At 63.6% G+C, this 55,507-nt stretch carries 57 protein-coding genes, 6 tRNA genes and 1 riboswitch (1 of these 64 cut by a window edge); of the genes, 17 read left to right on the plus strand and 46 right to left on the minus strand.

What is annotated here, in order from left to right:
• The 4 genes from BUB39_RS24430 to BUB39_RS24445 form a co-directional block, all read right to left on the minus strand.
• The coding region (locus BUB39_RS24430) for a GDP-mannose 4,6-dehydratase (protein WP_139251614.1) at window positions 1-255 on the minus strand (255 nt) is incomplete at its 3' end.
• A 498-nt stretch (window positions 256-753) separates the two neighbouring features.
• The gene (locus BUB39_RS25345) at window positions 754-1,098 is read right to left on the minus strand and encodes a J domain-containing protein (RefSeq protein WP_139251615.1); all 345 of its coding nucleotides are present in this window, start codon (window positions 1,096-1,098) and stop codon (window positions 754-756) included.
• Window positions 1,099-1,471: 373 nt separating this feature from the next.
• Window positions 1,472-3,742: a GumC family protein gene (locus BUB39_RS24440; protein ID WP_073058682.1), complete on the minus strand. Its 2,271-nt coding sequence runs from the start codon at window positions 3,740-3,742 to the stop codon at window positions 1,472-1,474.
• A gap of 33 nt (window positions 3,743-3,775) precedes the next feature.
• Complete coding sequence (locus BUB39_RS24445; RefSeq protein WP_175561952.1) at window positions 3,776-4,384, minus strand: polysaccharide biosynthesis/export family protein; 609 nt, start codon at window positions 4,382-4,384, stop codon at window positions 3,776-3,778.
• Here BUB39_RS24445 and BUB39_RS25610 point away from each other — a divergent pair.
• On the plus strand, window positions 4,374-4,550 hold the full coding sequence (locus BUB39_RS25610) for a hypothetical protein (RefSeq protein WP_175561953.1): 177 nt from the start codon (window positions 4,374-4,376) through the stop codon (window positions 4,548-4,550). The genes BUB39_RS24445 and BUB39_RS25610 overlap by 11 nt on opposite strands.
• 92 nt (window positions 4,551-4,642) lie before the next feature.
• Here the strand turns inward: BUB39_RS25610 and BUB39_RS24450 are convergent, their stop codons facing one another.
• Together BUB39_RS24450 and BUB39_RS24455 are read right to left on the minus strand one after the other, a co-directional pair.
• Window positions 4,643-5,461: a tyrosine-protein phosphatase gene (locus BUB39_RS24450; RefSeq protein ID WP_073058684.1), complete on the minus strand. Its 819-nt coding sequence runs from the start codon at window positions 5,459-5,461 to the stop codon at window positions 4,643-4,645.
• 194 nt (window positions 5,462-5,655) lie between these two features.
• Window positions 5,656-6,489 (minus strand): DUF2927 domain-containing protein, encoded by an 834-nt coding sequence (locus BUB39_RS24455; RefSeq protein WP_073058685.1) that lies wholly within the window; start codon window positions 6,487-6,489, stop codon window positions 5,656-5,658.
• Between the two features lie 144 nt (window positions 6,490-6,633).
• On the opposite strand from BUB39_RS24455, the gene BUB39_RS24460 reads away from it, so the two are divergent.
• Window positions 6,634-6,709: transfer RNA gene (locus tag BUB39_RS24460), tRNA-Lys, on the plus strand.
• Window positions 6,710-6,854: 145 nt separating this feature from the next.
• Window positions 6,855-7,799, plus strand: a complete 945-nt coding sequence (fcl, locus tag BUB39_RS24465) for a GDP-L-fucose synthase (protein ID WP_073058740.1) — start codon at window positions 6,855-6,857, stop codon at window positions 7,797-7,799.
• Window positions 7,800-7,999: 200 nt separating this feature from the next.
• On the opposite strand, the gene BUB39_RS24470 is transcribed toward fcl, so the two are convergent.
• Window positions 8,000-8,938, minus strand: a complete 939-nt coding sequence (locus BUB39_RS24470; RefSeq protein ID WP_139251617.1) for a hypothetical protein — start codon at window positions 8,936-8,938, stop codon at window positions 8,000-8,002.
• Window positions 8,939-9,988: 1,050 nt separating this feature from the next.
• Between BUB39_RS24470 and cbiB the strand changes: the two genes are divergently transcribed.
• Entirely contained in the window at window positions 9,989-10,990 is a 1,002-nt protein-coding gene (gene cbiB, locus BUB39_RS24475; protein WP_139251618.1) for an adenosylcobinamide-phosphate synthase CbiB, read from the plus strand.
• Here the strand turns inward: cbiB and BUB39_RS24480 are convergent.
• The 8 genes from BUB39_RS24480 to BUB39_RS24520 all read right to left on the minus strand — a co-directional run bounded on the left by BUB39_RS24480 (window position 10,965) and on the right by BUB39_RS24520 (window position 20,098).
• Window positions 10,965-12,422 carry a cobyric acid synthase gene (locus BUB39_RS24480; protein ID WP_073058688.1) on the minus strand — a complete coding sequence of 486 codons (1,458 nt, stop codon included), beginning with the start codon at window positions 12,420-12,422 and terminating at the stop codon, window positions 10,965-10,967. The two genes, cbiB and BUB39_RS24480, sit on opposite strands and share 26 nt — an antisense overlap.
• A 22-nt stretch (window positions 12,423-12,444) precedes the next feature.
• A complete protein-coding gene (cobO, locus tag BUB39_RS24485; protein WP_073058689.1) occupies window positions 12,445-13,068 on the minus strand; it encodes a cob(I)yrinic acid a,c-diamide adenosyltransferase in 624 nt (207 codons plus the stop codon).
• Entirely contained in the window at window positions 13,065-16,793 is a 3,729-nt protein-coding gene (gene cobN, locus BUB39_RS24490; RefSeq protein ID WP_342169732.1) for a cobaltochelatase subunit CobN, read from the minus strand. The genes cobO and cobN overlap by 4 nt, the downstream gene beginning before the upstream one ends.
• A complete protein-coding gene (gene cobW, locus BUB39_RS24495) occupies window positions 16,753-17,766 on the minus strand; it encodes a cobalamin biosynthesis protein CobW (RefSeq protein ID WP_073058690.1) in 1,014 nt (337 codons plus the stop codon). Before cobW ends, cobN begins: the two co-directional genes overlap by 41 nt.
• Window positions 17,763-18,311, minus strand: coding sequence for a bifunctional adenosylcobinamide kinase/adenosylcobinamide-phosphate guanylyltransferase (gene cobU / locus BUB39_RS24500; RefSeq protein WP_073058691.1), 549 nt, complete (start codon window positions 18,309-18,311; stop codon window positions 17,763-17,765). Before cobU ends, cobW begins: the two co-directional genes overlap by 4 nt.
• Window positions 18,308-19,057 carry a CbtA family protein gene (locus tag BUB39_RS24505; protein WP_073058692.1) on the minus strand — a complete coding sequence of 250 codons (750 nt, stop codon included), beginning with the start codon at window positions 19,055-19,057 and terminating at the stop codon, window positions 18,308-18,310. Before BUB39_RS24505 ends, cobU begins: the two co-directional genes overlap by 4 nt.
• 10 nt (window positions 19,058-19,067) lie before the next feature.
• Window positions 19,068-19,256, minus strand: a complete 189-nt coding sequence (locus tag BUB39_RS24510; RefSeq protein WP_073058693.1) for a CbtB domain-containing protein — start codon at window positions 19,254-19,256, stop codon at window positions 19,068-19,070.
• A 32-nt stretch (window positions 19,257-19,288) separates the two neighbouring features.
• Window positions 19,289-19,506: riboswitch (cobalamin riboswitch) on the minus strand.
• A gap of 516 nt (window positions 19,507-20,022) precedes the next feature.
• Window positions 20,023-20,098, minus strand: a tRNA-Asn gene (locus tag BUB39_RS24520).
• A gap of 439 nt (window positions 20,099-20,537) precedes the next feature.
• Here BUB39_RS24520 and BUB39_RS24525 point away from each other — a divergent pair.
• A tRNA-Gln gene (locus BUB39_RS24525) sits at window positions 20,538-20,611 on the plus strand.
• Window positions 20,612-21,886: 1,275 nt separating this feature from the next.
• Window positions 21,887-22,588, plus strand: coding sequence for a hypothetical protein (locus tag BUB39_RS24530; protein ID WP_073058695.1), 702 nt, complete (start codon window positions 21,887-21,889; stop codon window positions 22,586-22,588).
• Window positions 22,589-23,260: 672 nt separating this feature from the next.
• Here the strand turns inward: BUB39_RS24530 and BUB39_RS24540 are convergent.
• Window positions 23,261-23,488 carry a hypothetical protein gene (locus BUB39_RS24540; protein WP_073058697.1) on the minus strand — a complete coding sequence of 76 codons (228 nt, stop codon included), beginning with the start codon at window positions 23,486-23,488 and terminating at the stop codon, window positions 23,261-23,263.
• A 629-nt stretch (window positions 23,489-24,117) separates the two neighbouring features.
• Here BUB39_RS24540 and BUB39_RS24550 point away from each other — a divergent pair.
• Window positions 24,118-24,534 (plus strand): hypothetical protein, encoded by a 417-nt coding sequence (locus tag BUB39_RS24550; RefSeq protein WP_139251619.1) that lies wholly within the window; start codon window positions 24,118-24,120, stop codon window positions 24,532-24,534.
• An 80-nt stretch (window positions 24,535-24,614) separates the two neighbouring features.
• Window positions 24,615-25,187, plus strand: coding sequence for a hypothetical protein (locus tag BUB39_RS24555; protein ID WP_139251620.1), 573 nt, complete (start codon window positions 24,615-24,617; stop codon window positions 25,185-25,187).
• Here BUB39_RS24555 and BUB39_RS24560 read toward each other — a convergent pair.
• From BUB39_RS24560 to BUB39_RS24665, 22 genes are all read right to left on the minus strand, one after another.
• Window positions 25,171-27,186, minus strand: coding sequence for a hypothetical protein (locus BUB39_RS24560; RefSeq protein WP_073058701.1), 2,016 nt, complete (start codon window positions 27,184-27,186; stop codon window positions 25,171-25,173). The genes BUB39_RS24555 and BUB39_RS24560 overlap by 17 nt on opposite strands.
• Before the next feature lie 3 nt (window positions 27,187-27,189).
• Window positions 27,190-28,806, minus strand: a complete 1,617-nt coding sequence (locus tag BUB39_RS24565; protein ID WP_073058702.1) for a terminase large subunit — start codon at window positions 28,804-28,806, stop codon at window positions 27,190-27,192.
• Window positions 28,806-29,189 (minus strand): phage terminase small subunit P27 family, encoded by a 384-nt coding sequence (locus tag BUB39_RS24570; protein ID WP_210187133.1) that lies wholly within the window; start codon window positions 29,187-29,189, stop codon window positions 28,806-28,808. The genes BUB39_RS24565 and BUB39_RS24570 overlap by 1 nt, the downstream gene beginning before the upstream one ends.
• Window positions 29,186-29,509 carry a phage head closure protein gene (locus tag BUB39_RS24575; protein WP_084527968.1) on the minus strand — a complete coding sequence of 108 codons (324 nt, stop codon included), beginning with the start codon at window positions 29,507-29,509 and terminating at the stop codon, window positions 29,186-29,188. Before BUB39_RS24575 ends, BUB39_RS24570 begins: the two co-directional genes overlap by 4 nt.
• On the minus strand, window positions 29,506-29,928 hold the full coding sequence (locus tag BUB39_RS24580) for a DUF3168 domain-containing protein (RefSeq protein WP_073058704.1): 423 nt from the start codon (window positions 29,926-29,928) through the stop codon (window positions 29,506-29,508). Before BUB39_RS24580 ends, BUB39_RS24575 begins: the two co-directional genes overlap by 4 nt.
• On the minus strand, window positions 29,925-30,293 hold the full coding sequence (locus tag BUB39_RS24585; protein ID WP_073058705.1) for an HK97-gp10 family putative phage morphogenesis protein: 369 nt from the start codon (window positions 30,291-30,293) through the stop codon (window positions 29,925-29,927). The genes BUB39_RS24580 and BUB39_RS24585 overlap by 4 nt, the downstream gene beginning before the upstream one ends.
• Complete coding sequence (locus BUB39_RS24590; RefSeq protein ID WP_073058706.1) at window positions 30,293-30,586, minus strand: head-tail connector protein; 294 nt, start codon at window positions 30,584-30,586, stop codon at window positions 30,293-30,295. The genes BUB39_RS24585 and BUB39_RS24590 overlap by 1 nt, the downstream gene beginning before the upstream one ends.
• An 86-nt stretch (window positions 30,587-30,672) precedes the next feature.
• On the minus strand, window positions 30,673-31,098 hold the full coding sequence (locus tag BUB39_RS24595) for a hypothetical protein (RefSeq protein ID WP_073058707.1): 426 nt from the start codon (window positions 31,096-31,098) through the stop codon (window positions 30,673-30,675).
• Window positions 31,095-31,439 (minus strand): HNH endonuclease, encoded by a 345-nt coding sequence (locus BUB39_RS24600; protein ID WP_073058708.1) that lies wholly within the window; start codon window positions 31,437-31,439, stop codon window positions 31,095-31,097. The genes BUB39_RS24595 and BUB39_RS24600 overlap by 4 nt, the downstream gene beginning before the upstream one ends.
• A 4-nt stretch (window positions 31,440-31,443) precedes the next feature.
• On the minus strand, window positions 31,444-32,085 hold the full coding sequence (locus tag BUB39_RS24605; RefSeq protein ID WP_073058709.1) for a hypothetical protein: 642 nt from the start codon (window positions 32,083-32,085) through the stop codon (window positions 31,444-31,446).
• A 2-nt stretch (window positions 32,086-32,087) separates the two neighbouring features.
• Window positions 32,088-33,212, minus strand: coding sequence for a phage major capsid protein (locus BUB39_RS24610; protein WP_073058710.1), 1,125 nt, complete (start codon window positions 33,210-33,212; stop codon window positions 32,088-32,090).
• Window positions 33,213-33,223: 11 nt separating this feature from the next.
• A complete protein-coding gene (locus BUB39_RS24615; protein WP_073058711.1) occupies window positions 33,224-33,724 on the minus strand; it encodes an HK97 family phage prohead protease in 501 nt (166 codons plus the stop codon).
• Window positions 33,721-33,906 carry a hypothetical protein gene (locus BUB39_RS24620; RefSeq protein ID WP_073058712.1) on the minus strand — a complete coding sequence of 62 codons (186 nt, stop codon included), beginning with the start codon at window positions 33,904-33,906 and terminating at the stop codon, window positions 33,721-33,723. Before BUB39_RS24620 ends, BUB39_RS24615 begins: the two co-directional genes overlap by 4 nt.
• A complete protein-coding gene (locus BUB39_RS24625; protein WP_073058713.1) occupies window positions 33,903-34,244 on the minus strand; it encodes a gene transfer agent family protein in 342 nt (113 codons plus the stop codon). Before BUB39_RS24625 ends, BUB39_RS24620 begins: the two co-directional genes overlap by 4 nt.
• A complete protein-coding gene (locus tag BUB39_RS24630) occupies window positions 34,241-35,503 on the minus strand; it encodes a phage portal protein (RefSeq protein ID WP_084527974.1) in 1,263 nt (420 codons plus the stop codon). The genes BUB39_RS24625 and BUB39_RS24630 overlap by 4 nt, the downstream gene beginning before the upstream one ends.
• 63 nt (window positions 35,504-35,566) lie before the next feature.
• Window positions 35,567-37,501, minus strand: a complete 1,935-nt coding sequence (locus BUB39_RS24635) for a site-specific integrase (protein WP_139251622.1) — start codon at window positions 37,499-37,501, stop codon at window positions 35,567-35,569.
• Between the two features lie 226 nt (window positions 37,502-37,727).
• A complete protein-coding gene (locus tag BUB39_RS24640; RefSeq protein ID WP_073058715.1) occupies window positions 37,728-38,012 on the minus strand; it encodes a hypothetical protein in 285 nt (94 codons plus the stop codon).
• 257 nt (window positions 38,013-38,269) lie between these two features.
• Window positions 38,270-39,121, minus strand: coding sequence for a carbohydrate ABC transporter permease (locus BUB39_RS24645; protein WP_073058716.1), 852 nt, complete (start codon window positions 39,119-39,121; stop codon window positions 38,270-38,272).
• The gene (locus BUB39_RS24650) at window positions 39,118-40,050 is read right to left on the minus strand and encodes a carbohydrate ABC transporter permease (protein ID WP_244540371.1); all 933 of its coding nucleotides are present in this window, start codon (window positions 40,048-40,050) and stop codon (window positions 39,118-39,120) included. The genes BUB39_RS24645 and BUB39_RS24650 overlap by 4 nt, the downstream gene beginning before the upstream one ends.
• 4 nt (window positions 40,051-40,054) lie before the next feature.
• On the minus strand, window positions 40,055-41,356 hold the full coding sequence (locus BUB39_RS24655; protein ID WP_073058717.1) for an ABC transporter substrate-binding protein: 1,302 nt from the start codon (window positions 41,354-41,356) through the stop codon (window positions 40,055-40,057).
• Between the two features lie 75 nt (window positions 41,357-41,431).
• Window positions 41,432-42,502 (minus strand): Gfo/Idh/MocA family protein, encoded by a 1,071-nt coding sequence (locus BUB39_RS24660; protein ID WP_175561955.1) that lies wholly within the window; start codon window positions 42,500-42,502, stop codon window positions 41,432-41,434.
• Between the two features lie 64 nt (window positions 42,503-42,566).
• Window positions 42,567-43,331, minus strand: a complete 765-nt coding sequence (locus BUB39_RS24665) for a sugar phosphate isomerase/epimerase family protein (protein WP_073058719.1) — start codon at window positions 43,329-43,331, stop codon at window positions 42,567-42,569.
• Window positions 43,332-43,723: 392 nt separating this feature from the next.
• Between BUB39_RS24665 and BUB39_RS24670 the strand changes: the two genes are divergently transcribed.
• The 5 genes from BUB39_RS24670 (at window position 43,724) to BUB39_RS24690 (ending at window position 49,109) form a co-directional block, all read left to right on the plus strand.
• The gene (locus tag BUB39_RS24670) at window positions 43,724-44,803 is read left to right on the plus strand and encodes a LacI family DNA-binding transcriptional regulator (protein ID WP_073058720.1); all 1,080 of its coding nucleotides are present in this window, start codon (window positions 43,724-43,726) and stop codon (window positions 44,801-44,803) included.
• Window positions 44,804-45,160: 357 nt separating this feature from the next.
• The gene (locus BUB39_RS24675) at window positions 45,161-46,246 is read left to right on the plus strand and encodes an ABC transporter substrate-binding protein (RefSeq protein ID WP_139251623.1); all 1,086 of its coding nucleotides are present in this window, start codon (window positions 45,161-45,163) and stop codon (window positions 46,244-46,246) included.
• Between the two features lie 101 nt (window positions 46,247-46,347).
• A complete protein-coding gene (locus BUB39_RS24680) occupies window positions 46,348-47,232 on the plus strand; it encodes an ABC transporter permease (RefSeq protein WP_084527976.1) in 885 nt (294 codons plus the stop codon).
• Window positions 47,229-48,011, plus strand: a complete 783-nt coding sequence (locus BUB39_RS24685; RefSeq protein ID WP_073058723.1) for an ABC transporter permease — start codon at window positions 47,229-47,231, stop codon at window positions 48,009-48,011. The genes BUB39_RS24680 and BUB39_RS24685 overlap by 4 nt, the downstream gene beginning before the upstream one ends.
• Before the next feature lie 27 nt (window positions 48,012-48,038).
• Window positions 48,039-49,109 (plus strand): ABC transporter ATP-binding protein, encoded by a 1,071-nt coding sequence (locus BUB39_RS24690; RefSeq protein WP_073058724.1) that lies wholly within the window; start codon window positions 48,039-48,041, stop codon window positions 49,107-49,109.
• A gap of 27 nt (window positions 49,110-49,136) precedes the next feature.
• Here BUB39_RS24690 and BUB39_RS24695 read toward each other — a convergent pair whose 3' ends face one another.
• Window positions 49,137-50,123 (minus strand): aldo/keto reductase, encoded by a 987-nt coding sequence (locus BUB39_RS24695; RefSeq protein WP_084527978.1) that lies wholly within the window; start codon window positions 50,121-50,123, stop codon window positions 49,137-49,139.
• A gap of 132 nt (window positions 50,124-50,255) precedes the next feature.
• Between BUB39_RS24695 and BUB39_RS24700 the strand changes: the two genes are divergently transcribed.
• Window positions 50,256-51,137 carry a LysR family transcriptional regulator gene (locus BUB39_RS24700; protein WP_084527980.1) on the plus strand — a complete coding sequence of 294 codons (882 nt, stop codon included), beginning with the start codon at window positions 50,256-50,258 and terminating at the stop codon, window positions 51,135-51,137.
• A 17-nt stretch (window positions 51,138-51,154) separates the two neighbouring features.
• On the opposite strand, the gene kdsA is transcribed toward BUB39_RS24700, so the two are convergent.
• The 6 genes from kdsA to BUB39_RS24730 form a co-directional block, all read right to left on the minus strand.
• On the minus strand, window positions 51,155-51,991 hold the full coding sequence (kdsA, locus tag BUB39_RS24705) for a 3-deoxy-8-phosphooctulonate synthase (RefSeq protein ID WP_073058726.1): 837 nt from the start codon (window positions 51,989-51,991) through the stop codon (window positions 51,155-51,157).
• Window positions 51,992-52,071: 80 nt separating this feature from the next.
• Window positions 52,072-52,148, minus strand: a tRNA-Arg gene (locus BUB39_RS24710).
• Window positions 52,149-52,164: 16 nt separating this feature from the next.
• Window positions 52,165-52,470 carry an ETC complex I subunit gene (locus BUB39_RS24715; protein ID WP_073058727.1) on the minus strand — a complete coding sequence of 102 codons (306 nt, stop codon included), beginning with the start codon at window positions 52,468-52,470 and terminating at the stop codon, window positions 52,165-52,167.
• Window positions 52,471-52,508: 38 nt separating this feature from the next.
• A tRNA-Pro gene (locus BUB39_RS24720) sits at window positions 52,509-52,585 on the minus strand.
• Window positions 52,586-52,667: 82 nt separating this feature from the next.
• Entirely contained in the window at window positions 52,668-53,099 is a 432-nt protein-coding gene (locus BUB39_RS24725) for a DUF192 domain-containing protein (protein WP_073058728.1), read from the minus strand.
• A 47-nt stretch (window positions 53,100-53,146) separates the two neighbouring features.
• Complete coding sequence (locus BUB39_RS24730; protein ID WP_073058729.1) at window positions 53,147-53,731, minus strand: cold-shock protein; 585 nt, start codon at window positions 53,729-53,731, stop codon at window positions 53,147-53,149.
• A gap of 295 nt (window positions 53,732-54,026) precedes the next feature.
• On the opposite strand from BUB39_RS24730, the gene BUB39_RS24735 reads away from it, so the two are divergent.
• Together BUB39_RS24735 and BUB39_RS24740 are read left to right on the plus strand one after the other, a co-directional pair.
• A complete protein-coding gene (locus BUB39_RS24735) occupies window positions 54,027-54,443 on the plus strand; it encodes a VOC family protein (RefSeq protein ID WP_073058730.1) in 417 nt (138 codons plus the stop codon).
• Window positions 54,444-54,553: 110 nt separating this feature from the next.
• Window positions 54,554-54,628 (plus strand) — tRNA-Glu (locus BUB39_RS24740).
• A 42-nt stretch (window positions 54,629-54,670) separates the two neighbouring features.
• Here BUB39_RS24740 and BUB39_RS24745 read toward each other — a convergent pair.
• A complete protein-coding gene (locus BUB39_RS24745; protein WP_073058731.1) occupies window positions 54,671-55,246 on the minus strand; it encodes a methylated-DNA--[protein]-cysteine S-methyltransferase in 576 nt (191 codons plus the stop codon).
• A 158-nt stretch (window positions 55,247-55,404) separates the two neighbouring features.
• Between BUB39_RS24745 and BUB39_RS24750 the strand changes: the two genes are divergently transcribed.
• Window positions 55,405-55,507, plus strand: the 5' portion of a protein-coding gene (locus BUB39_RS24750; RefSeq protein ID WP_073058732.1) for a hypothetical protein. Its footprint extends 488 nt past the window's final position; only the first 103 of its 591 coding nucleotides appear in the window; it begins with the start codon at window positions 55,405-55,407; its stop codon lies off the right edge, out of view.

Consider the following 55,507-nt stretch of genomic DNA (forward strand, 5'->3'; position numbering starts at 1 on the left):
GTCCGGCTGCGTCTGCTGGACGATGCGGATCAGGTTGGTCGAATCCGTCATGTCGCCATAGTGCAGGATGAAGCGCGGATGGCTCTCATGCGGATCCTGGTAGAGATGCTCGACCCGGCCCGTGTTGAACGACGACGACCGCCGCTTGACGCCGTGCACGACATAGCCCTTCTCGAGCAGAAGCTCCGAGAGATACGCCCCGTCCTGACCCGTCGCGCCGGTGATCAGCGCCGTCTTGCCCGTATGTGAAACCATGAACTCTGTCGCCGCCCCGTAAAAGTTGAGCCGTCACTCGATGTGCCGATGAGCCCGCACGCCCATACGCTTTCACATGAAGTTATGAAGGTTTTATGTGGCAGTGCAACATAAATGTGCAGCCGCATCATAACCCGCGATGTCCCGCATGAACCCGCTCAGCCGCTTTCATACGCCGCCGCGACCGGCACCGCCAGCGCGCCACCGCCGCGATGAGCTATCCCCGCAATCATTGAAGACCTGACCAGCAGGAGCATTGGCGAAACTGAAGAATGGCACGCGTTGAAGATCTCGACCGACGACAGCGTCGTCTCAAGCAGGCGGCGTGCCTACCCACCCAGCCATGCTTGCCTGCCGGTCTGCGGGCGTGACGGCTGCTCGGGTGTCGCGGTCAGGAAAACCATGCCCCGATGCGGATATGAGCGTCCGCCTCGAAGGGTCGGCGCCGGCGCCAGGATCGGCGGGCTTGATCCGAAAAGATCGGCAACGGCCGGAAGCTTAGCCTTCCACCCGCTGCGGCACCCAGACATGGCGAAACTTGTGCTTCCGCCGCTGCTCCGGATGATCAGCGGTGACGGGCGCTGCCACCGTCTCGGCTTGAATGGAAGGCACGGGGAGCGTCTGCCCGGCTCCAGAGAGGGCCGCAGACGCTGCGAGCACCCGAACCGACAGCGCTGCCAGATTCGAGTTGGCATTCCGGTCGGGATGCAGCCATTTCAAGAGCCACTTTCTGTGGTCCTGGATCAGATCGGCCGGGGCTCCCGGGGGGACACCAAGCGTCCGACTCGGATCGGTCTCCTGTTCGAACAGGACGACGAGCAAATATAGCGTCGCGATTCGCATCAGTGCTGCTTGGTCGAGCCCCGTCCTCGCAACCGCATCGGCGCAGGATGTCGGGCAGCCTGCCGCAATCCTGATCACGCGGATGATCTCAGGCGGTAAAGGCGAGCGTCGAACGCTCTTTACGAGACCAGGCGACCGATAGAGCCGAACGGCAACCGTCAGCGCATCGTCCGGCTTGATCGCCGGAGCGGCAGCTTGCGTTGCGCCAGAAGCCAACGACCGCGTCGTCGGCGTTCGACTGCGCCGAACGTGAGGTCCCAGATAATGGCGCATTCTCGATTCCCACCCTCGCACCCGGTTGACTCCAGGTTGCGAGCGGAAACTAGCCGATGCGTGCCTGGACCGCCAGACCTCAGTCCCGCCCGCTTGCGACCTAAGCCGCTGGCAGCGAGGGCAGGTTGTCCTTGCCGTACCCGTAATAGTCGTAGCCGTAATAGGCGTAACCGTAGCCGGCCTTCTGGGCGTTGAACTTCGTCAGGATGCCACCGAGCATCTGGCTATTGGTCATGGCAAGCCGCTTCGTCGCGGCCTTGACGGTCTCCACCGGCGTGTCGCCGGCCGAGCAGACGATCAGCGTGCCATCGGCGACGCTCGAAAGCAGCAGCGCGTCCGCAAGCCCCATGACCGGCGCGCTGTCGACGATGATGAGGTCGAACGTGTCCCGGAACTCGGTCAGCAAGGTCAGCATCTTGGGGCTGGACAGGAGCTCGGCCGGGTTGGGCGGAATCGGTCCCGAAGTCATCAGCGACACGTTCTCGACGCCGCTTTCGCGAATGATCGCCTCGGGCTCCGCGCCGCCCGACAGATAGTTGCTGAGACCGAAGCTGTTTTCGATGCCGGCGACCTTGTGCAGCGACGGATTGCGCAAGTCGGCGTCGATGACGAGGATCTTCACGCCGATCTGGCCAAACATTCGAGCCAGCGTCATAACGGTCGTCGTCTTGCCTTCCGAGGGCCGCGCGCTGGTCACCACGAAATTCCTGGGCACACCGCGATCGGTCGAGAACTGAAGCGCGGTTCGCGCACTTCGGTAGGCTTCAGAGAGCGCTGAATGCGGATCGGCCAGCACGGACTGGACCGACTGATCGGCGGGCAGCATGGGAATGACACCAAGGACCGGAATGCCCAAGAGAGCTTCCATCTGGTCAGGCGTCTTGATGGTGTTGTCGAAGTACTCCATGCCCAATGCCGCGCCAAGACCGAGACCAATTCCAGCGATCAGGGCGAGCATCAAGTTGAGAGCAAAGCGCGGCGAATATGGGCTGCCCGGAAGACTGGCCGTATCGACAATGGACAGTCCGTTCGCGGAACTGCCGCCGATGACGCTGATTTCCTTGTAGCGCTGCAGCAAGCCATCATAGAGCGTGCGGTTGGTGTCCGCCTCGCGCTGGAGCATCGTATATTCGACGCTGCGGTTACGGGTGTCGATCAGCTCGGCGCGCGTGGCATCGAGGTCGGAGGCCAGCGCCTGTTCGCGCTGAACCGCGAGCTCATAGGTCGAGCGAATCGTGTTCTTGATCTTGTCGACTTCCTCCGCGATCTGCTGATCGGTGTCGTCAATGCGGGCCTTCAGCGCGACCATGACCGGGAAGCCCGGCTTGAAGGTCAGTTGCTTCGATTCGTAATCGGCAACCAGCTGCGAACGCGATGCCCGAAGCTGATCGATGATCGAGGGCGCCTGGGATCCACTCGACGTATTGGGGATGTCGGAATAGTCCTTCACATCCTTGACCTGCAGCCACAGCTGCTCTGCATTGGCGCGGTCAACAGACGCTTTTCCTAGGGCCGTGTTGAGATCGGCGAGCTTCTGAGAAAGAATTGTTTTCTGGTCGTCGAGCGTCACCAGCTTTTCGCGGTCCGCATAAGCAACGACCTTGCGCTCAGAATCCTCGAGCTTCAGCTTCACCTGCTGCAGCTGATCCTCCAGGAACAGGCGCGCATAGGTCGTCGCGTCGAAGCGGCGGTCGAGATTGGCCTTGATAAAGCCGGATGCGAGAGCATCGGCGATGCGCTGCGCCCGGCGCGGGTCGGAATCGCTATAGGTGATGGTCAGGAGCCGAGATAACTTGACGACCTTCGCCGAGGTGTTCCTGATGACCGTGGCAATTGCAGTCTTCTTTCGGGACTCGAGCGACCGCGGCTGCTCGGCGGGGGAACCGAAAATGAGTGCCTTGGCTCGCGCGACAAGCGAGCGATTGACCGGAGCCACGAAGCTCGGATCGTCAGCCAGTTTCAGATCATCGACGACGCGCTCAGCCAGCGATCGGCTGCTGATCAACTCGACATAAGTCGCGATCTCGGCTTGGTCGTTGGTTGGCTGCTGAGCATCGAGCGACTTGTCGCTCATCACGTTGACGGTGTCGGACGACGTCTCGATCGTCACATCCGACATATAGAGCGGGGTCGCCGTCAGGGTCGCGATGATGCCGATCACCAGGCAGGCGCAAACAATGCCGCCGATGATCAGCCGGTGCTTCATCACCATCCGGAACAGCCGGACGATGTCCAGTTGGAACTTGTCGGCATGCGTGTCGACCGGCGCAGGCCCGTAGACATTGCGCGACAAAGCCGTCGAAGCGTTAGCCGGCGCCGAGGAAGCGCTCCACGTCGTCACCGCCTTGTCCGACCTTGGGTCCGCGCTCATCAAATTCTCCCGAGAATCAGTCCCAAGTAGTAGCTAAAGCGCTGCCGCGAACGAAGCCGCGGGAATCGCCGACAGGAAATCCGTCCACGCCGAGCGTACGCCCGAAACCGGAACAACGATCGTGTCGCCGCCATAGACAACAGGGTCCGCCGCCTGGCCCTTGCGGATTTGAGCGACATTGAATCGTGCCGCCATCCGCTTGCCGTCGATCTGGCGGAAGATCACAACATTGTTTGGATCGGCCTGCCGAGGCATCCCGCCGGCCAAAGCGATATATTCAAGCAAGGTGGCGCTGCCCGAGGCGACCGGGAAACTGCCAGGCTTCGCGACCGAGCCGTCCACCGTGACCTTCTGGCTGTTGAACCCCGTCACTTGGACGGTGACCTGCGGCTGCTGGAGGTAGGAAGCGGCCAGCTTGGCCGTGATTTCCTTCTGCACATCCTGCACCGTCCGACCGGCGGCCCGCACGGAGCCGATCAGCGGCAGGGCCAGCGACCCGTCGGAGCCGACCTGGAACGCGCCGGAGAGGTCGGGCACCTGGAACACCACGATGTTGAGCGTGTCGAGAGGACCGAGCCGGTACTGCGCCGCCGTCGGCGCCGCATTGTAGTTTGGCGCCGGCAGCTGACCATTGCTGACCATCGGAGACCCGGCCGCCATCGCACCCGAAGAGCCGCCGGAATACTTGTTCGCGAGCGCCTCGTTCGACGGCGAAGAAACCGATGAACAGCCACCCAACAGAGCAACGAACAAAACAACCGCTATGGAAATCCGGACGGTCACTGAAACTCCTGTCGCGCAAAGCTGAAGGTTGGCCGCGCTGCTGAGATTCACTATATCAGTCGCGCCTCATGACGCAATGCGGGATGATCCCGCACTGCACCATACGGCCAGACAATTCTACGACGTCCGACTATGCCAACCAAGACCTAGACGAGCCAGAAAACTCTTCGGGGCGCCGCTTCTGGCGGCATGCTGGACGGCGTGTAGCGCCGGCATTCTCTCGGGCGGCAGATTGTCGATGATCACCTGAGGGCGCGTCAGTGTCATGTGGACACTTTCGGCCTCGCCGAGGCGCTCCGCGATCTCATCGCGCGCTTCAGAAAGGTTGGGCGGCCGGCCGGTCAGGTTGTGAGCGTCCGTTGAAACAACATGGACCAGCCCCTCATCGAGCATCTTGTCGGCCCAGCGCTGCACGCGCCGTCCGAACCGGCCCGTGACTGACCCTGCCGTGATCTGCACGATCACGCCCATGCGCACGAGCCGCTCCATCATCGCATAATGCGTCTCGATCCAGGATAGACGCTCCGGATGCGTGAGGATGGGCACATAGCCAGCCGACATGATTGAAAAGATGTTGTCCTCGAGCCTCGGCGGCGGAACGTGATGCGGCGGCTCGAACAGGAAATAACGTGAGTCATTGAGAGAAGGGATGCGTCCCGATTTGAGGCCCGACACCAGCTCGACGTCCATGTGGACGTCGGCGCCGATCGCCAGCTTCAGATCGATACCCTCGTCGGCGAGTCGCGCCGCGAGGATGGCCATACGCTCTTCGATGATCGTCCGGTTGTTATTGTAGACGCCTGGCATGATGTGCGGCGTGCAGGCTGTCATCGTGATGCCATCGGCAACGGCCGCCCTCGCCATGGCGATCGAAACTTCGAGGTCAGTAGCGCCGTCATCGATCCCAGGCAGCAAATGACAATGTAGGTCGATCAAACAGCCAACTCCTGCAATCACGCGCGCGCAACCATTCTCGAAGCTCCTCGTGAGGCCACCCTGAAGGCGGGTATCGGCGCGGGCGCGACGCAACCGAACTCTGCCGAGAAGGCACCGACGAATATAAGCTTCTAATCAAGTGGAATTATGGCTGAATTGCGCCGCACAATATATATCGCGATGCAGCATCGGCATCAAGGCCCCTGTGCTGCTGCAAGGAGCGGCGCTACGGCCGCAGCCTTCGGACGCAGCCGATCGATGACCTTGGGCAGCCGGGTCATCGCTTCCTCTCGGGTCATGCCCGCCAGAATGTCGCGATCATAGACAGCCGAAAGGAGGTACCAATCGAACAATCCGAACGTCCCGACGTCATTGTCGTCGTTATAAAGCGAATATGGCAGCTGATCACTGTCATTGGCCGGCCCGAGTGCCTGAGTCAGTTCCTCGGCGAGGCAGCTTGCGAATGCCTTGTCGCCCCGATCTGCCAACACGAAGACATAGGCGCGGTCGAGCACGCCGGTGGTGCGGTTCCACATGATCGTCGAGCAGCGGCTGCCTTTGAGGAACGAGGCCTGCTCGCCCTTCGGCAGCGCGTCGGTGATTACGCGGCGATAGTTCGACCGATCGACGAGGAACAGAAAGATTCTCGCCTTGTTCGGATCATCCGTCATCGCGATCTTCAAATTGGGAATCGTCCGCGACAGCAGCCCGACAAACGAACGGACCTCGCCTTCACGCGAGGGAGCGGAGCTGCTGTCGAGCACCAGCACGCCGACGGGATCGACGAATTTGTTGACATACTGGCCCGCCTCCGCGCTCGATTTCGGTCCCTCACGCCCGAACACCGTCAGCGTGAAACCGCGCGTCAGTTCGGCGGTGCTGTAGTCGGCTGGGGGCCGGATGGCGGCTGGACCGGCAAGGGCCGTGGCTGGCAGGAGCGCGAGCGCGAGCAATACGAAAGACCGACCGAACTGCCGGAGGCGCGCCAGGAGAAATACGGGAATCGAGGTGAGGTGATGTGCCAACATGCGATCTGAATTCCGCGACAGATCCCTGTTATCGGCGGCACCTCTCGTCGGCGCAAGCAGCGGCGCCGAGCGCCCATGCTTGGCGCTATTGACCCACCGCCGCGCGGCGACTAGGTTCCGCGCACTTTCGCGCAGGTCCCTGACGAGCCCGTAGCTCAGCCGGTAGAGCACGTGACTTTTAATCATGGGGTCATGGGTTCGAATCCCATCGGGCTCACCAGGACCTCCGCGACGTCCGCCGGAATCGGTCGCCACTCATGGCGACCGTGCCGCGATCCTGCCGGCTAGACAGAAAGGCCCTTTCGGGCAATGCTGCGTCGCACAAGTCCACGCCAAAGCATTCATTCAAGGAAGGGTTGCTGTCGATGACCGAGTTTTCGCTCTCGAATCGGCGGGTGTATGTCGCCGGGCATCGCGGGATGGTCGGGTCGGCCGTCGTCCGCCGGCTTGAGCGCGACGGCGTCGAGGTCGTGACGGCGACCCGTGAGGAAGCCGATCTGCGCGACCCCGCGGCGGTCACCGCCTTCCTGAAGCGCACCAAGCCGGATGTCGTGGTCGTCGCTGCAGCCAAGGTGGGCGGAATCCTCGCCAACGACACTTATCCGGCCGACTTTCTCTACGAAAATCTCATGATCGAGGCGAACCTCATTCACGGCGCCTTCACGGTCGGGACGGACAAGCTGCTATTTCTCGGCTCGTCCTGCATCTATCCGAAAGTCTCGCCGCAGCCGATCCCCGAAGACGCGCTGCTGACCGGCCCGCTCGAATCGACCAACGAGTGGTACGCGATCGCCAAGATCGCCGGCATCAAGCTTTGCCAAGCTTACCGCAAACAGCACGGCGTCGACTACATCTCGGCGATGCCGTCGAACCTCTACGGGCCGAACGACTATTTCGACCCGCAGAAGAGCCACGTCATCCCTGCCCTGCTCCGCCGCTTTCATGAGGCCGAGCAGCGCGGCGACGCCTCGGTCACCTGTTGGGGCACCGGCACGCCGCGGCGTGAATTCCTCTATGTCGACGATCTCGCCGACGCCTGCGTCTTCCTGCTGCAGAATTACTCCGGCTACGAGCATCTCAATGTCGGCACTGGCTCCGACATCACCATCGCCGAACTCGCCGACACGGTCCGCCGCGTCACCGCCTTCAAGGGCGAGATCGAGTGGGACAGGACCAAGCCGGACGGCACGATGCTGAAGCGCATGGATGTCGAGCGCATCAACGAGCTCGGCTGGCATGCGACGACCTCGTTCGAGGACGGCCTCTCCAAGGCCTATCACTGGTTCCTCGAAAACCCGATCCGCACCTGAGGGCGCACCGTTCAGGCGGACGTCCGGTCGTCGCCTGAGCGTATCGCCGTCAGTGGCGCGCTGGTCTGGCAAATCCGAAGCCCGGCCTTGGTGTAACGGTCGAGCTTCTCAGTCAGAGGACGAGGCGGCGATCGCTTGATCCGCCGCCGCTGCTCGTCCCCGGTCACGCGGCAAAGACTGCCCGGACGACGGTCTCCGCCTCAGGAGGCGTCACCACCGTCGCTGCCCTTGCGCCGCCGATCGATATCCTCGAGCACGCGCACGACAACGTCGCCCATGGCCTTCATCCAGATCTCGAGATCGACGCGATTGGGTTCGCGGTTGGGAAGGTCGAGGCCGAAGCCCGGCTGATAGAGCACGTGCCCGTCCGACTCGGCGATCCGGACCGTACCGAGCGGCTTCGGCAATCCCTTGACCACAAGATCCAGACCGAGATCGACCTTGCGCAATTCGATCCGGTTGCCCGTGCGCTGCGCGGCTTCTTCAAGCAGCCGCCCCGATGAAAGCTGGTCGGCTGCGGCATGAAGGCGGCGGATCTTGGGATCGGCAGCGGTGACTGGCGCAGTCTCTGGCGGCAGCACAGGCGCTTCTTCGACCGTTTCGCCCTCATCGTCCGAAAATGCCTTAACAGGCTCATTCGCATCGTCGGATGGCTCGACCTCATTGGCCGCAGCAGCCTGCCGGCGTCCAAGCCCTGGCAGGCGGAACCGCCACAGGAATCGTCCGGCCAAACCCTGTTTCGGCTCCGCGACGTCCCGGTCCTCCCGCAGATCGGCGCCGTCCTCGAAATCCTCCTCGATCCATTCCGGCTCGTCATCGCCTGGTTCGGCAGTGTGCTCGTCGGCCGCGACCCGCTCTATGTCAGGAGCGGCTTCCACGGGCCGCTCGTCCTCGGATTTCGGCGCTTCGGACGATTTTGAGAACTCTGCCGGAGAAACCGATGGAGCCTCGATCGCCGGGACGGGTTCGGGTTGCGAAGGCTGCGGCGCGGCTAGACTGGCCTTCGCCGCAGACGCGATCATGTCCTCGAAGGACGGTATCGGCGCCTTGATCGTCTCCGCAGCCTCAGCCACGGGTGGCACAGCCAGGATCGGCTCACTCGAAACGACGAGGGATTCCTCTTTCTGTCCTGCAGCCATCGGCGGCGCCGATGGCTCGACCGAAACTGGAACTGGCGCCGGGGCGGGGGCCGAAGCGGGCGGCTGACGCCATGGCGGCGACGGTCGATCGGCCCTCGGCGCCTTTTCTGCGACGTCCGTGTCGAAACTGCTCTTCGTCGCCGGCGGGACTTTCTTCTCAGCGGCAGGCGCCGGCATCTCAGGAACGCCGCGGGGACCTGCCTCCTGATCGCGCTCTACGTCAGCTGCATTGATCAGGGATGTAAGCCGGTCATCCAACAGAATCAGAAGCCGGGCCGCCTCGTTCGCGTTCAGATCCTTGATCAGCGCATCCATCGCAGAATGGAGCATCGAGTGGATCTTCCGCAGCTCCAGAAGATGTGCTTCGGAGGCTCTCAATTTCGACACTTCAGGTGCGTCTCCGCGGCCATAGGGAACAGCAGTGGCGTCCGTCATCGCACGCCCTTTGCCTTGTGCCCTCACTTGAACCCGACCTGCCTGCGAAACCTATCGCAATGCTGGAAGCGTTGCGCAACGGGCATCGGCCGCAAAACACGAATTGTGCGGCGTTTCGCGCCAGAGGCAGTCGCGCGATCGGCTGTCGGCTGGGTCGCACTCTTTCCCGAACGTCGCCATCGACCAAGCCGGAAGCCCGAATCGCCGATAGAAGTCGACTGGAAAACGCTGCGCCGTGACCGCGAACGAAGGCTTGGACCTTCTAGCCGATAACCCTGGACAGGATTTTTGCGACGCCATAAGGCATCCAGGCTGGCACACGGCGGTAAGGGTGCCCTTTGGGCAGGCTCAAGCGCTGCCGACGCGCATTGCGCGCTTCAAATTGGGCGCGCCTTGCGCTCATCGGCAGCGGAAACTGACTGACGGCAGGATCAAATGGCCGTACGTCGCCCATCGAACGCTCCAAATACGGTTGCCGGCCGCCCCCCGACCCGATCAACTGTCGAGAGTTTACCGGGATGGATGGTCAAGTTGGATGGTGGATTTGTATCGAATGATTGCTGCCTGCCCTGCCGCTGATCGCTGCCCGGGTTTGAGCCTGCAGTTAGGGGTATCGTGACCGAATCCAGTTTCGAATGGCGGCTGTGGCTGCTCCTGGCCGCCATTCTCATCGATGGCCTTGTCGGTGATCCCGACTGGCTGTGGCGGCGGGCGCCGCATCCGGTTGCCTGGTTTGGTGGCCTCATCGGCTGGATCGACCGATCCTTCAATGCTGCGCCGCCGGCAGCGGGCGACCAACGCGCGGAGGCGCTACGCCGCATCGCGGGCGTCATCGCCATCATGGTGCTCGTCGCGATTGCCGCGGGCGCCGGCGTCTTGATCGAGGCCATGCTGGCGCGCTGGACCTATGGTTTCATTGCCATACCGGTCATCGCATCGATCTTCCTGGCGAGCCGCAGCCTCTATGATCACGTCGCTCGCGTCCGCGACGCCTTTGCCGAAGGCACCCTCGCTTCGGCGCGCGCGGCCGTCTCGATGATTGTTGGCCGCGACCCGAACAGCCTCGACCGCGCCGGCATCTCGCGGGCCGCCATCGAATCGACAGCCGAGAACTTCTCCGATGGCTTCGTCGCGCCCGCGCTGTGGTTCGCGCTTCTCGGCCTGCCCGGCCTCTTCGCCTACAAGATGATCAACACGGCCGACTCGATGATCGGCCATCGCAGTGAGCGTCACCGTGCCTTCGGCTGGGCCTCGGCCCGACTGGACGATGTCGTCAACCTGCCGGCCAGCCGCCTTGCCGGCTTTCTCATCGTGATGGCGGCGCCGTTCGTCGGCGCCTCGATCGGCACCGCCTTCGTCGTCATGCTCGACAACGCCCGCAAGCACCGTTCACCGAATGCCGGCTGGCCGGAGGCGGCCATGGCCGGCGCTCTCGATCTGGCGCTGGCGGGTCCCCGCCGTTATGGCGCTGAGGTCGTCGAGGATCCCTTCCTCAATCCAGCCGGACGAACCGATGCCGAACCGGCGGACATCACCCGAGCCCTGAAAGTCCTGAAGGTCGCGACGATCCTCGGCGCGACGCTCACCGTCATCATCGCGCTGTGGCTGCGATCGTGAGAATGGCCCCGATGTCGAGATGCGTCTCGAGATGATCGGCGAGCCGGTCGAGCACCGCGTCCACCTCGGCCTCATAGTCGAGTTTTGACGGCGCCGCCCCGATGGAGCTGAGGAAATCGCGGCGAAAGGCATCGGCCGAGAAGAGGCCGTGCACATAGGAGCCACGAACGCGTCCATCAGGCGATATGGCGCCCTCGCCGCCGTCCGGCCCGATCAGCCAGGGTCTTCGGCGATCCTCGCCATCACTGTGGCCGAGATGGATCTCATAGCCGCTGACGGCGAGGTCGGACCCCGCCTCATGCCCGGCAAAGGCGGTTGTCGTCTTGTCATCGCCGAGCACGGTATCAACCGCGAGCAGGCCGAGCCCCTCTGCGATCCGCGTTCCGCTTTCGATGCCCTCAGGATCGGCAATGCTGCGGCCGAGCATCTGATAGCCGCCACAGAGACCGATGACCCGGCCGCCTCGGCGGTGGTGGGCGAGGATATCGACGTCCCAGCCCTCAGTGCGCAGGAAGGCGAGATCGGCGATCGTCGATTTCGAACCGGGGAGAATGATGAGGTCTGCAACGGGGATCGCCTCGCCCGGCTTGACCAGCACGAGTTCGACGCCCGGCTCCTGCGCCAGCGGATCGAGGTCGTCGAAATTGGCAATGCGCGGCAGCAGCAGCACGGCGATGACGCAGCCCTTGCCGTCCGGGCGCGAACGGCCAAGGTCGAGGATGTCCTCCGCAGGCAGCCTCCCAGCCTCCGCGAACCACGGCACGACGCCGAGCCCTGGCCAACCCGTCGCGGCCGTGATCGCCGTCAGCCCGGCATCGAACAGCGTCGCGTCGCCGCGCATCCGATTGATGAGGTAGCCGGCGATACGGTCACGATCGGCGCGCGGCAGCACGGCGCGCGTCCCGACAAGGCTGGCAATGACACCGCCGCGATCGATGTCGCCGATGAGAATCACCGGCAATCCCGCTGCCTCGGCAAAGCCCATATTGGCGATGTCGCCAGCGCGCAGGTTGATCTCGGCCGGACTGCCGGCGCCTTCGACGAGGACGATGTCGGCGTCTCGCGCGAGACGTTCATAGCTGTCGAGGACGAAGGGCAGCAGCTCGGCCTTCCGGCTGCCATATTCGCGCGCCCGCATCGTGCCAAGGCGCCGGCCCTGCACGATCACCTGCGCGCCAATCTCGCTCTCGGGCTTGAGCAGCACCGGGTTCATATGCACGCTGGCCGGAAGCCCGGCCGCGCGAGCCTGCAGCGCCTGCGCCCGGCCGATCTCGCCGCCATCCGCCGTCACCGCGGCGTTGTTGGACATGTTCTGCGGCTTGAACGGCGCGACCGTCATCCCGCGCCGCGCCAGCAGGCGCGCGAGGCCGGCGACGATCGTCGACTTGCCGACATTCGACCCAGTGCCCTGGAACATGACGGCGCGGGTCATGGCTTCTGACGGCTTCCGCGCCTCAAAACTCGATGCCCTTCTGCGCCTTCACGCCAGAGCGGAAGGGATGCTTGATCATCTCCATTTCGGTGACGAGGTCGGCGATCTCGATCAGGGCGTCCGGCGCATTGCGCCCCGTGATGACCACATGCACATAGGTGGGCTTCTCGGTGGTGAGAAAGTCGATCACTTCCTGGACCGGCAGATAGTCGTAGCGGAGCACGATGTTGAGTTCGTCGAGCAGCACGATGTGATGCGCGCCGCCGCGGATCAGGTCCTTGGCGGTTTCCCAGGCATGCCGCGCAGCGGCGATGTCGCGCTGGCGATCCTGCGTCTCCCAGGTGAAGCCTTCACCAAGCGTGTTGATTGAGACCAGATCGCCGAAACGCTCGAGCGCGAACCGCTCGCCCGTCTCCCAGGCGCCCTTGACGAACTGCACGACGGCGACCGGGAAGCCGTGTCCGAGGGAGCGGAAGACCATCCCGAAAGCGGCCGTCGATTTTCCCTTGCCCTTGCCGGTGTGAATGATGATCAGCCCCTTTTCGACCGTCTTGGTCGCAAGGATCTTGTCGCGCACGGCCTTCTTCTTCTTCATCTTCTCGGCGTGGCGGGCATCGATATCAGGGGCGGCGGGTTCGTCCGTCATGCTGTCGTCTCCAAAAGCGCGGGCCGTGCCGAGAGCGCGGCGAGGCGGGCGCGCGTGCTATTGCGCAGCGGCGACCAGAGGCCGCGCGCGATCGCGTCCTCGAAGCGCGCCGCCATCCCGGCCAGCGCCGCCGGATTGGCATCGGCGATGAAGTCCGCCACCCGCTCATCGGCGAGATAGGCATTGTAGAGCGCATCGAAATGATGATCGCCGACCGCGTGCGTGGTCGCGGCGAAGCCGAACAAAAGATCGACGGTGGCCGCGATCTCGAAGGCGCCGCGATAGCCATGGCGCATCGCGCCGTCGATCCATTTCGGATTGGTGGCACGCGCCCGGACGACCCGGCCGATCTCTTCCGAAAGCGGCCGGATGACCGGATTTTCGGGCGTCGAATGATCGCCATGATAAAGGCGAGGCGCGTTCCCGGAAATCTGTTCGGCCGCCAGTGCCAGTCCACCCTGGAACTGGTGATATTCGTCGCTGTCGAGGATGTCGTGCTCGCGGTTATCCTGATTGTGCAGGACAGCATCGACGGCGCCGAGACGGGTACGAAGCTCAGAACTCGCCGCCCTGCCCTCCGCGCCGCCGCCATAGGCGTAGCCGCTTGCGCCAAGAAACGCCTCCGCGAGGTCGGCGCTGTCGGTCCAGATGTCATGGTCCATCATCGCCTGCAGCCCGGAGCCATAGGCCCCCGGCCGGCTGCCGAAGATGCGCAGCGCATCGCCCTCCCGCCGCCTTGCGGCCGCGATCGGGTTGGCGTCGTCGGGCTCGTCCCGTTCCGCCACTGCGCGGATCGCCGAATCGATCAGATCGATCTGCTCGGGAAAAGCATCTCGGAACATGCCGGAGATACGCAGCGTGACATCGACGCGCGGCCGCTTCAGCTCGGCAAGCGTCAGCACGCGAAAGCCGGTGACGCGTCCGGTGCCCGCTTCCCACACCGGTTCGGCACCGATCAGCGCCAGCACCTGCGCGATGTCGTCGCCGCCGGTGCGCATGTTCGCCGTGCCCCAGACGGTCAGCGCGATGGCCCGCGGCCATGCGCCCTCGTCCTGCATATAGCGCATCACCAGCGCTTCGGCCGAACGGCGCCCGATCCGCCAGGCGGCCTCGGTCGGCACGGCGCGCGTATCGACCGAGAAGAAGTTTCGTCCCGTCGGCAGCGCATCCGGGCGACCGCGCGAGGGCGCCCCCGCCGGCCCTGGCGACACGAACCGTCCGTCGAGCGCCGTCAAGACCGCGGACATCTCGCTGGCGCCCGAATTGCCGAGGGCCGGGGCCAGGTCGTCGACCATCCAATCCAGCACCGCTTCGGTCGCCGGGCCGAAGCGCGGGGCCTCATCACCTTCGCGCTGCGGATGGGCCGCGAGCGCCTCGCGCGCAAGCTGTAGCGCCAGCAACTCGATGCGCTCCGCCGTGTCACCGGCGCTGCGCCAGACTGCATCTGTGACCGCCGCCAAAGCCTGAGGACGTGGACCGCTCCAGAAGGCAGCATGATCGGGCGCCAGCGGGTCGAAATCACTGAGGTCGAGATCCGCGGCGATGGCGCGGATGAGCGAGGCATCGGCCGGGCGTCCGCCCGAACGGGGAATGCGGGCGATCGCCGCCATCGTGCTGGCCAGCGCTTGACCCGCCGGACTCTCGCCGAACACATGCAGGCCGTCGCGGATCTGCAGTTCCTTGATGTCGCAAAGATGGGCATCGATTGCCCTGAGCGCCTTGGCGGGATCGCCTGCGCCGATCTCTAGATCGCGGTCGATGCCGTACCGCGCGGCGCGATCGAGAATCTCGCGCTCGAGATCATCGCGGCGGCGGGGGTCGGCGCCGAGCGCCAGATGATATTCGTCGATCAGCGTTTCGAGTTCGGCGAATGGGCCATGCGCCTCGGCGCGCGTGATCGCCGGCATGAGATGATCGACGATCACCGCGGCGCTGCGGCGCTTCGCCTGCGCGCCCTCGCCGGGATCGTTGACGATGAACGGATAGATGAGCGGCAGCGGCCCCAGCGCGGCCTCCGGCCAGCACGCCGCCGAAAGGCCGATCGCCTTGCCCGGCAGCCATTCGAGATTGCCATGCTTGCCCACTTCGACCACAGCGTCGGCAACGAACACGCGCCGAAGCCAGGCGTAAAAGGCAAGGTAGTGGTGTGGCGGCGGCAGCGCCGGATCGTGATAGGTCGCCTTCGGATCGACGCCATAGCCCCGCGCCGGCTGCACACCGACCACGATGTTGCCGAAGCGGCAGATCGCAAGTCGGAAAGCCCCATCGACAAAGGTCGGATCCTGCTCCGGCGCGCCCCAGCGCGCGGCGAGCTCCTCGCGAAGCGCCTCCGGCAGCGCGTCATGAAAGGCGCGGTAGTCCGTCAGCGAAATTGCGATCTGCTCGGTGCCGGCGGCGCCCGCCTGAGCCTGTTCCAGAGCCGCCATCAAGGCGCTGCCGGTCTCCGGGAAACCAGCCAGACCATAGCCTGCCGCGCGCATCGCCGCCGCGATGCGAACCGTGCTTTCGGGCGTATCGAGGCCAACGCCATTGCCGATGCGTCCGTCGCGGCCCGGATAATTGGAGAGGATGATCGCGACACGCCGCTCGGAAGCCGACTTGCGGCCGAGGTGCACCCAGCGCGACGCCTGCGCTGCCACGAAGGCGATACGCTCGCGATCGGCGTGATAGGCGACGATCCGGCTGTCGGTGACGCCATCGCGCGGCAGTTCCTCCTTGAACGACACCGGCCGCGTCAGGATGCGCCCGTCCACCTCGGGCAGCACGACGTTCATGATCATGTCGCGCGGCCCAAGACCCCGCGCCGACTGCGCCCAGGCATCACGGGTCGTCCCGGCAAAGACGATCTGCAGCACCGGCCGTCCCGGCCGATCGAGCACCGTCGGCTCCGTGCGCCGGCCGGGCTTCGAAAGGGCGAAGGCGGTGCCATTGATGACGATATCGGGCGGGAGCTCCTCGGCGAGTCGCCTGAGATAGTCAGCAGCCTCGGGATTTTTCGGGCTGCTGACGAAGGCGGCGCGCGCGGAAATCCCCTCCGCGTCCAGCGCCTCGATCAGCGCGTCCACCGGTCCGGTCGAACCGCCTTCGATCAGCGCGCGGTAGAACACGATCAGGGCCAGCGGCCTGCCATCCGCGCCATCATGATGCAGCCCCGCGACGGGCAGCGGTTCAGCCTCGCCCGGCCGTACGCCAAAGCCGACGAGATGACGGGCGAGCTGCAGCGCGCGATCGATATTGCCGGGGCCGCCCGCGACCGCTGCCCGCCAGAACTGCCGGCAATCTTCAAGCGGAACGGTGCAATAGGCCTCCAGCGCCGGATCCCAACGCTCGTCGCCGCCCGGAACAACGATGAGCCGCGGCCCGCCGCCGCGCGAGAGGGCTCGCAGCGCTTCCAGTCCATACGGCCAGTAGCCGGCGCTGCCGATAAGCCGCAGCACCACCAGCTTGGCCTGGGAGAGCGTCTTCTCCAGATAGAGATCGACCGAATAGGGATGGCCGAGCCGCATCAGATTGGCGAGGCGAAGGCTGGGCCCCTCGCCGATCCGCCCGGCCGCAGCCGCGAAGGCGGCCAGTTCCGAATCGGCCGCCGAGATGAACACGATTTCGCCAGGCGTCTGGTCGAGGTCGACGGCCGAACTGCCATCGTCGATCCGCTCCGTTTCCCCGGCGACGAGATGCATCGCCTCAGCCCAGCGCCGCTTCGATGGCGGCGCGGTCGAGGCCACGCTCGCCGATCACGACCAGCCGACCCGCTTCGCCGCCGGCGGCAAAATAGGTCTCGACACGCGGGCCGACGGCTTGAACGACGGCGGGCAGCGGCTTGCCGGTCACGCCGGCCCGGCCCTTGATGCGTAGAACGCCGGGTATGGCCATGGCCCGGGCAACGCTGGCTCCGAGCGCCTCGATCGAGGCAGCGACCGGCGCCCGCACCGTGAAGCTGTCGAAATCGTCGTGATCGTGTTCTTCGCCCTCGAGATCATGATGGCTCTTGCGCGCGAACGCATCGTTCTCGGCAGCGGCGCCAATTCCGAGCAGCACCTCGGCCGGCAACACCCCCCTCTCGGCACGAACGCTGCGCGCCGCGGGTCGAGCCTCGCGCCTGACCACGGCTTCGACCTCGGCAAGCGCGGCCGAATCGATCAGGTCGGCCTTGGAGAGCACGATGAGATCGGCGCAGGAAAGTTGATCCTCGAACAGTTCTTCGATCGGATCTTCATGATCGACTGAGGGGTCGGCGATACGCTGCGCCGTCACGGCCTCTTCATCATGGGCGAAGCGACCCTCGGCGACAGCAGCGGCGTCGACCACCGTCACGACGCCGTCGATGGTGACGCGGTGGCGCACCGACGGCCAGGTGAAGGCGCGCACCAGCGGCTGCGGCAGCGCGAGGCCCGACGTCTCGATGACGATATGCTCCGGCGCAGGATCACGGGCGAGCAGCATCTCCATCGTCGGCAGGAAATCGTCGGCAACCGTGCAGCAGATGCAACCATTGGTGAGTTCAACGACCGTATCCGGCTTGCAGTCATCATCGCCGCAATCCGACAAAAGGCCGCCATCAAAACCCATGTCGCCGAACTCATTGACGATGAGCGCGATTCGGCGGCCGTTCGAGCGGGCGATGAGATTGCGGATCAGCGTCGTCTTGCCGGCGCCGAGAAAGCCGGTGACGATCGTGGCTGGGATGCGGTCCGTCAAAGCTGGAACTCCGGAGCGGGTTTGAGGCGCAGCGGCTGGCCGGCTGCGACGAGGATGACTTGGGTTGCCACGGCGGCGACCGTCTGGTTGAGACGCCCCTGTGCATCGGCGAAGCGCCGCGCCAGGGCATTGATCGGCACGATGCCCGCACCGACCTCATTGCTGACGAGAACGACCGGCCCCTCGGCCTTCGCGAGGAACGCAGCAAGCGCCCGCCCCTCCGCTTCGACGTCGCGCTCCGCCTCGATGAGATTGGAGAGCCAGAGCGTCAGGCAGTCCACCAGCACCACGGCGTCCGAGGATACAACGGAGCCCAGCGCCGGAACGAGATCGCGCGGCTCCTCGATCGTCGTCCAGCCAGCGTCGGCGCGCATCCGTCGATGGCTCGCGATCCGCGCGGCCATCTCGTCATCACGCGCTTCGGCCGTCGCCACATAGATGGGCACGAGCCCCGTACCGAGCGCCATGCGCTCGGCAAACCGGCTCTTGCCGGAACGGGCGGCGCCGATCACCAGCGCCGTCCGCTGCGGCAGCGCGATGCTCATCCGGCCGGGCGCGAGAGGCGCTGGTAGAGCCAGGCCGAAGAGAGCCCCGCCAGCGACCAGAGCAGCGCGCTCGCCACCAGCGAGGCAACGACGAACTCTGCCCCAAGCGCTGCCGGATAGGCTGCCTCCAGCGTCGGTGGCGGCGGCGCGCCGATGACATGCGGCACGATGGCGATCATGACGCCGAGCAGCTTGAGAAGATAGAAGCGCGCAAAGACCACGAGGGCCAGCGCGATGGCCGAGGCACCAGCCGTGCCGAGCCACCAGAGCTGGCGCGAGCCTATCTCGGCCGCGGCCGTTCCCGGCAATTCCGGCGCAAGACCGAGCGCAGGCAGAAGGCTTGCTGCGAAGAAGCCGCCTAGGCCCCACAACACGCCGCGCCGTGCATCGATCGGATCACCCTTCAGCGTCATGACACCGAGCAGGATGGCGGAAACGGCAACCCCCATGAGGAGATTGGCCAGAAGCGTATAGGCCGAACGCTCGAAGCCATCGGCGGGCTGCCAGGCGCCCTCATCATGATGATGCGCCTCGCCGGCGGCGGCGGCGCCATGATCATGTCCCGCCATCGTCGACATGGCCGGAACCGGCGCGGTCTCCGGAGCCGGCGCCGGGGCCTCCGCCGCCTGCTCGTAGGTTTCGCCGTGCAGGATCAGCGGCTCGGTCGTGAGAAATTGCACGCCGGTCAGAATGACGCCCACGAGCAATCCAGCGCCGAAGGCGCTCAACACAATTGATTTCAACATGATGAACCCGTCAGTGGCAGGGCAAGCCGAAGGCGTGACGCGTGTCGTGCGTCGCGTTGTGGATCTGGCTCGGCGCGGCAAAGCCGGTCGCGAGAAAGACCACGAGCCCGAAAGCCAGCGCAGCGAGGCCAGCGGCGATTCGGGTGGCAGCCAGCGGACGGCTGGAAATGGACGGGGAAGAGGCAGTCGAAGCGTTCATGTCGTCTCCTTGGCCGTCCCACCGACGGCCGGTTCGAGTTCCATGCCCTGGCTGGTCTCCTGGCTTGCGGGTCACAGCTCCCTCGACGCCTTCCCGGTTTCCCAGTGGCTTCGTACGAGGTCGCTCACCGCTCACAGTTGCGGGGGCAGCTCCGGTTTCCGAGCCCCGTCAGGGTCGCTCGCCACCAGATTCCCATTTCATCCCCCAAGGTCTCAGACCCATCGGGGGAACCAGTGCAATGAAAGACGCTAGTGCCGATCGCCCCGCCACGCAAGGCGTCAAACGGCTATTCCGCCGGCGTCACGGCACGGCCGCGAAAACGCGCCCAGCGGCGCGCGATACGCACATCCCATTTGCGACGGAATCGGCGGATGCGCGGAAAATCATGCGAAAGAACGATCAGCCCGACCGGCAGCATCCAGATGCCCAGCACCGGCAGAAACGAGAAGACTCCACCCGCTATAAATGCGCCGCCAATCCCCACACGCAGAATGCGGCTCTTTGGCAGACTGATGGACTTTTTGCCGAACCGAATAGAAGGCATGGGGCGTGGCGGGGCTCGCTCTTCACAGGTTTTGACTATTGTTAGCGGATCGCGATGGCCGGCCGCAAGCGCGACGCGGCGGGAGTGCGACGTGAGCCGTTGCCCCGCAGTGCAGCAGGGCCTGCCCTCGCCTCGACCGAATCTGGAGTGACCTGGCGGCGGTCACGTCGCCCCCAAATGATCAAGGGGCTGAACCTTGCCGGCTCAACCCCTTGAAGAATCTGGCTCCGCGAGCTGGACTCGAACCAGCGACCCGGTGATTAACAGTCACCTGCTCTACCAACTGAGCTATCGCGGAACAGCACGTCTTGTGCCGCGGGCGTCGCTATAGCAAAGGCTGGATCGGCTTGCAAAGCCTTAAAATTGCGAATGTCACAAGCCGTCCACAGGCATGGCCACCGATTGCGGCTCAATGGGTCGGCAATCACTGGCTCATACGTCCGCCTTTCAGGGAGCGATAGAGCGGCCTCGGGCCGAAATCCCACGCAATCGACAGCGCGTTGGGAGACACGCGGGCTTGCTCCGCCGGAGCCCAGTAGATCCGTTCGTCAGTCAGGCCCACATCGCCATAGAACACCGCCGAGTGTCGTCATGCCCCTGTCATCCACAGCCCGGCAATGCCTCGGATTGAGTGTTGACGCTGCCAGCGCGGCGCTGTACGTAACTGCCGCCGAACGCAATCCAGTCGCGCAACGCTTGCAGCGCTTCAGGATACGGCCGTAACTGGCTGACGCGATTGGGGAATAGTTTAATGGTAGAACAGCGGACTCTGACTCCGCTAGTCTTGGTTCGAATCCAGGTTCCCCAGCCACCTTTTGAAAACCGCAGAAATTCGCCATTTCTAGCCCTTCCGGGGAGAGTTATGTATAGCAGGTGTGTAGCTGCTATACACGGAATGCTGCCGGGCGCGCTTGGTGTTGCCCGATCGCCCAGTCGATCCTGATGTTGACAAACACTCGGACACTACCTAGCTTCTGAATCGTCAGTGACTGATCCCCTAAGGCTTTTACCGAGCGCGCTGACCCGCCAGGAAACTGGTCACTTGCTTATGGCTGTGGGCCGAAAGGTTTGGATTGGGGAGAATGCTTATGGGCGGCTTCGGCCGCCCAACTCTTTTCATAGACTCAAGTCTGCCATCCGTCGCTCGACTGCCTTGCCGAAAGGCATCCTAGCCGCGGACGCAACAGGGTTCGCCCTGCTGTAAGCACTCTCAACATAAAGATCCAAATTGATCGCGCCGTCCTTCCATGTTCCCACTGGTGACGGATGCATGCGAAAGAACACATAATAGATCTCGCCCTGCGGCAACGCAGGAGCCATCGTCAATCTGTAAACGAACCAATTACCCGTGGTTGCTAACGCTACCGATGTAGTAGGCTTGGCAAATAGCCCATCCACGATTTGCGGAAGATGAAGCGAATATTCGTGACGACTCGGACAAAAAATCCTATCCGAGCTTCCGTCATTGACAATGTAGCTTCCTGCGACTCTTGGTAAGCCAGCATCTGAATAGCAGTGAGTGCTATAATCAATCCGAACGCTATATGTAACCTCCACCTTCTCCGCTGTCTTCCATCGAAATTCCGCAAGCGCCCGATTTAGGTGACCAAGAGAATATTGAGCACCGCAGTGATTTATCGATTCTGGATGAAACAAGAGACACTCGCTGCTAGGCTAACAGCCACAATTTACACGATAGCAAATGCTCGTCTACACGGCGCATGAAAATGGCGCCCAACCGTAGCCGGGCGCCCTCTTATCGTCGCGTATATCAGCAAGGCGCAACAACTTCGCCAGGCTCGGCTTCAGCTGAAGCGCGAAGAGCGTACGTCTCCAATCACAAGCGCCAAAAAACTTGCTCGAATCATGTGTATGCGCGCTCGTATGGCGTGAAAGCCTTGTGAGTCACTATGCAGGAAGTGCCTCCATCTTGGCTATGAGTTGAACTGCCCGATGCGCGGCGACACGGACGGGGTGATGGCGGCTGGTACGATGGCGGGAATCGGATGCATGAAAAGCGTTAGCGATGATAGAAATCTTTCTAGGAGTTGGTCAGCCATCTGCCGGAACAAAACGGGCCTAAGAAATGACCTTATTACTTACGGATGAAGAACTGGACCTGCTACCACCGGACCCTCTCGAAGCTTTTTTAGAGTTCGAGGCGATAGCACGGGAACGAACACTCGGTATGATCAGCGATAGTGATACTTATGGCGAGGACATCTATGTTTCCAACATATTCGCCATGGCAGAGGTGTTTGACATCGAGTCAATAATCGATGTTCGAAACGAATATGGCGGGCCGAAGAGTATATTAGAGCTTTACGGCATTATTAGAAACAGGGTCGATACGCTTTCTTTGACGTTTCGCTTGGAGAAGTTCAAACAGCGACGTTCCGGACACGGACCAGTACTATCGATATCTGCCGATATTATAGAAACTTTGCGGTTTCATTTAACGCAAATGAGGAGCGCAGTCGACAAAGTTGAAGGCATTCCGATCCGAAAACGAGAAGCGATAGTTAAGCGACTTTCTGAACTTGACTATGAGATCTCAACTAGCCGCACTAAGTGGGAATCTTGGCTCGATTTGGCGCTCGAACTTGCCGACACGACTAGTGAAGTTGCTGAAAAGCTCGCCCCTACGAAAAAAATGCTAGACGCAATCTTTAAGCGCTTAGCGAAAGCTAAGCGAAATGCTCAATCGCTCCCATCGCCTGACAAGCAGAAACAGATAGAGCATCAGTCGGACGACGAGATCGAGTCAGAAGATGACATTCCCTTCTAGGCGTTTGAGGGCGCCCAAGCTCTCGCTGGGCGCCCTGTGATTATGACGGTGAGGATCGGGCCCTAGAGCCACTCGACCGGGTTATTTCCCGGCTGCTGCGTCCAAAGCAGGTGCTTTTGAATAAACGCCTGCGTTGTGGCGTCGATTTCAGCGAGCCGATTAAACCGGCGCGCTGCTCGGCGCAGTCAATGCCGCCTACGTGGTAGTCTTGAAGGATCTCCTCGATGGCCGGCGGTACGTTGGTCGGAAGCGGCTCCATCAGACGGCCGTGTCGGTCAGCTTGGATAAGTCGAGCCCGAAAGCCCTCGCGGCGATGACGGCGCGCCGCAGGCGCCGGCGCGCATTCTGGAGCGATGCCCCCTTGCCTCGCCCGTTAATTGCGAGGATTAGGCGATCGTTCAGGCTGAAAATCTCGCCTTCAGCCATAAGACCGACGCGCCCGATATGCAGCTCGCGCTGCAGGCGACCCATACGGGCAAGGGCGCTAACGGGTGCGAGGCGGGTCAGCCAAGAGCCGGTCTCGGCAATAGTGTCGTGCTTGGTTATAGCGGTCTCCAGAGGGCCAGGTTGCCCCATTTTGCCCTATAGCGAGCGGCTTGTTGGAAATGCCGAGAAGGCGAGTGCGGCTGGCGGTCGCACCTGGGGCAGACTGTCCCAAATCGCCCAGGGCGCTCACTGACGGCCGTTCTCGTCGCGAGCCGCATAGTTCGACCGGGCCAGAGAAACGCCGCTGGCAGGCCTCCTAGCGAGTCTGAACGAGTCGTCGAGCACCTTGCGAGGCCAGATGCCGTGATCGCCGAGGGTTTCAATGATCAGGTCGCGCTCGACCTTGCCGGCGAGCTTCTGAAGCTCGGCGATCAGCTTCCAGTAGATTTCATCAGCGATAAAGTGTTCGCGCATTTGCGCCTCCGGTTGGTGACAAGACGAGAGTCGCATGGCTAGAAACCGCCCGTCAAGACGAATTCCACAATGATTTCAATAAGTAAGCACTTCCTTATGTCGGCAGATTTCGCGGAAGGTTCCGGGGCGTGCCGGAAGGCTGTGGATTTAGCTGTGCCATCGAGAGCTTGCGGCACGGTGTCCGATACCGGGACGGGGTGATGTCTCTCAGAGGCTATTCTGGGGGACAGGACGGTTTCGCCGAGAACCGGAGGATAGGAACCTACGGGTTGCCTCTCCTGCTCTTGTTCCTCACCTTCTCCGGTGAAGAACCGGAAGCCGGCGCGAGCCCGAAGGGCGAGCAGCGAGCCTTGGCGAGCGCTTTCCTTGCTTCCTTCCTAACTCCCTTCCCTTCTCTTCCCTTTCTTACTTCTATGGATGACGTGCTTTCGTTCCCAAAGGACGTGCTTTCGTTCTCAAAGGACGTGAAATCGTTCCTAAAGGACGTGCTTTCGTTCCACCAGAAAGGACGCGCTTTCGTTCCAAATGCCGGCCCTCATTTCTCTCATTAGGCGATAGTTCGAGCATTATCCCGGTTGACGTGTAAGTGTCATAGTACTATGATGCCTTCACCGTCCACGGAGATTCCCATGCCGACTCAAATGCTTCTTCCTGATGAACGCGCCTTACAGATCAAGGCCCTCGCCACCGCTCGCGGTATCACGTCGATCGACGTGATTGGGCATCTGATCAATGCGGCGATTGAGCGTGGCGAGCTTGAGGACACCCTTCCCGGCTGGCTGATCGCGCGCGAGGGCGATGAAGTCGTGTTCGCGGTCGGCGAGAGCGAAACGACGCGCTATCCGCTTCAGGTCGCCCGCGTCTTCGCCGAGCGCATCCGCGCCGTCATGTCTGGCGAGTTGCCTAGCCTGCTCGATCTTGATGATGACTATCTCATCACGCGCGCAGGGACGGGCTTCAAGATCGGAAACTCGACGGCCAGCAAGCCGGTCGCGCCGAGCGTCGCCGTCGATATTGCCCGCCTTCTCAACAAGGCAGCTGCATAAAGAAAAGCCCGTGATGTTCGAACATCACGGGCTCAAATCAGTTCTGTGTATGCCGCTGAGCAATACGAAAGAACAATAGCATGCATCTTCATGAAGATCCAGACGACATTGATGAATTTTACCGGCAAATTAATGCAAATTTCTCTTGTACTCACGGAAATATAGGTGAAGCGAGGCGCAGAGAGCGCGAATTGGCACCGTATGAGCTGAGACTATTCCAAGAGCTGGACGCAATTCATTGTTCTGCATCGGAGGATGCCGATCAAGTCGCAATGAACGCGCTGCTGGACGAGCTAGATATCGAGGCTGCTGATGCCGAGCCGGAAGGCGCGTCGGAACAATCCAAGCTCGCCCCTCTACTCAATCTCGTTGCGACGGCACGCGCGGCCTATCCCAAGTATCAGCGCCGCAAGCACACGGTCATCATTCCGGTTGACGCCTCGCCTGCCGAGCGGCGGCGACTGAAGCGCAACTCGCGCGAGCGCCAGGACCGCGCGGCTGAGAATGGCGGTAAGTCGAGAGCATATCGCGCTGATCGCAGAACGATGACGCCTGAGCAGCAGCGCCAGCATGACAGCGCGCTCGGCGCTGTCCGCAAGCGCCGTTGGAAAGAGAAGCATGGGGCCGCGTCGCCGGCTAGCTCCGGCGATTGACCATATTCCCCGGTCGCATCTGCCGCCGAAGCTCATCAGCCACGACGCCGCGCACGGTGCTCTCCATTTCCTTCCGCATGCGGTTGGCGAGATCCTGGTTCTGCTCGGGCGAGCCGGAGCTGCCATTGACCGTGATCGGCGCCGAAATCTGGATCGACTGGGGCGGCACGGCGCCACCCGGCCGAGCTCCCACGCTGGTCGGCACTGCCGTCTCAGGGGTGCCGTAGATCCCACCAGTCGCGAACAAGCTCGAGCCGCTATTGATAGCGTGCAGCAAGGCGCGGTGCTTCGCAGTGGCCTTGGCGTTGACAATGAACTCCCCGTTCGAAGCCCAAATCGGGATGCTGTCGCTGGTGCCGGTGCCGGGACCACGGATGTCGCCGCCCTCGGCGTAGACGCCGCCGGCGGCAGGTGCGCCGAGAGCGATGCTGCCGAGGATCGAGGTGAGATTGAAGCCTCCCGAGAGCTTATCGAACGCCTGGTCGAGAAGCTTGTCGATGACGCGATCCAGGGCGCCAGAGAGGGCGTCGGCCGCGCTTGCGCCGTTGCGCAAGTCATCGATGAGGCCGCGCACGGCATCGGTGGCTACACCTTTGAAGGCCTGCTGCGCCTGATTGGCGCTCTTCTGCGCGGCCTCCTGCTGCTCAATCGCCGCCGTGAGCTCGCGGATCTTCGCCTTCTGCTGTTCGGTCGCCGAGGCGCCCGCCTGCCGGAGATTGGTCGCGACGGCGCGCTCCGCATCGGTCTTGCCGACCAGGGCGAGCTCTTCCTCGAGAGAGCTGATCAGAGCCTCGACAGCGTCGGCCTCGCTGCGAGCTGCGCCAGCCGATGCCGCACGAGAGCCGCCTCCTCCGCCACCACGGGCGACGGGGTTCGGGTCATAGTCCAGGAGGTTCGGCGGCCGGTAGGGAATGGGCGGCAAGTTGGTCTGCGAGATCGGCGGACCATCAGAAGCCCGCGCGCGGGTGGCGCGATCCTCAGAGACGACGGGCGCCGCCGTCCCCGCCGAGAAGGTGCGAGCGCGCGCGTTCTCGCGGGCGTCGTCGGCCGGTCCAGGCAAGGCGCGCTTCTGCGCCAGGAGCTCGACGTTGCCGCCGAGCATGAAGGCGTTGAAGTTGAGCCAGTTCGGATCGTTCATGAAGCGCGAGAACGAATTGCCGAGGGCGTTGCTCTGGGCGATGAGCGGCCCCATGGCGCTCGACGCCGACAGAATCGCCGAGACGAGATTGCCCTTGATGACAGTCGCAATGAGATCCCACTGCGCCGCGAGCAGCGCCGCGCGGTCGACCAGCTCGGTCTCGATGATGGCGCCGGACGCCTTCGCCTCGTCGCCGACGCGCTGGATCTTGTCCGCTCCCATGTCGACCAGACGAATGAATTGCTCGGCGCCGGTGCCGCCAAAGAGCTCGTCGAGATTGAGAATACGCGCCGAGGTGTCGAGCTGCTGCAAGCGGCCAATGACCTCGAGGAAGAGCGCCGAGGGATCGCGCAACTTCGCCTTCAACTGGTCGGCGGTGTAGCCGAGCCTGGTTAAGGCATCCGCCGCCGAGCCCTTGCCGGTGAGAGCGAACTCTGCGCCGCGAAGCTGGAGCTCCTTCAAACCGTCGACCAGGGCGTCGGTGCCGACGCGCGCGTGCCGAGCGGCAACGTTGAGGCGCTGGAAACCCTCGACGCCGACGCCGGCCTGCTGTGCCTGGGCTTTCAGGTCGGCGATGCCCTTGACCGCGCCCTCAATGGCGCCGGTGAACTCGCCAATGACACCAGCGGCCAGGCCGCCGGCGAAGCCCGTCGCGAAACCCTTCAGACTGCCGAAAGCCTTGTCGATCGACGAAGCGGCCTTGTCCATGTCGCGCGAGATCCGCTTGGAAGCGCGAGTGGAGCCTGCCGTCATTTCGTCAAACTTGCGCAACGTCAACGCGGTTGACTTCGTGAGCTCCTTTTCCAGGCGGCTGGTGCGCGCCTCGATCTGGGCAATTACGAGCCGAGGAACTTCAGTCATGGTTCAAATCCAAAGATCTTCAGGTGAAATGCGGGGGTCGGAATAGATCGAATAGCGTTTCTTCGATCCTGCCGAGGCGCGGCCGACTGCCATCGCTGCAGCGACAGCACCATCGATGCGGTCGCGGCTCTTGCCCTTGTGGAAGGACTTGTTGCCGGCCTTGTCGGTCTCGACGCTGATGTTCTCGAAGTGCCAGCGGAGGATCGGATTGCCGCCGTGACGCAAGCGGCCGGCGATGATCGCGCGCTCGAGCTCCTTGATCGCCGGCGCCATGGTGATCCAGCCCTGCCGCATCTCAATGGCGGGGAAGCCGTCCTCGGCGAGGTTCGCCATCATGTTGCGCGCCAGGTGTGGATCGAAGGCGATCTCGCGAACATCGTAGGCGTCGCAGAGCTCGCGGATCTTCTCCTCGACGGCGCGGAAGTCGACGACGTTGCCAGGCGTGGCGGTGATGAAGCCTTCCTCTTTCCAACGGGGATACGGAACGCCATCGCGGTCAGCTCTGCCGCGTAGGTTCTGCTCTGGGCAGAAGAACCAGGGATGCACGACGTAGCCGTCGCCATCGCGCCAGGCCGCGACGACAACGGTGAGATCAGAATTGGAAGAGAGATCGACGCCGAGCCAGCAAGGTTCTCCCTTCAGCGCCTCGAGGTCGACGGGAGGCTCGGCGCCCTGGTCGTAGATCGCCATCTCGACGAAGGGATCGGCGCTGTGATCGAGCCAGACATTGAGGTTCAACTGCCGAAAGGCTTCGCGGTCGCCAGGGCGGTGCTCTGCCTCGGCCGCTAGCTGGCGAAGCCCTTCGATGTCGGGATAGGCCGGCGAGCATGACAAGCCAGGATTGGCGCGGTGCCAAACGGCCTCATCTCGCCAATCGGTATCGGGGTCGGTTTCGAACAAGATCGGCAGCGTCGCCGGGTCGTGGATCTCGCCACGCGCAACCTTGCGGGCATAGTCGACGATATCGAAGGCGACGTTCTCCTGCCCGCGTCCTGCCGTCGTCGCGACGACCAGGAGCGAGCCGGGCGTCTTCACCAGGCCGGACTTCAGCACGTCCCAGAGGTCACGCTTTTTCCAGGCGTGGAGCTCGTCAGCCAGAACGAAAACGGGCGTGCGGCCGTGCTGGGTGCCGGCATCGCACGAGATAGCCTCATAGAACGAGCCGTGCTTCCTGGACGTGAGCCGGTTGCGGTAATCCTGCAGCGAGACGACAGAGGCAACAGGAGCCGTCGCGCGAACGATGCCGAGCGCCTCGGCATAAGCAAGCCGCGCCTGCTTGCGATCTGAGGCGGCGCTGATCACTTCGCCACCAGGCACGCGCTCGGGGCCGACTGTGTGCAGGAGGGCGAGCGCCGCCGAGAGCGAGGTCTTCCGGTTGCCGCGCGGCAGGAGGAGGACAACGGTCTTCACGATCCTGGTGCCGTCCTCATGGCGCGGCCCATAGATGCGACGAACGATCCGCTCCTGCCAGGCGTCGAGAACGAAGGGATGGCCGCGCTTGAGGTTCTTGGGGTGACGGAGCGCCTTCAGGAACCGAACAGCACGCTCGCCATAGCCAAAGGGGTCCGGGATCTCCGAGCCGTCATAGATCCAATGCGGGAAGGTCGCTGCAGCTGCCATCACTCAAGCGCCAGGTCGTCGGCGCCGTCGTCCAGGTCGTCGGCGCGGATGGCAGGCCTGCTGCGGCTAACAGGCGTCAGGCCATATTCCGCGGCGAGCTGGCGCGCGGTCTGCATCGCCTTGTCGGCCATGCGGAAGAGGACCGGATCAATGGCGCCGGCCTTCTGGATCTCGAGCTCGAGGTCGCGGACGCGGCCCATGGCGACGCAATAATTCTCGACGCCGCCCATGTCAGCTTCGTCCAAGATCTTGCGCGCGACCAGGTCCGGCATGATCCGGCGCCACTCGGCGCGCGCGTGCTTGCCGAGCCAGGCCGGCGGCTTGGGGATGCCGGTGACGGCCGAGCTACCCGCGACGATCGCACTGGGCTTGCGGCCTCTCACGGTTCGATCCTCCGGCATTCAAGCTCGAGCTCGACGCACCTTTCAGGCTCGCTGATCTTGATGACGCGGTATGGCTCGCCGGCGAAGACGACTTGATCCTCGCGCCGGAGATCGGCGAGCCAGCGCACGCGAAGGATGAGCGTGCTCTCACTGAGCGTGCCGCTGTCGTGCTGCATCTCGGCGATCGTACGCTCAACCAGCTCGGCGCGCCTGGTGGCGATGGCCGACCAGGTGGTGACAGGCCGGCCGGCATCGTCGACGGTGACGGCCGAGCGCTCGATGGCAATGGTGTGAGCGAGAAGTCCCGCACGGATGGTCATGCGCTCGCCCTTTCCTGGAGGATGGCGCGGACAGAGACGACGCCATGCGCGTGCAGCCCGTCCGGGTCGCGCATGAACGTTTCACCGGCGACGCTGAGGTCGTGGCAGGTGTAGCCAGGCGCCGACCAGGGATATCCTCTGAGCGCCAAGCGGATCGCATGCGCGATCTCCTTCACCTCGACGGTGCTCGGCTCTGCGGTCCAGATGTGCAGATCCGAGAAGAGCTCGTCATGGTGGTTGCCCTCGTACCAGTAGGTGCCGAGATTGCCATAACCCTCGCCGATGATGATGCAGGGGAAGGCAGTCGGCCGGCCGCTGCGATCGAGGATGAAGTCGCGGCTCACGAGCGCCGTCACCTCGGCCGAGTTGACCAGGCGCGCATAGACGAGCTTCTGTAGGGCGAGCGAAGGGCTGGTCACGCGTTGTACCTCTTCACAGCTGCGGTGATCGCGCGGTTGATGCGGCTGGTGGAACGACGCCGAAACGAACGGACGATCGGCCAGAAATAGGGCTGCGCCGGAGTATCGATGGTGCCGAACTCGACGTAGGTGGCGTGCGGTGCCGCCGCGTTGCCGGCGACGACCTTCCGGGACAGCTCGTGTTGACCAGGCTCAACACGGATGCTAGCGCGGAGATCGCCGTCATCGGACGGCGCCAGCGACTTCATCGCCGACACCATTTCGTCGGCCGATTTGTCCACTGCCGGGGCGATGTCGGCCTTGATCTGGGCCGGAAGCGCCGCCATGAAGGCCTTAAAGCGAGCTTTTCCGCCGTCGTCTGCCATTATCCGACCGTCCGATTACGCATTTCGCGCAGGAGATCGCGCGCGCCGAGGGGGATCTCGGCCGCGTTGGCGCCGACCAGGACGGCCTCGCGGTTCGTGTTGAAGTGGCCGACCAGCATTCGGACGGCGTGCTTGAAATCCTCAGGGATCTCCCCATCCTCTGCGAAGATCGGTCCGGTATAGCGGAGCGCATAGGCTTCAGCCGCCGCGATCATGCTGAGCAGCACGGCGTCGTCTTCATCTCCTTCGATGCGGAGGAAGCTCTTGGCGTCCTCAACGGTGATCACGGGCATTTCAAAATCCTATTTCGGCTCGATATTGCGCGTTTGACAGCACGCCGGTCTTCACTGAATACTTCAAAGGTGCTTGATACCCCCCCCTAGGCCGCTCGCTTCCTCTTTCGAGGTGCACGGAAGCCATAAGGTGCAGTCAGGGCCTCGCCGACAGGCCAGCCACTCTTGAGACGGCCACGGAGAACGCTGCGATCGAGGCCGAGGCGCTCCGACCATTCGGCAATGGTGTGGCGCTCGCCTTCGAACTCGTAACTGCACTCGGCGCGCTCGGGATTAGCGTCATAGGCTTGGATGCAGCGAACGGCGCCTTCACGAACGGCTTTCGGATCGAGACCGGCGAGGTGGCAGACTTCGTTGAAGTCGGCGCTCGGCTTGGTGAGCCAAGAGCGAGCTTGATAGCGCACAAGGTCTTTGTTGTTTTGCGCGGCTGCGGTGAGGGTCGCATCGTCTATCGCCAAAGCAATGACGTTGATCCAGAGCTGGCGCGCGCAGTCGGCAGCGTCGGCGCTCATGGCTGGCACTCCAGGCGCTGCTTGATCGAGCTGTGACAGGTGGCGCATAGGGATTGCAGGTTGCTCGCGTCCCTGAGCAGAGCGCGGTCGCCGCGGTGCGCGACGACATGGTCGGCGATCGTCGCCGGCTCACTGCACATGACGCAGTTCGGGTGCTGCGCCAGGTGGTGCATGCGGGCGATGCGATGTTCACGGTCATAGCCGCGACGCCAGGCCGAGGGACGTCTCGCATCATGGCGACGGTGACGCTCCAGGAGGCGCCTGCGCTGGCAAGCGCAGAGCTCGCCGGCAGGGACGATCTCGCCGCAGCAAGGGCGGATGCGGGGAGGCTTGAACGGCATGTGCTCAGGCTCCCAACTTCGCCTTAAGGGCGTGCAGCCCGGCGCGGTCAAACTCGACATCCATGCCGGTGACAGGATCGACGGTGGGCTCCAGGTGATAGAGCTGCTGGAGATCCTGGTCGTCAGGATGCGCCGGCGGAGGGAGCTCTTTCGACAGCGCCTCGGCGACGGTAAGAGCGTGTATATGGGCGTTGAGAGCGACGTCGAGCTCGGCGAGCGTGGCGTCGAGCACCTGGTCGGGAGTCCAGTGGAAAGTTACGATGCAGGCGCCGTAAAGCCGCCTGTAGTGCTTCGCCAGAGAGAAGGGCTTGGCGGTGATGGCTGGCGTCGCCTGGGGCGGCCGCTGCGACTCATCCGGGTCGACGCCGGACAGAATGAGCAGAAAGCGCAGGAGCGGCTCCTGGAGGCTCCTGAGCGTCTTGCCGAGCGGGCCGAAGTCGAGCTCGTCCAGGAGGTCGGACGGGTCATCCTCTGCGCCCTCGACGATGATCGCCTTGATGAGCGTGACGTTGCCCTCGACGATCGCCGAGGCGAGCCGAGAGAAGCCGATGCGCTCGAGGCGGATCGCGGCTCGCAGCGACGCGCGAAGCCGGATCGGCACTCCAGGACCGATCGAGATCACAATGTCGTCTGCGAGCCGCAACATGGTTACGCCTTCACGCGCAGCTTGGTCAGAGCCTCGCCGAGCACGACCTTGCCGCCGACGCGACGACGGGCGCCGAACTTGACGATGCCGTTGCCATAGCCGGTGACTTCGTCGCGGATCGGGTCGATTGCCACGCGGTCGGTGATCAGGTAGCCGGATGCCAAGTCGCCGAAGACGATCGGCACCAGGCCGGCGGTGGGGTTCGGCATATGCGGGGCCTCATAGACCGGACGGCCGAGGAGGCTCGGCGGCTGACCAGCCGCGACGGACTTCTCCCAAATGTACTGACCATCAGAACCCTTCATCTTGCGGATGAGAGCCATGGTGGCGCGGTTCATGAGCCAGGAGCCGCTCGCCGAATAGGCCGACTGGAGGCCGTAGAAGAGATCGATGATCTCATCGGCGACGATGGTGCCGGTGGTGGCAGTCGTGAGCATCGAAAGCTCGGTGCTGGTCAGGACGCCTTCCGCCTGGGTCGTGCCGTTGCCAGAGATGAACCACGACGACTCGAGGGCGCCGAACTTCTTCGCCAGGTGGTTGCCAATGAACGACCCGATGTCGATCACGCTATCCTCGAGGGTAATGCGCGAGACGGGGACGACCACGGCCATCTCGAAATTCTTGATGTCGATCTGTTCGAAGGTCGGCTCGTCCTCGGTGCGCGCGGCGACTTCGGTCACGCTGACAGGCACGACTTCGTCGACCAGGCGCGGGATCTGGAGCAAGCCGCCGTTGACGCTGACGACCTGTGCAAGCTGCCGGACCGGGCTGAACGTCGTGAGCTTCTCGATGATCTCTTCCCGGCGAATGGTCGGAATGAGCGGCGCGCCGGAGCCGGCGCCGGTGGTGAGCGCCTTGGTCTCGAGCGAGATATGGCCGGTGCGAAGCCACTCGTCATAGGCCTTCACGTCGGCGTCGCTGTCGTCGGCCTTGGTGATCAGAGCGGGCCGGCCGAGCTTCGCCTCGATCTTGTCGAGACGGTCGCCGGCCTTCTTCTCGATGTCGACCAGGCGCGCCTCAACGGTCGACTGGAGATCGCCGAGCGCCTTGGTCACGATGTCGTCGGCCTCATCGCCGGCCTTCAGTTCGATCGGCGAGAACGCCGCAGAGGGATAGCATGCAGACACGAGTTTGCCTTTCAGGTGCGAAGCGCCACGGCGGCGCGGGTGATAGCCTCGGCAATGCGAATTGCGGCCGTGGCGTCCTTGGAGGCGGTGATGCGCGCTCCGGGATGGGCGGGAATGGTCACGAGCGAGATCTCGACCAGGTTCAGATCCGAGATGTTCCGACCGCCGCCCTTGCGGGGCGCGGCCTTGCGGGTCATGAAACCGATCGACAGGCCGGTGACGGCGCCGGCCTGGACCAGGCTGCGGATCTCGCGGGCGCGCTCGACGGTGTCGACCAGGAGCCGGCCGCGCACCTCGAGGCCGGCCTCGGTCTCGGTGGCGCTTTCCCAGATGCCGATCGGCTCGGCGGGATCGTGCGCGAATAGCATCGGGATCGGCAGGGAGGCGCCGGCGAAGGCGCCCTTCTCGATCATGTCGCCGACGCGATCGGGCGTGCCGAAGGGCCAGGCGGTGCCGCTGATCATGCCGGCATCGTCAATGCCAAAGCTGGCCTTGAGCTCGACGCGGTTCATGCGGCGCCTCCGTGAACCTTCTTCTCGACGGAGAGCTCGTGCTGCAGCCGGAGATGGTCAATCGCGTGGATGATCGACTTCGCCATGTCGGTTTCGCGCCGAGAGTACTTGTGGCTGTCGGCGACCATGCGCTCGAGGCTCGCTTTCACGATCTCGACGATTTCGGTGTCGATGTGTTTCATGCTGCCACCTCGTGCGGCTCGGCGTCCGCCTGGTCGTCGGCGCCGAACCACAAGCGCTCGAGGATCGCCAGGGCGAGCGGATAGGTCTCATTGAGGGGCCGGCCGGTGACATAGACGCCGACCAGGTGCAGAGCGCGTTCAGGCGACATGCCGCCGCCGATCAGGGCGAGGCGGATGATCTCGGCGAGGTCCGACAGGTAGAAGGCGCGCGCGATGACACGCGAAAACAGCGTGCCGATGCCGGCGCCAGTGAGGCGCTCGAGCTCGGCGACGTTTGCGGGCGTGAGGCAGAAATCGTGCTCGGCATCGCCGAGGAATTCGCGGTGCGACAGGGTCATTGCGGAGCCTCGATCTGACGGGGAGCCGGAGTGGTGTTGCTGGTGGTGTTCGGGTTCATGAATTGATCGCCGCCGGCATACGGGGCGCGGTTTTCCATCGCGCGCGCCTCATTGGGCGAGAGCACGCGGGCGCTGATCAGCTTGGCGTAGGACTCGGCGCGCGCGCCGAAGTCGGCCCTGAGGAGATCGTCGATAAGGAACTCGGCAAACGAGCTCTGGCGCTCATCGGGCGCAAAGAGCTTGAGGCGGATCTCGCCTTCCCAGGCCTTGAGCCAGCGAGCGAGCGTGTAGGTGAGGAATTGCTGTCCGCCGAACTCGGCGTTCGCCCATGTCTGCCGGCTGTAGTCCATGAGCAGGACCGGCGGCACGCGGAAGACGCGGGCAATATCCGAGATCAGATAGGCCCAAATCTGCAAGAGCTGGCTGTCGACGCTGTTCATGGTGAGCGACTCGATCGCCTTCACGCCCTGGAGAACTGCGGTGCCGCCCTGCCGAGAACCGCCGTGCGCGGCTTTCCAACTCGCGACGATCTTCTCGAGCGCGCCCTCGCCGGGATCTTCATCCAGGAGGACCGCGAGAGACGGGCGAGCGCCATTGCCGAACAGCCGGGCGGTATGCGCCTCGAGCGCGATCAAGACGCCGATGGTCTCCTTCGCCAGGATGACCGGCGAGGCGCCGGAAACGCCGTCGAGCGAGGGCGCCGAGATATGCAGAATGCTGCCGCGGTCGAGCTGGCGCCGGCCTGCCTGGGTTGAGATGAAATACAAGGGCGCGCCGAAGTCGTCCTGGTCGACGGTGACGGATCGCGGGTCGAGCCGCTGGAGCTCGATCGGCCGGCCGTCAAAGGCGCGGGAGATGTAGCCGTAGCCGTTGCCGTGCAGGAGCGCGTCGCGCGTCACCTGCTCTTTGAAAGAGCTCGCCGACTGCCAGGTGTTCGGCGCGTCGTGCAGGATCTCATAGAGCGGGTGGCTGGTGTCGCGCTCCTTGGCGCCAGCCGGGTCTCGGCTGTAGACAATAACCGGGAGCTGGCCGACAGCTTCGGCAATAGCCTGTACTGCGCAGCGGACGGCCGCAGAGCGCATCGCGGTCTCGGGCGTAACAGATACGCCGGACGCGACGGGCTGAGATCCGATGAGATCCAGGAACCACGGCGCCGGCGACGACACGCCAGAGACGAGCGACTTCTTCTCCAGGACGCCGCCACGGATGAAACCGCCGGCTTTGCTGATCCATGACGCAAGCAACAGAAGGCCTTCCAAGTTTGATCTTGGAAAACCTTAGCACGGTATCAGGATACCTACAAAGCGAATTTTGAACGACGTTCAGAATCCCTGTCTGGTGGCCGGATATAGGTGGCTGAGATCCAGGCCGGGATAGGCGATAGCCTCGACCAGCTCGACGCGCTGCCGCAGCATTCCCTCGGGTAGATGCCCATACCGGCCGGTCTGCGTGTGCTTGGCGTGGCCGAGGATCATCGCAAACTCCTCGTCAAGATATTCGGCGCGGCGCAGCGCATCAGCCGAACCATGGCGGAACGAATAGAGCGACGGGCCGCGTCCCTCCTTGATGGCGACCTTCTCCAGGTAGCGCCCGAAGTCGCGGGAGAACTTCGCCGCCATTTGACCGCGGCTGTTGCGCTCCGCCTCGGGGAACAGGTGCTTCTCGCCCTTCTCCTTCTGCGCTTTCGCGAAGTCGACGAAGCCGAGCCGGACCAGCTCTGTATGGATCGGCACGACGCGCATACTGCCCTTCGTCTTCATGCTCTTGTCGTCGCTGCCCTCCTCGGTGATGTGCATGATCCACTTCCCGTGCTGCTCGCGGACGTCTTTGACCAGGAGCTGCGCGATCTCTGCCGGCCGAGCGCCGGACCAGAGCATGACGAGCGGAAGCCAATAGCGGTGGTCGCGGATCTGGAGATTGCCGGGTTGCGCTATGAGCGCCAGTTTCTCGTCGGACTGGCATCCGGTGAACAGTGGCGACGAGAACAGCGTCGTCAGCTCTTCCGTCGAGAAGACGGGTTTGCTGGTGTCCTTCTCCACGGTGATGAACATATCGAGAAGCGGGTTGGCCGGGAGATGACCCTGTGGAACCAGCCAATTCGCGAATGCCGACAGGCCAGCCATGTATCGATTGACCGTTTTTGGCGAGATCGGCGGCTTTCGCTGCTCCTCGGGTAGAGCGTCATTACAGGCGACGATCTCCTCGAGGGACAGGCCGGCGAAGATCTTGGTCTCGGCGGCCTTCACAGGATACCTTAGCAGGAGATCCTTCCAATCACCGACGCGTAGCTTGTCGATGACTGTCACCGGCGAGCGCTCGCCGACATAGCCAATGAAGAGCTTAACCGCCATCCGCGTCTGAGCGAGCGTGTCAGGCTTCACGTTCTTTGGGTTCTCGCGGACGTAGCGCTCAAAGAGCGCCGGGATACTCCTGCCAGGCGCAGCTGCTGGAGCTGCGACCGGAGGCTTGACTAACCTGTCACGGGGAACGCCGGAGAAGTCGCCCTCGTCGCGCTCCTGGGCGCGCTGGAGCGCCTCGAGCTCGGCCCGCTGGAGACCCTGAGCAAGTTTCTTGTAGTCGCTGGATCCCTTCGGTAGCGCGACGCGCTTGGCCTTGGCGACCTTCATCACTGCGCCGGCGACCAGCTGCGTGTCGCCCCGTGAAGTGCCGATCTTCAATGCGGTGAGCCGCTGGGCACGCTCGGCCTGGTCGTGCTCGATCCGATCGCGAATGGTCTCGAAGATGCGATAGGCTTGGAGGTCGAACTCGCCGAACTCGGCCTCGAGATGGCGCCAGATCTCATCCAGGTCGTCGCCGTCCGGTTGATCCTGCCTGAAGCGCTCATCGGCATCGACGAGCTCGTTATAGCGGCTCCAGACGGCTTCCTGGATGTCATGCTCGCTCATGGAAGTGCGAGCTCGCATGTCGTCGAACTCGCGGTCGAGCTCGTCGAGCACGCGTCGCGCACGTCGCTTCGCCTCTTCCGGGTCGGGCGTGCCGAGCGAACGCCAGATGAGCTTATTGCCGAACGCCTGCCAGAGATCCTTCGGCATCCTCTTGCGGACGCTATAGTTGGCGGATCCGGCGCGGCGGACGATGTTGGTCGCGAGAACCATGACTGCTATCCCCAATGGGCTCTGTATAGCAATAATGTATAGCATCGCGGCAGTCAAACACGAGGAAATGCAACGTTTCTGCGGCTTCCAGGCGATCGGCTTAAAATCCAGGTTCCCCAGCCACTTTCCTAAAGTCGGCAAAAATTACATTTCATAATGCCCCTCTTCGGATGAAGAGCGTCGCCGGGCCGATCATGCGACCAAACCCCGCGCCTTGGAATGCCGATCAATTTCGGTGCAACTGCATCTGGTGCGGTGGCCCTTCCGAACGGCTGTGATCGCGCTGAAAGCTGCCTGCTGGCGCCATGAGCAACCCTGCGCCGTTCTGCTGACCCGTGGCACGCCGGGATAGCCCGTCCGAAGCGGATCACCCCCAGGGAAAACCCAAGGCGGCTCTCCAAAAATCGCACCTTAGCCACTGCTTGATCTCGGACGCGTGACTGCCGCGCAGCGCATTGATTGACGCCTCAGTCATCGCGACTGGAAGAAGCGCCGTATTGCCGCGAAGGCCTCTTCTTCCTTTGGGCAGAAGATGCGCGAAGAAATAGAAGCCGTGCGGCATCCTGGGGCTGACCGACAGCATCACCTCTCGACCGGCGGCCTCAAGCTTTGCTGCAAACGCGCGGTTGTCATCGGTAGAGCCGTGATGCATCCCCGCCGATCGAGCCCGCATGACTGCGAAGCCACTCGAACACGACGAGGATATCATCCGCTCGGGAACGGCCACTCCGACGCAAGTCGATAACGCCAGCGGATCGACAAGGTAGAAGGCCGAGACGGCAAGACCGCGAATGCGCTCTGCAGCGCGACTTTAGCTGTCGGATGCCTGCCGCATGTCGCCCGGTTGGAACGGCATTAAGGTCATGCGAATCATGACAAAGGCCTCCAGCATGCCGGCACGGGCGACGCCTATCTCCCCGCCAACGAACCGCCAATTCCGCCGATTGAAAAGAACCGGTTGAGCAGGGCGAAGATGACGACCGGCGGCGCCAGCATGACGACAGCGCAGGCCATGACCGGTCCCCAATCGGTCTGGTTCTGCTGGAAGAAGGTCTGCAGCCCGATCGGCAGTGTGAACCGATCGTCGGAGCGCAGGAAGACGAGCGCGACCAGATAATCGTTCCAGGCGAGAAGGAAGGAATAGATCGCGGTCGAAAGCACGCCCGGCAGCGAGTTTCTGAGCACGATGCGGACGAAGCCCCCAAACACCGAGCAGCCGTCGATCCAGGCGGCCTCCTCGAGGGTGACCGGGATAGTGTCGAAATAAGCCGACATCATCCAGCAGGCGACGGCGATCGACGAGGCGACATAGATGATTGCGACGCCGCCGAGCGAATCGACCAGTCCGACCGAAGCGAACATGATGAAGAGCGGAATGACGAAAACGACGACGGGGAAGCTCTGCACCACGAAGATGAACAGCGAGTAGGCCGAGACCGCCCCGCCGCGTCCGCGCGACAGCACATAGCCTGCCGGCGCAGCGACCATCACCGATACAATGGTCGCCAAGATCGAGACCATCGCGCTGTTCTTGAGCCAGAGCAGGATGTCGGTATTGGCGAAGATATAGCCGAAGGTCTCCAGCGTCGGTCCGGTGATGTCGGTATAGAGCCGCGGCCGCAGCGCCAGCCAGAACACGGCGAGGATGGGCCCGAGCATGACCAGCGTCACGATCGCCGCAGCGAACGTGCGGCCAAGCCCTGCCCGTCTTGGATCAAGCGCGGCCGCGGTTCGCGGCGCCGTGGCAGCTGAGGTCGTCATGCGATGTTCGCCTTGCGGATCTGGCGGAAGAGAATGATCGACAGGGTCACGAGCGCGCCGGTCATGAGGAAGGAGATCGCGACGCCGTATCCGGGCCGGAAGTCCTGGAACACCGAACGATAGGCGAGGACGATCAGCGAGGTCGTCGAATCGACCGGCCCACCTCCCGTGAGCAGATAGATCGTGGCGAAATCGTTGACCGAGAACATCGCCATCAGGATCCAGGCGATATAGGTCGAGCGCGCCGTCATCGGCAGCACTATGTAGCGAAGTTGCTGGCGCGAATTGGCGCCATCGACGCGGGCCGCCTCGTAGAGATTGGGCTCGATGCCTTCCAGCGCGCCCGACATCATCATCATCATGAAGGGATAGCTGATCCAGATCTTGAACAGGCAGACGGTGATCATCGCCATGGTCGGGTCGGCGAGGAACATCACGCGGCCGAAACCGAAATCGCGCGCAAGCACAGGCAGCAGGCTGTCCGGCGTCGCGGTCAGCCAGTTCCAGCTCATCGAGGACACCACGATGGGCACGATCCACGGCAGCAGCAGGAGAATCTTGAAGACGCTCTTGCCCGGAAAGTTCGGCTTCAGCATCAGCGCCAGCGCGAAGCCAAGCAGCCAGGACCCGAACACGCCGCAAAGGCTGAAGACGACCGTGAAGCGCGCCGACCGCCAGAACAGCGGATCGGTCAAGGCGTCACGGAAATTGGCAAGGCCGACAAAGTTGCCGAGATTGAGCAGATCGCCGTCGTGCAGCGCCTGAATGCCGGCATAGACGACCGGATAGGCATTGACGACGGCCATGAGCACGACGGCGGGCAGCGCGAGCCCGGCCAGCGTCATGGCGCGGCCGAGATCGGGCCGCCGGCGCCGCGCTTCCGCGGGGCGCCGGCTTTGCCGCTCGGCGAGGGTTCCAGTCGCCTGCACGCTGCTACTTCACGACTTTCTCGAGGGCGGCCTGAAGCGTCTCGAGGATCTGCTTCGAGGCTGTCTTGCCCTCGATGATCTGTTGGATGAACGCCGCACCGGCGCCGCCGCCATCGACCGCATTGAGCGCGCCGAAGGGACGCGGCGCCTGTGCTCCGATGGTCTTGCCGACGGGCTGCCATTCGGCGATCGACTTCTGCAGATTGGCATTCTGCTTCAAATTCGGCAGGTCAGCGATGCTCTTGCGGACCGGCACGTCGATGGCGACGCCCTTCTCCCAGAACACCTTCATATTATCGAGATACCAGGTGAGGAACGCCTCCGACGAAGGCTGGGAAGCGGTCGTTTTGAACATCATCAGCGGATTGATGTAGTAGACCGTGCCCATATCGCCGCGTGTCGACTTGATCGGGCTGATGACCGTCAGGTCCGACTGCTGGTCGGTCGGAAAGTTCTTGTCGAGCCCCGTCTGACCGAAGCCCATCCCGACGCGGCCCGAGAGCCAGTCGCGCGTCACGTTGTCGGACGTATAGCTCGCAGCATAGGGATCGATGATGCCCTTGCGGACCAGCTCGTTCAGGAAGTCGAGCGTCTCGATATTGCGATCGGTGACGCAGTCGAGCGTCCCGTCTGTTGCAAAGAGCCCGCCGCCATTGTTGATCATCAGCGCCGAGACGGTGTGCTGCCCGTCCGTCGTCGTGCTGCCGCCGGCAAGGCCGAGGCCGACGACGTCGATCTTTTTCAGCGCCTCGCCAACCTTGATGAAGCTCTGCCAGTCCGTTGGTGCCTCGACACCGGCCTTCTCGAGCAGCGACTTGCGCACCCAGATGACACGAAGGTCCATCGACCAGGGCATCGCGGCATAGCCCTTGTCGGTCTTCATCGCGTCGAGCACGCCCGGCAGGAAGTCGTTGGTGCCGCTCTTGTCGAAGCCGGCAACGACATCGTCGGCCGGAGCGATCACGCCTTGCTCGATGAAATAGAACGGCAGGAAGGCGGCGCCGGAGGAAACCGCCGGGGTGGTGCGCGAAGCGGCCGCGGACGTGAAGGTCTGGTACCAGTTGGCCCAGGGAATGGACTGGTAGCGCACGCCGAGATTGTCGCCGGAAGGCTGGTAGCTGCCGACGAGCTCCTTAGCCGCGGCGGTGTAGCTGGCGCCCGTGCCCCAGACCATGTCCCAGAACTTGATCTCTTCGGCGCCGAACGCCGCCTTCTGGCCGACCGTCATCGCGGCGGCCGCGGCGGCCGTCGTTCCGAGAAAGGCGCGCCGAGTCATGCTGCTCCGGCTGGCATTGAATTCGTTCATTCTTTCCTCCCGTTTTCTTGAACGATGCTTAGCTTCGACCGCGCACGCGGCCTTGGATCCGACCTCGCAGTTGGCTCAGTCCGGAAAGGCCGCGATGATGTCGGCGAAGAGCTTCAGGTCTTCGGCCGCATCCTCCAGCGTGGTGTCGACCGGCACACCGGCTGTGATCGCGTCGTGAAAATGGAGCCATTCGGACGTGTAGGGATCGCGATAGCTCGGCCGCTCGATCGCAACGGAAAGCGCGTCGCCCTCCGTCGACTGGACCGTGAGGAGCGTCGGCAGGTGGCGAATGAACGGCGTGTCATAGTCGATCCGAAGCCGCTCGCTGCCCGTGAAGGCCTCGATCGAAGCGTCGAAGCGGCCGACCTGATCGAGCCCCATCTCGAAGGTCGCCATGAAGCTCCCATAATCGAGAATGGCGGCAACGTAGCGTCCGCCGCTCTTCTTGCCGGCACCGATCACGCCCTTTGGGGCGCCGATCAGGCCCCGCATGGCCGACAGGTCGTGGCTACCGAGCCCGCAGAGCAGCCGGTAGGCTGAAACCGCGTCGCTCGAAACCTGCCCGAGCGCGGCGCGGACCTGCGATTCCGCCCGCTCCTGCCTCTCAGCAATCAGCGAGGGCGCGATGTCGTCGCCCACTTCCACGACCGTGGTCTGTCCAATGAAGAATGCGTTCGGCCCGATGATGTCGCGGACGGCAACATGCAGCGGCGACGGGCCGCTCGCGAGGCGCGCCTTCATCGCGGCATAGGCGCCAGCGAAGCGCCGCATATAACCGACAAAGGCGATCTTCCCGGCCGCGTCCCGCGCCGCAATGATCCGGTCGAGATCCGCGAGCGAAAGGCAGACGGGCTTTTCGATCAGCACATGCGCGCCGGAGGCCAACGCATCCACAGCGCAATCGGCGTGATACTCGTCCGAATTGATGACGGCGACGACGTCAAGCTTCTCAGCCGCCAGCATCGCGGCGTGATCGGTGTAGCGCCCCTCGACCTGGTAGGCGTCGGCGACCCGCTCGACCAGCCGTGCCGACACGTCGCAGACCGCGACGACCTCGAACTTGTCTTTGAGACCGCCGAGGACGGGCAGATGCACCACCTGACCGACGGTCCCGAGCCCAATGAGGCCCACTCTCAATTTTTCCACGTGCTTTGTCCGATACATCGATATCTGGGACGGGGCGCAGCAGCGCCCCGGTTTGGTAGCCGCCTCAGGCCGTCATCTGGACGAGATAGGCGTGGCTCCGCGCCGCAAACCCGGCCGGATCGCTCGGGTTGTCGTGCTCGACCGTCATGATGCCGGCGCCATTGTCGCGAGCGACCTTCCAGAGCAGCGGCCAGTCGAGAATGCCGGCTCCCACATCGGTCCAACCGTCGTCGGCCGTGACGCCCGCAGGTGCTTGGTCCTTCACATGCGCGGAAGTCAGGATGGAGCTGTAGCGGCCGAGCCAAGCGACGGGATCAACGCCGCCGCGCGCCAGCCAGGCAATGTCGGCCTGCCAGGTCAGCGGCGATCCGGCCGCGCCTAGGAAGAAGCTCTCAAGCGCCGTACGGCCGTCGTCGAGAACCTCGAGTTCCCAATGATGGTTGTGATAGCCAAGCCCGATCGACTGGGCTTTCAGCGTTTCGGCGATCGCGCCGAGTTCCGCGCCGGCCTTCGCCCAGCTTTCGCTCGTCTTGCCGCGCTCGGCCTCGGGATAGGCCGGCATATAAAGCTGCCGGATCCCCGCCTCCTTCGCCGCCTCGATGATGCGCGGCAGATCGCTGCGGAGATCGCCGATGCCGATATGGCCACTCGGTGCCGTCAGGCCGCGTCGATCGAGCTGCGCCTTCAGCATCTTCGGATCGGCGAGATGGCTTCCGATCGTTTCGACAAGACGGAAGCCGGCAGCCTCGGCTGCATCGAGCTGACGCTCCAGGGGGCCGAGGCCGCGGAGCGAATAGAGCTGGATCGAGAGAATATCGCTGATGTCCATGGGTCTCATGTCCGGAAGTATGAGGGCGATGCGATGCCGGCGGGACGCGCCGGAGGGCAGCAGAATTCAGGCAGCGCGACGGGAGTCGCGCCGGTGTTGGAACCAGGCGTGGTCAAGTTGTCCTCCAGGCCCGCGCGGTCTCCTCCCCGCAGGCGACGCCAGCTCCCACTCGTCGGGAGCAACTGGCGCAATCGAATGCACAATGCATATCACGCAATCGATTGCGCGCAAGACGCAATCGATTGTGCGAGGCAGCAATGCGTGGCAAAGGCAGCACGAGAGCGCATCGGCATGCCGCAGCCATCGGGCGCCGCGCGGCGTGCTAGCCTTCAGGGAAATCGCGCTGGATGCGCGTCGCCTGCAGTGAATGAGGGGTGGGGTTGGGAAGCGATATGCCCAGAAAGCCGCAGGACGAGAACACGCCCTCGAAGGAGAGCGTCCGCGCACGGTCGCCGACCATGGCCGATATCGCCCGCCTCGCCGGCGTTTCCGCTTCGACCGTCAGCCGCTCGCTCGCCGGCCTGCCTGAGATCAGCGAGGAGACTCGTATCCGTGTCGAGCGGGCGGCGCAGGAGGCTGGCTACAAGATCAACCGCCATGCCCGCTCCCTCCGCCTGCAACGCAGCGCGATCCTGCTGGTCCTGATCCCGGACCTTGCCAACCAGAACTACTCCGACCTGTTGATGAACATCGACCGCGCCGCCTTCGAGCTCGGTTACGGCATCATGATCGGCCATACCAATGTCGATCTCGAGCGGCCGGACCGGTTGGCGGACGAATTGTTCACCGGCGGTATCGACGGCATCCTGCTGACCTCGGGTTATTGTCCGGCCCGGATCCGCAGCCGGATCGAGAACGGCAGCCGCCTGCCGGTGGTGCGGACGATGAGCCCGACCGAAGCCGGGAGCGGCATCGCGTCGGTTCAGATCGACGAGGTCGAGGCGGCGGCGGACGTCGTCCGACATCTGATTGCCAATGGCCACCGCCGTATCGCCCATCTGGCGGGACCGATGACGGAACTCGTCTCCCAGCTTCGCCGCGACGGTTGGCGGCGGGCCCTGGCCGAGGCAGGACTGCCGGAGGGACAGGACTTGCTGCTGCCCGGCGGTTTTCACCTGGAAGACGGCAAGGCGGTCGCCCGCCGCCTCATCGCTGCCGGTACGCTGCCGGACGCGATCTTCTGCGGCAACGACGAATCGGCCTTTGGGCTGATGACGGAACTGAAGCGCTCGGGCGTTCGGATTCCGAACGATATCGCCGTTGCCGGGTTCGACGACCTGACGTTTTCGCAAGTGTTCGATCCGCCGCTCACCACCGTCCGGCTGCCTCGGCGCGAGATGGCGGAGGCCTCGGTTCTCTACCTGAAACAGATGATCGAGGGCGGAGCCTCTCTGGAGGACCAGATCGTGCCGCATGAACTGATCATCCGCGAAAGCTCGGGTCCCGGCTCGCCGCATCGCGACAGAAGCTAGGCCTGGCCGATCCGCCCGGGCGGTTCAGCGGCAGGGCGAACGGTTCTGCTTCGGCAATCGGACCATCCCGGCATCTTCCGATGCATCGCTCGGCGGCGTCACCCGGGCCGCGGACAATGAGCGGCGCGCAAATTCCTCAGACCAGCCTGCGAAACAACGCGCGTCATCGCGGCGACGCGCATTCCGGAACCAGCCCCCAAACAAGGCCCAGCGAAGCCTCGCGGGAGAATGACATCTAAGCTTCAAAGAGGCATGATAGCGTTCGCAAGTAGACGGCTTAGGATCCATGATTTCTATCGGGACGGGCGCTCGGGGCGTCAGGCCGCGAACGGGAGAAAAAGAATGAAGACCATCGGGATGCGGTTGACGGTCTCTGTACTGGCGCTGACCGCTTCGGCGGGGCTGGCTTTCGCGCAGAGCGACGAGCTGATCGCTGCGGCCAAGAAGGAAGGCTCGCTCACCACGATCGCGTTGCCGCATGATTGGTGCGGCTATGGCGACGTCATCGCCGGCTTCAAGGCGAAGTACGGCCTAGAGGTCAACGAGCTCAATCCGGACGCCGGCTCGGCCGACGAGATCGAGGCGATCAAGGCCAACAAGGGCAATACGGGCCCGCAGGCGCCTGACGTCATCGATGTCGGCCTCTCCTTCGGTCCGTCGGCCAAGGCCGAAGGCCTGATCCAGCCCTACAAGGTCTCGACCTGGGACTCGATCCCGGACAGCGCCAAGGATGCCGACGGCTACTGGTATGGCGATTATTACGGCGTCATGGCCTTCATGGTGAACAAGGACCTCGTCAAGACGATGCCGACCGACTGGTCGGATCTGCTCTCCGACGAATATGCCAACGCTGTCGCTCTCGCCGGCGCGCCGCAAACCGCCAATCAGGCGATCCAGGGCGTATTCGCGGCCGGTCTCTCGGCCGCGAAGGGCGACGTCGCCAAGGCGGGCGAGGAAGGCCTGAAGTTCTTCGCCGAGATGAACAAGAAGGGCAATTTCGTCCCCGTCACCGGCAAGTCGGCCTCGCTCGCACAGGGCACCACGCCGATCATCATCGCCTGGGACTACAATGCCCTCTCCTGGCGTGACGTTCTCGCCGGCAACCCGCCGGCCGAGGTCATCATCCCGAAGACGGGCGTCGTCGCGGGCGTCTATGTGCAGGCGATCAGCGCCTTCGCGCCGCATCCGAACGCCGCCAAGCTCTGGATGGAATATCTCTATTCGGACGAGGGTCAGCTCGGCTGGCTGAAGGGCTATTGCCATCCGATCCGCTTCAACGCGCTCGCCAAGGAAGGCAAGATCCCGGCCGAACTGCTGGCCAAGCTCCCGCCGGCTGAATCTTACGCCCCGGCGATTTTCCCGACGCTCGAGCAGCAGGGCGCGGCCAAGGACGTGATCGCCAAGAAGTGGAGCGAAGTCGTCGGCGCCGACGTCGCCAAGTAGTCGCTTAGCGGAACGGGCGCCGCCCTCAACGGGTTGGCGCCCGTTTCAAATCGGCTGGCGGGGTTTGCCGGCTCACAATGGACGTCTTGCCCAGGAATGCCATGAGCATCACCGCACTGCCGGCGACCGCCGCACGCGAGAGACGGATCACTTGGTCCTGGCTCGGCATTCTGCCATTCATTCTGTTCTCGCTGATGTTTCTGCTGCTGCCGGCCGCCAACCTGATCGTTGGCGCGTTTCAGGACGCGAGCGGTAATTTCACGCTGCAGAACATCGTCAATCTCGGCCAGCCCTCGATCATCCGCTCCTATACGCTGAGCCTCCAGATCAGCGCGGCCTCGGCGCTTGGTGGTGTGCTGATCGGCTTCGCTCTCGCGCTCGCGACGATCCTTGGCGGCTTGCCGCGCTGGGTCCGTCCGACGCTGATGACATTCTCCGGCGTCGCGTCGCAATTTGCCGGCGTGCCGCTCGCCTTCGCCTTCCTGGCGACACTCGGGCGCACCGGCCTCGTGACGGCGCTGCTGTTCAGCATCTTCGACATCAACATCTACCGCGGCGGCTTCAACCTGCTCTCGTTCTGGGGGTTGACGATCACCTATCTCTATTTCCAGATCCCGCTGATGGTGCTGGTCGTCTCCCCTGCCCTCGACGGCTTGAAGCGCGAATGGCGCGAGGCCGCTGCCATTCTGGGCGCGACGGGCTGGCAATACTGGACGATGATCGCGTTGCCGATCCTGTGGCCGAGCCTTCTCGGCGCGTTTCTGCTGCTGTTCGCGAATGCCTTCGGGGCGATCGCCACCGCCTATGCACTGACGGGCTCGTCCTTCAACATCGTCACGATCCTGCTCTATGCGCAGATCCGCGGCGACGCGCTGCATGACCCCAATCTCGGCTATGCGCTGGCGCTCGGCATGATCGTCATCACCGGCGTCTCAAACGGTGCCTATATCTGGCTCGCCTCGCGCAGCGCCCGGTGGATCCGATGAAACAGTCACGCTTCTTTCCGTGGATCGGCTTCATCTTTGGGGCGATCTATTTCCTCGTCCCACTGATCGCCACTTTCGAATTTTCGCTGCGCATGCAGCGCGGCACCTATTCGTTCAAGGCTTATCAGGTCGTTCTCGCCGATCCCGGCTTCCAGGCCAGCTTCTCCTATTCAGCGCTGATCGCGCTCCTGACCATCATCGTCGGGATCGCGCTCGTGGTGCCAACCGCCTATCTCGTGCAGTTGAAGCTGCCGAAGCTGCGGCCCGTCGTCGAATTCATGACGCTGCTGCCGCTGGTCGTTCCGGCCATCGTGATCGTGTTCGGCTATCTGCGGATGTACAATTCCTCGTCATGGCTGCCGCTGACCGGCAGCGCCCGCAGCACGGATCTCCTGCTCGTCTTCGCCTATGTGACGCTTTCTCTGCCCTATATGTATCGCTCCGTCGACACAGCGCTCCGAACCGTCGATATCCGGACGCTTACGGAGGCGGCGCAGAGCCTCGGCAGTTCCTGGCCGCGCATCCTGATTCAGGTCATCCTGCCGAACATCCGCGTTGGCGTGCTTTCGGGCGCGTTCCTGACCTTCGCGATCGTCATCGGCGAGTTCACGATAGCCAGCCTGCTCAACCGGCCGGCTTTCGGCCCCTATATGCAGTTGATCGGAGCCAACCGCGCTTATGAGCCGGCGGCGCTTGCGGTCATCGCCTTCGCCATCACCTGGGCCTGCATGGGCCTGATCCAGCTCGTCGCCAGTTTCTCGCCCGGCCAGAAGCGCTGACGCCCAAAGGAAGACCCAAGGACCACCATGGCTTTCCTCTCCATCGAGCGCATCACCAAGACCTTCGGCGCCACGACCACCGTCAAAGGCGTCGACCTGGCCGTCGAGCGGGGCGAGTTCGTCACCCTGCTGGGGCCGAGCGGCTGCGGCAAGACCACGATCCTCCGCATGGTTGCCGGCTTCGAGACACCGTCGAGCGGGACGATCCGGATCGACGGCAAGGATGTGACTGATCTCAAGCCGCATCAGCGCAAGATTGGCATGGTCTTCCAGGCTTATGCGCTGTTCCCGAACATGACGGTGGCCGACAACATCGCCTTTGGCCTGAAGGTCGCACGCAAGAACGGCGCTGAAATCGCGAGCCGGGTCAAGGAGATGCTGGAGCTTATCAAGCTGCCGCAGGTTGCCGAGCGCTATCCCTACCAGCTCTCAGGTGGCCAGCAGCAGCGCGTCGCACTCGCCCGCGCGCTGGCGATCAAGCCGCAGATCCTTCTCCTCGACGAGCCGCTCTCCGCGCTCGACGCCAAGATCCGCGTTTCGCTGCGCGACGAAATCCGCGCCGTGCAACGCCAGCTAGGCATCACGACGATCTTCGTCACGCATGACCAGGAAGAGGCGTTGTCGATGTCCGACCGCGTCTGTGTGATGAGCGAGGGACGCATCGAGCAACTTGGGACGCCGTTCGAGATCTACAATTATCCCAAGACCCGCTTTGTCGCCTCCTTCGTCGGCACACTGAACATCCTGAGCGGCCGGGTTTCCGACGGAGCCGAAGGACGGATCGTGGTCGACGGCCAGGAGATCGTGACGAGCCGCGGCCTCAACGGTGCGTCCACCGGCGACGCGCTCGCCGTGGCGCTGCGTCCCGAGGCGCTGTCCATTGGCCGGGCCAATGGCAGCAGCAACAATCTCGAGGGCACGATCGACGAAGTCCACTTCCTTGGCTCGGTGGTGCGCATTCGCGTCCGCTTCAAGGAGAGCGCCGTCTCCCTCGACACCTTCAACCGGCCGAACGCCGCCCCGCCCGAACGCGGCCAGCCGATCACCGTCAATTTTGGTCGCGAGGACATCCTCGTCCTCGAAGGGGCGCCGAACTAGCTGCGAACGCGGCTGACGCGCTCAGCGTCACGCCGGCACCGGTGCCCGGCCAAGCAGCCGGTCGATCTCAGCCATCGCGTCCTGCGGCAACGGCCCGAAGGCGAGCGCGCCCGCATTTTCCTCCGCTTGCGCGACGGTTCGAATGCCGGGGATCGGCAAGGTCCGGGACGAGCGACCCCAAAGCCAGGCGAGTGCACCCTGCGTCAACGTGCGACCGCCCGTGCGGAGCGTCTCGCGGATTCCGTCGAGCCGCGACGTGAATTCGGGCGAGACGCGGCCATCCTTGAAATAGGTCATCCATTCGACGTCGGCCGTGCGCACATCGTCTCGGGCAATCTCGGTCGCTGGGGTGAATTTGCCGGTCAGCAGCCCCATTGCTAGTGGACCGCGATTAATCGACAGCAACCCGGCCCGCTCGATCACGGCAATCATCTCATCGGCGGGATCAAGGACGTTCATCTGGTGCTGGATCGAAACGAAGCCGTCGCGGCCGGCAAAGGCGGCGGCGCTGGCCGGCGTGTCCGTGCTCCAGCCAAAGGCGCCGATCTTCCCCGCCACGCGGAGGCGCCCGAGATGCTCGAAGACGGCTTCGGCCTCGACAACCGGCAGGTAGCCGACATGCAGTTGCAGCAGATCGATCTGCTCGCGCCGCAGGTTGCGCAGCGAGCGCTCGACGATCCGCGTGATGAACTCGGACGATACATCGTCGGCGAGGGCCTGCTTGCTGGCCGGATCGACCACATGACCGAATTTGGTCGCGATCACGACATCGTCGCGCCCTGCCAAAGCGGCGCCCAGGACAGCCTCCGAATGTCCTCCGCCATAATTGCTCGCGGTATCGAAGAAGCGGATGCCGGCGTCGAGCGCCCGGTGAATGGCCGCCATTGATTCGCGATCGTCGACCTTGCCCCAGCCGAGCGGAACCTCGCCAGCGAAGAAGGGACCGCCGATCGCCCAACCGCCAAATCCGAGCGCGGGGCTCGTCTCGCCGTTCCACAGCGTGATCGTGTGCATGGTCATATCCTTGTCGTTGCGGAAGGGTCGTTGCAGAATTGAAAGAAGCGGACAGACGGCGCTTTGGCGCGACCTGACGCTTTCCAAACAATCTATAGCGGGCCAGACACGGTCCCAAGCTTCGGTTTCGCAATGCCTGTTTCAAATTTGAAAGACATCGAATGGTCCGACCTGCGCCTCTTTCTCATTGTGGCACGGAGCGGCGGGCTCGGCGCGGCCGCGCGATCATCGGGTGTCAGTGCACCAACATTAGGCCGCCGGGTCGCCGTGCTCGAACGTCAGTTGGGTATGCGGCTGTTCTCAAAGAGCCGCGTCGGCTATCAGCCCACCGAGGCAGGACGCAGATTGCTCTGCCATGCGGAAGAAGTTGAAACCGCCGTCGCCGGCATCGTCCGTTGGCGCGGCGAGACGGCTGGTCCTCGTGCTGTGCGCATCTCGGCTGGCCACTGGATGACGCGGTTTCTCGCCTCACATGTCGGCTCTGTTCGTCAGTCAGGCGACGATTGGACGCTCGACTTCGTCACTGCCAATGCGCGTCTCGATATCGGACGGCGCGAAGCGGATATAGGCATCCGCAATCGCCGGCCAGACGAACACACGCTGGCCGGACGGCGCATCGCGACGGTCGCTTTTGCGGTGTATGCGCGGCGCGGATCCGATGCCCCGGCGCTGCCGTGGATCGGCCTTGCTGCCGATGCCGCGCTGACGCCCTCTGCCCAATGGCTGGAACGCGAGGCGGACGGGCCGATCGTTTTTCGCTGCACCGATCCGCGAACGCTGCTTGATCTGGCCCGCGTCGGCGTCGGCCGCGTCGTCCTGCCCTGCCTCGTCGGCGATGCCGATCCGCAACTAGAACGCGGAAGCGCCCTCATCGCATCCCTGACATCGGAGCAATGGCTGGTCACGCATCATGACGATCGCCACGATGCAGCCGTCCATGCCGCAGCAATTCGGATTGCGCGGCTGATCGGCAGCCACAAACGCCTCTTCGCAGGCGAGCGGCCGGCCGGCTGAATCCGCGCCGAGACGGCTCAGGCAGCCTTGGCGATGCGATCGAAGGCCAGAAGGCGCTCGAGAAGCGCCGGCATATCATCGAGCGGCACCATGTTAGGGCCATCTGAAGGGGCGTTGTCGGGATCCTCATGCGTCTCGATGAAGACGCCGGCAACGCCAACCGCGACCGCCGCCCGCGCCAACACGGCAACGAATTCGCGCTGACCGCCCGTCGAGCCGCCCTGCCCTCCCGGCTGCTGCACGGAATGAGTCGCATCGAACACGATCGGAGCGCCGAGCCCGGCCATGATCGGCAACGACCGCATGTCCGAAACCAGCGTGTTGTAGCCGAAGCTGGCGCCACGCTCAGTGAGGAGAATGTTCGGATTGCCGCTGGCGGTGAGCTTGTCGACGACGTTCTTCATGTCCCAGGGCGCAAGAAACTGACCCTTCTTCACGTTGACGACACGACCGGTTTCCGCGGCAGCGATCAGGAGATCGGTCTGGCGGCTGAGGAAAGCCGGGATCTGCAGGATGTCGACGACGTCAGCGACAACGGCGCACTGCTCGCGCTCATGCACGTCGGTGATGACGGGGAGACTGAGCTCGCGACGGATATCGGCGAAGATCGGCAGCGCCGCGTCGAGCCCCATGCCGCGCTTGCCGGAAAGGCTGGTGCGGTTCGCCTTGTCGAACGAGGTCTTATAGACGAGCCCGATGCCGAGCTTCGACGTCATTTCCTTCAGCCGGCCGGCGATGTCGAACGCGTGCGTCCGGCTTTCGAGCTGGCAGGGCCCGGCAATCAGCGTCAGCGGCAGGTCATTGCCGAAGGTAGCCGAGCCGGCGGCGACATGGGCGTTCGGGCGAAGGGTCATGGTCGGAGGATCTCGCGTGAATTGCGCGCCCTCCATACACCGGGAACGCGACAGAGGCGACCCGTCCGGACCCGGGCGAATGGTGACCCCTGTTGGATTCGAACCAACGACCACCGGCTTAGAAGGCAGGTGCTCTATCCAGCTGAGCTAAGGGGCCGGTTCGCGGCGACGGCCTAATGGGTCCAGGACTGCAGACGGCCGTAGCGGAAATTGTCGGAATAGGAAATCTTCTTGCGGGTGTCCGTATGGGGCTCGAACACGCGATAGGGAATGCCATTCTTCTGCGCGTAGGCAACGGCTTCTTCCTGGGTGTCGAAATGAAGCTTGATCTGACGCTTCATGTCGGCGCTGGACGTGTAGCCCATCAAAGGCTCCACAGCGAGCGGCACCTCGGGCTCGTAGGTCAGCATCCAGCGATCGGTCTTGGCCTTGCCGGATTGCATGGCGTTACGGGCCGGCTTGAAAATACGTGCAACCATCTCTGCGCTGCTTCCTGAACGAGCGGTCCGAAGGTCAATGGTCGGGGCAGCAAGATTCGAACTTGCGACCCTCTGGTCCCAAACCAGATGCGCTACCAGACTGCGCTATGCCCCGACATTGAACACGGGCCTCGATTAGCATTTCCCCGCGGCCACCCGCAAGGATGCGATTGGTCGCAAATCGCCGGATGGCACCGTCATCGCGCCGGTATCAACACCTTGTCCCCCGGCGCAAGCTTGAGCGCATCCGCCTTGCCGCCGTTGATTTCCAGCACGTAGCGCACGGACGCGCCTCCGGGGATGATCGACTCCGAAAACGGCGTCGCACGCTTTGCGATCCGCCGCACGGTGCCGTCGGCCCCGATAAACACCATGTCGAGCGACAGCGGCGTATTCTTCATCCAGAAGTCGACGCTCTGCTCGGTGCCGAAATCGAACAGCATGCCGGTATCGGTCGGCATACTCTTGCGGAACATCAATCCCTTCGCTCGCTCGCTGGGTGTCACCGCCCACTCGACGCTGATCGGATGGCGACCAGACACGGTAACCAATTCCACCACATTGCCGTTGTCCACGGCAGCGGCGAGCGGCGCAAACCAGAACGAGAGGAGTAACAGCAAAGCGGCCATCCAAGAGCGGACGGCCGATTTCGTCTGAAGTGGCGATGCTATCACGGTCAGTGCGACGAAGCCGGACCGCCAGCCGAGCCCTCCGGCATGATCTCGGCCGCCATCAGACCTTTGTCGCCCGGCCCGAAGCGGACGAGCACGACCTGCCCGGGCCGCAGTTCCATGAGCCCATAACGGCGAAGCGTCTCCATATGGACGAAGATGTCTTCGGTGCCCTCGCCGCGCGACACGAAGCCATAGCCCTTCACGCGGTTGAACCACTTGACCACGCAACGCTCCAACCCGCTGGTTGGCGTCACCACCTGATGGGTGCGCGCCGGACCGGACTGGGCCGGATGAACGGCGGTCGATTCGTCCATCGACAGAATGCGGAAGGCCTGAAGCCCACGCGTGCCCTGCTGGGCCTCGCAAACGATCCGCGCGCCTTCATAGGCCGTCTGGAAGCCGTCGCGGCGCAGACATGTCACGTGGAGGAGGACGTCGGGTGCACCGTCGTCGGGGACTATGAAGCCGTAACCCTTGGAGGCATCAAACCACTTGATGGCGCCAACCACCTCGACAAGGTCCAGCCCCGCCGCATCATCGCCATCGGCGACCGATGCCGAAGAGCCGGTGTGATTCTTGGACCCCATAGGCTTCGGCCCCCAATCCGGCCAACATCCGCGGCCCACAATACACATTCGATCGGCAATTCTGCGCGTCGCAGTTAGTTGCATGACCGATTCATCACCGCAACAATAGCATCGGCATATCCGCTGAACAGTGACTTAGAGGCCACAAGTTCGGATTTCCACGCCGGAGCCAACAAGGCGCCGCTGCGTTTGTTCTTTGGCGTCCCTGGCAATATGGTGCGTCCCGAAGGCAAGGGCCCCGCGCCGTTCGCGCAGGCGCTGCCGCTCCGATACGAGACGGGAGAAGAAACACGCAATGAAATACCTTCACACCATGGTTCGCGTCACCGATGTCGAGGCATCGCTGGCATTTTATAGCCTTCTCGGCCTGCAGGAAGTCCGGCGTATCGAGAACGAAAAAGGCCGCTTCACCCTGATCTTCCTCGCCGCGCCTGGCGACGAAGCTGCTCAGGTCGAACTGACCTACAACTGGGACCCAGAAGTTTATGGCGAGGGTCGCAATTTCGGCCATCTCGCCTATCGTGTCGATGACATCTATGCGCTCTGCGACAAGCTGCAGAAGGCGGGCGTCACCATTAACCGTCCGCCGCGCGACGGCCACATGGCGTTCGTGCGCTCACCGGACAATATCTCGATCGAGCTGATCCAGGCCGGTGACGCATTGCCGGCGCAGGAGCCCTGGGCCTCGATGCCGAACACCGGGAAATGGTGATCCGGAGCCGCTAAACGGCTCCGAATGGGACAGCGTCGGATGACGCTGTCCACAGGCGCTGCTGAGCGATCTTGTCTCGACAGGGAATCGCATCTATAAGCCGCGCCGACGCGCCCTTCGTCTATCGGTCAGGACGCCACCCTTTCACGGTGGAGAGAGGGGTTCGATTCCCCTAGGGCGCGCCATCTTCCCAACATTGACCGAACCGGCATGAACGTCAGCTAGCCTCACGGCTGTCTTGTGGCGAGCGGCAATCCGATATCGTCGAAAAGGCCTGGCGACTTGGCTGTGCGGGCCCGCTCGCGCGTCAGCATGACGAGCTTCGTCGCGACGCCGCCCGGCGCTGAAAAGCCGCCAGCCTTGCCCCCGGCCGCCAGGACGCGATGGCACGGCACAATGATCGGAAATGGGTTGCGGCCGAGAACAGCGCCGATCGCGCGCGCCTCTCCCTCACTGCCGACTTGTTTCGCCAGCGCGCCGTAAGTGATCGTCTCGCCCGGCCCGATATGCCGCAGCGCTTCATAAACCCGTTTTGGGAACGGCTCGATGCCGGTCATGTCGAGCGGCGCTTCGCGCAGATGCTCCCGCGCGCCATCGAGCAAGGCCTGGATGCCCTCGATGGTCGCGGCAATTTCGGCCGCGGGCGAACGCTCAGCAGCGTCCGGAAAGAGCTTTCCCACCAGACGGCGTGTCTCGCCTTCGTCCGTCTCCGGCAGCAGCGTCCGGCGGATGCCGCTATTGCCCCAGACGATGGCGGACCGGCCGATCGCGGTTTCGAACAGCGTGAAGCTGAGATCGCTCATAATCTGAGATTAGCACGAAAGCGGAACATGCGGCATGCACCTTATCCGTCAGGAAGCGGTTGCGTTTGCCGCGATGGCTCTTCATCATGCCGCCACATCCGGGGCGACGGCGACGGAGATCGCGCACCTGCCGGACGCCAACCGTGGGAGGGAGACGGATGGTCCTCGCGTCGATCGAATGTGCCGGCCTGCGGCAGAGTGTTCGCCAGCACGGCCAGCTTATGCTCGCTCTTGTCTTCGCAGCGGGTCTCGCAGCTTGCA

Source organism: Kaistia soli DSM 19436, assembly GCF_900129325.1.
In the GTDB taxonomy this organism is placed as follows: domain Bacteria; phylum Pseudomonadota; class Alphaproteobacteria; order Rhizobiales; family Kaistiaceae; genus Kaistia; species Kaistia soli.

What these genes read in the sequence shown, in the direction of transcription:
- BUB39_RS24505 (WP_073058692.1), bottom strand. Translation starts at nt 19,057, where the DNA reads ATGTTGAAATCAATTGTGTTGAGCGCCTTCGGCGCTGGATTGCTCGTG.
- cobU (WP_073058691.1), bottom strand. Translation starts at nt 18,311, where the DNA reads ATGAGCATCGCGCTGCCGCAGCGGACGGCGCTGGTGATCGGCGCCGCC.
- BUB39_RS24715 (WP_073058727.1), bottom strand. Translation starts at nt 52,470, where the DNA reads ATGGTTGCACGTATTTTCAAGCCGGCCCGTAACGCCATGCAATCCGGC.
- BUB39_RS24555 (WP_139251620.1), top strand. Translation starts at nt 24,615, where the DNA reads ATGCATCTTCATGAAGATCCAGACGACATTGATGAATTTTACCGGCAA.
- BUB39_RS24690 (WP_073058724.1), top strand. Translation starts at nt 48,039, where the DNA reads ATGGCTTTCCTCTCCATCGAGCGCATCACCAAGACCTTCGGCGCCACG.
- BUB39_RS25345 (WP_139251615.1), bottom strand. Translation starts at nt 1,098, where the DNA reads ATGCGAATCGCGACGCTATATTTGCTCGTCGTCCTGTTCGAACAGGAG.
- BUB39_RS24540 (WP_073058697.1), bottom strand. Translation starts at nt 23,488, where the DNA reads ATGCGCGAACACTTTATCGCTGATGAAATCTACTGGAAGCTGATCGCC.
- BUB39_RS24730 (WP_073058729.1), bottom strand. Translation starts at nt 53,731, where the DNA reads ATGGGGTCCAAGAATCACACCGGCTCTTCGGCATCGGTCGCCGATGGC.
- kdsA (WP_073058726.1), bottom strand. Translation starts at nt 51,991, where the DNA reads ATGACCCTTCGCCCGAACGCCCATGTCGCCGCCGGCTCGGCTACCTTC.
- BUB39_RS24590 (WP_073058706.1), bottom strand. Translation starts at nt 30,586, where the DNA reads ATGCCCGTGATCACCGTTGAGGACGCCAAGAGCTTCCTCCGCATCGAA.
- BUB39_RS24640 (WP_073058715.1), bottom strand. Translation starts at nt 38,012, where the DNA reads ATGCATCACGGCTCTACCGATGACAACCGCGCGTTTGCAGCAAAGCTT.
- BUB39_RS24700 (WP_084527980.1), top strand. Translation starts at nt 50,256, where the DNA reads ATGCCTGTTTCAAATTTGAAAGACATCGAATGGTCCGACCTGCGCCTC.
- cobO (WP_073058689.1), bottom strand. Translation starts at nt 13,068, where the DNA reads ATGACGGACGAACCCGCCGCCCCTGATATCGATGCCCGCCACGCCGAG.
- BUB39_RS24470 (WP_139251617.1), bottom strand. Translation starts at nt 8,938, where the DNA reads ATGGCTGCAGGACAGAAAGAGGAATCCCTCGTCGTTTCGAGTGAGCCG.
- BUB39_RS24480 (WP_073058688.1), bottom strand. Translation starts at nt 12,422, where the DNA reads ATGACCCGCGCCGTCATGTTCCAGGGCACTGGGTCGAATGTCGGCAAG.
- BUB39_RS24675 (WP_139251623.1), top strand. Translation starts at nt 45,161, where the DNA reads ATGCGGTTGACGGTCTCTGTACTGGCGCTGACCGCTTCGGCGGGGCTG.
- BUB39_RS24680 (WP_084527976.1), top strand. Translation starts at nt 46,348, where the DNA reads ATGAGCATCACCGCACTGCCGGCGACCGCCGCACGCGAGAGACGGATC.
- BUB39_RS24615 (WP_073058711.1), bottom strand. Translation starts at nt 33,724, where the DNA reads ATGAACCGCGTCGAGCTCAAGGCCAGCTTTGGCATTGACGATGCCGGC.
- fcl (WP_073058740.1), top strand. Translation starts at nt 6,855, where the DNA reads ATGACCGAGTTTTCGCTCTCGAATCGGCGGGTGTATGTCGCCGGGCAT.
- BUB39_RS24645 (WP_073058716.1), bottom strand. Translation starts at nt 39,121, where the DNA reads ATGACGACCTCAGCTGCCACGGCGCCGCGAACCGCGGCCGCGCTTGAT.
- BUB39_RS24575 (WP_084527968.1), bottom strand. Translation starts at nt 29,509, where the DNA reads ATGACCATCCGTGCGGGACTTCTCGCTCACACCATTGCCATCGAGCGC.
- BUB39_RS24725 (WP_073058728.1), bottom strand. Translation starts at nt 53,099, where the DNA reads ATGGCCGCTTTGCTGTTACTCCTCTCGTTCTGGTTTGCGCCGCTCGCC.
- BUB39_RS24655 (WP_073058717.1), bottom strand. Translation starts at nt 41,356, where the DNA reads ATGAACGAATTCAATGCCAGCCGGAGCAGCATGACTCGGCGCGCCTTT.
- BUB39_RS24670 (WP_073058720.1), top strand. Translation starts at nt 43,724, where the DNA reads ATGCCCAGAAAGCCGCAGGACGAGAACACGCCCTCGAAGGAGAGCGTC.
- BUB39_RS24455 (WP_073058685.1), bottom strand. Translation starts at nt 6,489, where the DNA reads ATGTTGGCACATCACCTCACCTCGATTCCCGTATTTCTCCTGGCGCGC.
- BUB39_RS24530 (WP_073058695.1), top strand. Translation starts at nt 21,887, where the DNA reads ATGACCTTATTACTTACGGATGAAGAACTGGACCTGCTACCACCGGAC.
- BUB39_RS24625 (WP_073058713.1), bottom strand. Translation starts at nt 34,244, where the DNA reads ATGACCCTGTCGCACCGCGAATTCCTCGGCGATGCCGAGCACGATTTC.
- BUB39_RS24600 (WP_073058708.1), bottom strand. Translation starts at nt 31,439, where the DNA reads ATGCCGTTCAAGCCTCCCCGCATCCGCCCTTGCTGCGGCGAGATCGTC.
- BUB39_RS24735 (WP_073058730.1), top strand. Translation starts at nt 54,027, where the DNA reads ATGAAATACCTTCACACCATGGTTCGCGTCACCGATGTCGAGGCATCG.
- BUB39_RS24510 (WP_073058693.1), bottom strand. Translation starts at nt 19,256, where the DNA reads ATGAACGCTTCGACTGCCTCTTCCCCGTCCATTTCCAGCCGTCCGCTG.
- BUB39_RS24620 (WP_073058712.1), bottom strand. Translation starts at nt 33,906, where the DNA reads ATGAAACACATCGACACCGAAATCGTCGAGATCGTGAAAGCGAGCCTC.
- BUB39_RS24560 (WP_073058701.1), bottom strand. Translation starts at nt 27,186, where the DNA reads ATGACTGAAGTTCCTCGGCTCGTAATTGCCCAGATCGAGGCGCGCACC.
- BUB39_RS24440 (WP_073058682.1), bottom strand. Translation starts at nt 3,742, where the DNA reads ATGAGCGCGGACCCAAGGTCGGACAAGGCGGTGACGACGTGGAGCGCT.
- BUB39_RS24605 (WP_073058709.1), bottom strand. Translation starts at nt 32,085, where the DNA reads ATGTTGCGGCTCGCAGACGACATTGTGATCTCGATCGGTCCTGGAGTG.
- BUB39_RS24685 (WP_073058723.1), top strand. Translation starts at nt 47,229, where the DNA reads ATGAAACAGTCACGCTTCTTTCCGTGGATCGGCTTCATCTTTGGGGCG.
- BUB39_RS24445 (WP_175561952.1), bottom strand. Translation starts at nt 4,384, where the DNA reads ATGGTCAGCAATGGTCAGCTGCCGGCGCCAAACTACAATGCGGCGCCG.
- BUB39_RS24550 (WP_139251619.1), top strand. Translation starts at nt 24,118, where the DNA reads ATGCCGACTCAAATGCTTCTTCCTGATGAACGCGCCTTACAGATCAAG.
- BUB39_RS24695 (WP_084527978.1), bottom strand. Translation starts at nt 50,123, where the DNA reads ATGCACACGATCACGCTGTGGAACGGCGAGACGAGCCCCGCGCTCGGA.
- BUB39_RS24745 (WP_073058731.1), bottom strand. Translation starts at nt 55,246, where the DNA reads ATGAGCGATCTCAGCTTCACGCTGTTCGAAACCGCGATCGGCCGGTCC.
- BUB39_RS24565 (WP_073058702.1), bottom strand. Translation starts at nt 28,806, where the DNA reads ATGGCAGCTGCAGCGACCTTCCCGCATTGGATCTATGACGGCTCGGAG.
- BUB39_RS24595 (WP_073058707.1), bottom strand. Translation starts at nt 31,098, where the DNA reads ATGAGCGCCGACGCTGCCGACTGCGCGCGCCAGCTCTGGATCAACGTC.
- BUB39_RS24665 (WP_073058719.1), bottom strand. Translation starts at nt 43,331, where the DNA reads ATGGACATCAGCGATATTCTCTCGATCCAGCTCTATTCGCTCCGCGGC.
- BUB39_RS24585 (WP_073058705.1), bottom strand. Translation starts at nt 30,293, where the DNA reads ATGGCAGACGACGGCGGAAAAGCTCGCTTTAAGGCCTTCATGGCGGCG.